Source organism: Marinobacter changyiensis, from assembly GCF_009193265.1.
Lineage (GTDB): Bacteria > Pseudomonadota > Gammaproteobacteria > Pseudomonadales > Oleiphilaceae > Marinobacter > Marinobacter changyiensis.
In genome coordinates, this window is sequence record NZ_VZZZ01000001.1 from 339,909 (window position 1) to 397,579 (window position 57,671).

The window sequence follows — 57,671 nt, forward strand, 5'->3', positions numbered from 1 at the left end:
CTGAACGATGGCGCCGCTGCGGTGATTGTCTGCAGTGCTGACAAAGCCAAAGAACTGGGCCTGACACCGCTGGCCACTATTCGCGGTTATGCCAATGCGGGTGTTGATCCGGCCATCATGGGCACCGGGCCTATTCCCGCTACCCAGCGCTGCCTCGAACGCGCGGGCTGGTCAGTGGACGATCTTGATCTCATCGAAGCCAACGAAGCGTTCGCGGCCCAGGCCATTTCCGTGAATCGTGATCTCGGCTGGGACACAGCCAAAGTCAATGTGAACGGCGGTGCCATAGCGCTGGGGCATCCCATCGGCGCTTCCGGCTGTCGCATCCTGGTCAGCCTGATTCACGAGATGACCCGTCGTGATGTCCACAAAGGACTGGCGACGCTGTGCATCGGGGGTGGCATGGGGGTCGCACTGGCGATCGAACGCTGATCGGTGTTTAACGTTGTACTTTTCGAGCCGGAGATACCGCCGAATACCGGCAATATCATCCGGCTCTGCGCCAACACCGGCTGTCGCCTGCACCTGATTGAGCCTCTGGGTTTTACCCTCGAGGACAAGCAGCTCAGGCGGGCCGGACTGGACTACAGTGAATACGCCACCGTCAAGGTTCACCCGGGCTATGAGGCGTTCATTGCGGAAGAACAGCCCCGCAGGCTTTTCGGGTTAACCACCAAAGGCAGTTGGCCTTACCATGAAGTGGTTTTCCAGGCCGGGGATTACCTGATGTTTGGCCCGGAAACCCGGGGTCTGCCGGAGGCGATCCGCAACCAGCTGCCGAACGGGCATCGTATTCGCGTGCCCATGCGCCCGGACAGCCGCAGCCTGAACCTTTCCAACACCGCAGCGCTGGTGGTCTACGAAGCCTGGCGGCAGCTGGGTTTTGAGGGCGGAAGTTAGTGGGTCTGCTCGTCCTTGCCAGCTTCACCCTGGGCTTCTTCCTGCTTGCGCTTGACGGCCTGAGCGTATATCGCATCGAAGTTAACCGGCGCCAGCATCAGGGCCGGGAAGCTGCCCTTGCTCACAACGCCGTCGATTGCTTCGCGGGCATAGGGAAACAGGATAGTCGGGCAGTAGGCGCCCAGCATCTGGCCAAGTTGCGCACCCTCGATACCTTTCAGCAGAAACACACCGGCTTGCTGAATCTCCACAATAAAGGCCACTTTCTCATCGATCTTTGATGTCACCGTCAACGAAAGCACGACTTCATACTGATTGTCGCCGACCTTGTTATGGCTGGTGTTCAGATCCAGGTTAACCTTGGGTTTCCACTGGTCCTGAAACACGAGCGGTGAATTCGGTGACTCAAAGGACAGATCTTTCACGTAGATGCGCTGCAGGGCAAACTGTGGTTGGTTTGCTTCTTCGCTGCCTGCTGCTGCCTGCGGGTTTTCAGCCATGTTCAATCCTTTCGTTTTCTTTCGCGGGCCTCAGAACGACCCTATTGTTATAACGACCGGGCTTGGTTTAATCGCCCGGCCCCCGTGATGTTGTGAAACAGTGCGTCAGTTTACGCTCTAATACAAGATCAGCTGCCAGGCCTATTTTTTGACCAGCGGCAGGTTATTGCTCTTCCAGTCAGCAATGCCGCCGTTCAGGCGAGTCACATTGGTATAACCCTCCGCATTCAGGACCTTGACGGCGGTGGCTGAGTGCTGGCCCATCTTGTCGACGACGATTATCTGTTTATCCTGGTGCTTTTTGAGCTCGCTGGCGCGTTCTTTCACCGCGCTCAAGGGAATGTGCAGAGAGCCGGTAATTCGACCTTCGTTGAACTCCTTTCGTTCTCGAACATCGACCACAATGGCTTTATCCCGGTTGATCAGGTTAACTGCAGCCTGGGCGCTGACTTTCTGCCCACCACGGCGGGTTTCAAGAACGAACAGTGCCGCCAGAAGCGCCACGAACACTGACACCAGAATGTAGTGATTAACGATAAACTCAAACAACCTGTCCATTAACACGCCCTGCTGATTTTAATTTGGCGAGATTATACACACCCGGGGGCGGTGACAGAAGGCGAGAGCATTAGCCGGAGACCACCAAAGCGGGTAGAATCGAACCTTTCATTCTTCAGGTAATCCCTGCATCCGCTGCAAGCGGTTACCAACAGCAACCGGATTGAGTGATGACTGACACCCGCACACCAACTGCACTTATTATTCTTGACGGCTGGGGCCATCGCGACCCGGCGGAAGACAACGCCATCAGCAACGCCAACACCCCGTTCTGGGACAAGCTCTGGCAGCAACAACCCAAAACCCTGATCAATACCTCCGGCATGTTTGTCGGGCTGCCCCAGGGCCAGATGGGCAATTCCGAAGTCGGTCATATGAATCTCGGCGCCGGTCGGGTGGTATATCAGAGCCTGACCCGAATCGACAAAGATATTGAAGACGGCACGTTCCCGGATAATAAGGTGTTGTGCGAGGCTATCGACAAGGCCGTGCGCAATGACGGTGCCGTGCATCTGATGGGACTGCTTTCCCCCGGCGGTGTCCATTGCCATGAAGATCATGTCCTTGCAGCGGCAGAGCTTGCAGCCGCCCGCGGTGCCAAACAGATTTATATTCACGCGTTTCTCGATGGTCGCGATATGCCGCCCCGCAGTGCCATGGCCTCGCTGAAAAAAGCCACCGCAAAGCTGAAATCCCTCGGAGTTGGTCGGGTGGCTTCCATTATCGGGCGCTACTTTGCCATGGACCGCGATAATCGCTGGGACCGTGTTGAGGCGGCCTACAATCTGCTAACCCAGGGTGAAGCAGAGTTCACTGCCGCCAGCGCAACCGAAGGCCTCGAGCAGGCTTACGAGCGTGGCGAAAATGATGAATTTGTGAAAGCGACCCGGATCCAGGCGGGCAATGAGCCGGACGCTACCGTGGATGACGGTGACACCCTCATTTTCATGAACTTCCGTGCTGATCGCGCTCGCGAAATTACCCGAGCATTCGTGGAGCCCGATTTTGACGGTTTCCAGCGCCGCAAACGGCCGAAGCTGGCGGACTTCGTCATGCTGACCGAGTATGCTGCCGACATCAAAGCCTCATGCGCCTACCCGCCAGAGACCCTCACCAACGGTCTTGGCGAATACATCGCAAACAACGGCAAAACCCAGCTTCGCATTGCCGAGACCGAAAAATACGCTCACGTCACCTTCTTCTTCAATGGCGGACTGGAAACGCCGTTTGAAGGCGAGGACCGCATTCTGGTGCCATCGCCCAACGTTGCCACTTACGACCTGCAACCGGAAATGAGCGCCCCGGAAGTGACTGACAAGCTGGTAGAGGCCATCAAGAGCGGCAAGTACGATCTGGTAATCTGCAACTACGCCAATGGCGACATGGTGGGCCATACCGGCAAGCTGGATGCGGCCATCAAGGCGGCCGAATGTATCGACCAGTGCGTTGAACGCGTCATCAAAGCACTCGAGGAAGTTGGTGGTCAGGCCCTGATCACCGCAGACCATGGCAACTGTGAGCAGATGACCGACCCGATCTCCGGCCAGGTGCACACTGCCCATACCCTTGGACCTGTGCCGCTGGTGTATGTCGGCCCTCGCCATATCGGGCTGTCTGACGATGGCAGTCTGAGCGATATAGCCCCCACCCTGCTTCACCTTATGGGGCTTGAACAGCCCAAAGAAATGACCGGGCATAGCCTGGCCAACCTTGACTGAGGTTCTTGAGGTTCTTGCCGTGAGGCTCAGCTTCATCACGGGACGCAGATTTAATGCCCGTTGAAGTCCAAAAGGGTGCCGGATACCACCGGCGCCTTCTCGTTACCAGGTCCCCGGGGCATGCGCTGGCCCTGATTCTGGCCTGCTGGCTGCTGGTTGCTGGCCAACCGGTAACCGCAGAGCAGACCGTAACGCCAGCACAAGTTGCAGCCCTCAAGGACCAGATCAGCGACATTGATGAATGGCTCGAGGACGCAGAGGAAGACCGCAGTGACCTGGAGCAAGAACTGGTCGCAACAGAGCGCTCTATCAACGAGCTGACCCGGGAGCGCCGGTCTCTTGAAACCAGAGCCCGACAGCAGAAAGCGAAACTGGACGAACTCCGGGTTCAGGAAGCTGAGCTGGTATCAAGCCTTGACCGCCAGCGAGAAAGCCTGAAAAAACAGATTCGCGCGGCATGGATGGAGGGCGACGCGCCTGCGGTCAAAGTATTGCTGAATGAAATAGACCCGCAAACCATCTCGCGCACCATGACCTATTACGAATACCTCAGCCGGGACGCCATCCAGCGCCTGAAAGACTTTAATGGCACCCTCGAAAAACTCACTCTCACCCAGAACAATGCCCAAGCGACTCAAGTCGAACTGACGCAACTTCAGGCCCGGGCAACAGAGCGCCAAAACCAGCTCAGAGACCGCAAACAACAGCGCGAAAAAACGTTGGTGGCACTCAGGTCAGACATCAGTAGCCGGGAATCAGAGCGGGCATCGCTGGAGGCCGATCGCAGCCGCCTTGAAAAACTGTTGCAGGAAGTGGAAGAAGCCATTGCCCGGATCCCGTCTCCCAATGAGTCCAAACCGTTCCAGGCCCTCAAGGCTAAACTGCCCTGGCCCGCCCGTGGCAAGGTCGAGCATAAGTTTGGCGACAGCCTGGCGCAGGGTAAACTCAAGTACAACGGCATTCTGATTACCACCGGCAACGACGCCGACGTCACAGCCATCCATTACGGCCGGGTGGTGTTTGCCAATTGGCTCAGGGGCTTTGGCCTGATGACCATCGTCGATCACGGTGATGGCTTCATGAGCCTGTATGGTTACAGCAGCAGCTTGCTCAAAAGCCCCGGCGACTGGGTGGATGCAGGTGAAACAATTGCAGTCGCTGGCCGTTCCGGCGGTACCGACGCCGCGAGTGTTTATTTCGAAATTCGCTACAAGGGTGAGCCGCAGAACCCACAAACATGGCTGAAGCGCTGATTCAAAGCCCTTTTTTGAGAGCTGACAAATGCCTGACGGACCGCCATACTGTCGGGGCGATGCACCGATGCAGGTGCTCAAAAGAACAACCAGTAGACAGGATGCGTAGATGACACGGGTCAGATTCAAGCACCACACTGTTTTATTCGCTGCGATGCTGAGCGCAGGCAGCCTGCTGGCCCTGTCGGGCGCCACCTATGCTCAGGAACTGGACCCGGAAAGCCAGCGAATGCTGGAGGCCATATCCGAGGGTAAGGAGCTTGAAATACAGCTGCCCGATCCGGAAGAACAGCTCCCCCTGGATGATCTTCGAAAATTCACTGAAGTATTCAGCCGCATCAAAGACGCCTACGTCGAAGAAGTCGACGACCGCACCCTGCTTGAAAACGCGATCAAAGGCATGCTGGGCGGGCTCGATCCGCACTCGACCTACCTCGAACCAAAAGCATTTGAACAACTGGAAGAAAGTACCAGTGGCGAATTCGGCGGCCTGGGCATCGAAGTCGGCATGGAAGACGGTTTCATCAAAGTCATATCACCCATCGATGACACCCCGGCCCAGAAAGCGGGCGTACAGGCCGGCGATCTGATCATCAAACTCGGTGACCAGCCGGTCAAGGGCATGTCCCTTGAAGAGGCCGTGACCCTGATGCGCGGCAAACCGGGCTCAACCCTGACCCTCACCATCATGCGTGATAACCAGAGCGGACCAATCGAGATTGACGTGGTTCGGGATGTTATCAAGGTGGCCAGCGTGAAATCGCGACTGATTGAAAGCGGTTACGGTTACATTCGCCTGACCCAGTTCCAGGCCGAAACCGGTATGGAATTCCGGGCCGCCATCGACAAACTCAAGGCCGAAAATGACGGCACTCTGGACGGCCTCGTCATTGATTTGCGCAACAATCCGGGAGGTATTTTACAGGCGGCGGTCGAAGCTGCCGACGCCTTGATTGATGAAGGCCTGATCGTTTATACCGAAGGCCGGATCCAGAGCTCTCGGCTGCGGTTCAGCGCCAAGGCCGGCGACATGGCGGAAGGCACACCGATTGTCGTACTGATTAATGGCGGTTCCGCATCCGCCTCGGAAATTCTGGCCGGCGCACTGCAGGATCATCAACGGGCAGTGGTTATGGGCACGCAATCCTTTGGCAAGGGCTCGGTTCAGACTGTCATACCGCTGGATGAAACTCACGCCATCAAAATGACGACCGCCCGCTATTACACCCCTGACGGCCGCTCCATCCAGGCCAAGGGCATCAAACCGGATATTGAAATCAAACCGGCGCAGCTGACAGAGGTGGACAGTCAACCCTTCTTTACCGAGGCAGACCTGAGCGGCCACCTGTTGAACGGTGACGCCGAAGAGCTGGAAAACCCGGATGACCCCGAGCAGGCGGCCAACCCGATAGCCAGGGACTACCAGCTCAGATCGGCACTTAACCTGCTTAAAGGCTTGCAGATACTCGATAAAAAGGAAGGCGGGACCAACTGACCCCATGCACATCGTCCTGAGAGCTACCCTGTTGATGCTGCTGGCACCCTTGGTGTCAGCGCAACCTCCGGCCAGTCCCTCCCTGGCCCTGGCTACACCCGACTTCACGGACAGCGAGACGCCACCGACCATCGCAATCATCATTGATGATATGGGGCACAGCCTGAGCCAGGGCCGGCGACTGGTGGAGATGGATTATCCCGTCACCCTGGCATTTCTGCCCTTCCGCAGGCACACCACCGAACTTGCTAACGCAGCGCATGCCCACCAGAAAGAAATCATGCTGCACGCCCCCATGGCCAACACCCGCAATATTGGCCTTGGCGCCGGCGGACTGGACGGCAGCATGAATGAACCGGTGACTGCCACCACACTGAGGCGTGCCATTCAGTCCATTCCCCATGTTCGCGGTGTCAATAATCATATGGGCAGCCTGCTGACCCAACTGCAGCCCAACATGAACTGGGTGATGTCTGAACTTTTCCGCTATCCGCTGTATTTTGTCGATAGCCGCACGATTGCCAGCACCATTGCGGGTGAGACTGCAGCAGCCCACCGTGTGCCAACCCTGACCAGGGATGTATTTCTGGACCACGAGCAAACCGAAGAGTATGTCGACGCACAGTTTCAGCTATTGATCGAAACCGCCAAACGTAATGGCAGCGCTATCGGCATCGGACATCCCCACAAAGTCACCGTGGACTACTTGATAAAAAAACTGCCGGAGCTTGATGAACAGGGTATTGCGGTGGCCACGGTGAGCGGAATCTGGGCGATCAGAAACAGCAATCGGGAGATGTTTAACGCGGGCGAAAAGCAGGACATCAGACCTGCTCTGGCGAGAAAAGACTGAGCTGCTCAAGAAAGACTGACCTAGCTAGTCCCTCACTTCAATGCCTTGCGCTTTCATAAAGGCTTTGGCCTCGGGAATCGAAAACTGACCGAAATGAAATATGGACGCTGCCAACACGGCGTCAGCACCGCCCAGGATTATGCCATCCGCCAGGTGCTGAAGCTCTCCAACCCCACCTGAAGCGATAACCGGGACTGCAACCGCATCACTGATGGCCCTGGTCAGGGCCAGGTCAAACCCCGACTTGGTGCCATCCCGGTCCATGCTGGTCAGCAACAGCTCACCGGCTCCCATATCCGTCATCTTAAGAGCCCACTCAATGGCGTCCAGGCCGGTCGGCTTGCGACCACCGTGGGTAAAAATCTCCCAGCGCGGCGGCTCGCCTTCGCCACTGACCCGCTTGGCGTCGATGGAAACCACAATGCACTGGCTGCCAAAACGGTCGGCAGCCTCACGGACAAAATCCGGGTTGAACACTGCGGCCGTGTTGATAGCGACTTTGTCAGCGCCGGCATTGAGCAGTTTGCGGATATCGTCTACCGTGCGAATGCCACCGCCAACCGTGAGCGGAATAAAGACCTCACTGGCCATACGTTCAACGGTTTCATAGGTGGTATCACGGCTTTCGTGACTGGCGGTAATATCCAGAAAGGTGATTTCGTCGGCACCCTGCTCGTTGTATTTCCGCGCGACTTCTACCGGATCGCCGGCGTCACGGATATCAACAAAGTTGACGCCCTTTACTACCCGCCCCTTTTCCACATCCAGGCAAGGAATAATACGCTTGGCCAGTGCCATGTCAGTTCCCCATACCGTTCTGGATACCACTACCAAGGCTGTCGCACCAGGCCTGGGCTTCAGCGACGTCAAGGGTGCCCTCGTAGATTGCCCGGCCGGTTATCGCACCCAGAATGCCACGGTCGGCCACATCGGCCAGTTGCATGAGATCGTCTATATTTGTAACACCGCCGGAGGCGATGACCGGAATACCACAGGCTTCCGCCAGCGCAGCGGTAGCCTCGACATTAACCCCCTGCATCATGCCGTCACGGCTGATATCGGTGTATACAATGGCCTCCACACCGTCATTCGCAAATCGCTTCGCCAGGTCGGTCGCTTTGACCTCAGACACCTCGGCCCAGCCGTCGGTAGCAACCAGCCCGTCCTTGGCGTCGAGCCCGACAATGATGTGGCCCGGAAACCGCCGGCACATGTCAGTCACGAACTCAGGTTCCTTGACTGCCTTGGTGCCAATGATCACCCACTGAACGCCCGCCTGAAGGTAGGCTTCGATGGTTTCGGCAGAACGAATGCCACCGCCAATCTGGATCGGCAGCTCCGGATATTTGCGGGCAATGGCCCGGACGATCTCGCCGTTAACCGGCTCACCTGCGAACGCGCCGTTCAAATCAACCAGGTGCAGGCGGCGCGCACCGGCATCAACCCAGCGGGTAGCCACATCAACGGGGTCATCAGAGAAAACAGTCGAGTCTTCCATTCGGCCCTGGCGCAAGCGGACACATTTACCGTCTTTCAGATCAATGGCGGGAATAATAAGCATGGGATATATCCGTTATCAGTGGTCAGTTTGTCATCAACGGGGTGGACAGACCCGAATGGCTAGGCGCCTGTCCACTGGACAAAATTCTTCAGCAACTGCAACCCGGCCCGGTGACTTTTCTCAGGATGGAACTGCACTGCAAATATGTTGTCGCGAGCAACGGCAGCGGCAATATCAATACCATAGTGGGTGCGGCCGGCAATATCGGGATTGCCTTCGGCTTCGGCGTAATAGCTGTGCACGAAATAGAACCGGTCGCCATCGGGAATGTTGTGCCAGACCGGATGGTCAGTGGTCTGGTAGACCTCATTCCAGCCCATGTGAGGCACTTTCAGGCGGACATCACCTTCTTTCAGGTGATTGCCGAAAAACCGCACTTCCGAGGGGAACAGGTTGATGCAATCTACCCAGCCGTTTTCTTCACTGCGGGACATCAGCGCCTGCATGCCAACGCAGATGCCCAATAGAGGACGGTCAGCCGACACTTCACGCACCAGATCGTCCACGCCGAGCCGGAGAATTTCCGCCATGCAATCGCGGATAGCGCCAACGCCCGGCAGGATAACCCTATCCGCCTCACGTATCTGGGCGGGGTCAGAGGTCACCAGAACGCGAGTGTCCGGCGCCACCAGCTCCACGGCCTTGCTGACGGAATGGAGGTTGCCCATCCCGTAATCAATAATGGCGAGGGTTTTCATATCACAAAAGCTCCGAAACGATTACAGCGAGCCTTTGGTAGAGGCAATAACACCGGCCATGCGCTCATCCGGCTCAATCGCCATCCGAAGGGCTCGTCCGAAGGCCTTGAACACCGTCTCGATCTGATGGTGAGTATTCTTGCCCTTCAGGTTGTCGATGTGCAGCGTCACCATGGAGTGATTGACAAAACCGTGGAAGAACTCACTGAACAGGTCAACGTCAAAACCACCCACGGAGCCGCGGGTATAAGGCACATCCATGGTCAACCCGGGGCGGCCCGACAGGTCGATAACGACCCGGGACAACGCTTCATCCAACGGCACATAGGCGTGGCCGTAACGGCGAATGCCCTTCTTGTCACCCACGGCCTGCCTGAAGGCCTGGCCCAGGGTGATGCCGATGTCTTCCACGGTGTGATGATCATCAATATGCAGGTCACCCTTGGCAACGATATCCAGATCAACCAGGCCATGGCGGGCGATCTGGTCCATCATGTGGTCAAGGAAATGCACACCGGTATCGAAACGGGACTGGCCAGTGCCATCCAGATTGATTTCTACCGTGATCTGAGTCTCGAGGGTATTACGTTCTACCCGAGCCTTACGTTCGGCCATGGGGTCTCCAGGTCATTGAGCGGCTAAAGCCGGTAACTGATAGGCCAAGATTATACCTGTTCTGTTCGCAGGCGTCCTGCCCCAATCCCGGCGTAACTGAGCTCGTCAGACCGGGCCATCAAAACGCTTTTTTGAGATTCGCCATGTAGGTATCCACAAGGCTGTTGAACTCGTGCTTGATCACCGGGCTGATCGCCAGCTTGAGCAGGCCTGGCAGCGGCAACGTCAGCACGGCAGAGGTCTGGAACCTGGCCCGAGTGGTACCCGCATCTTCACTGGTGAGGGTCCAGGAGCCTTTTACCACCCCGTTGCCCTCACCTTTAACCGGTGTCCAGGTGATTTTCCCGGCCTCTTTGTCTGCCACATACTTGCAGGCGTAAACCGATTGAATGGAATACTTGTCGACGCCCACTTTCGCCATCTCCCATCGGTAGATCTCATCACCCAGCTCAATCAACTGGTTGACCTTCGGGAAGTGGCTGGCCGATTCCGGCACATTTGCCAGCAGTGCAAATACGTCATCAAAAGACCCGGGGATCCTGATATCGCGATTCAGCTCAATGGATACGGTAATTGCCACGAAAGACTCCTATCTTATTATTGGTCTGCCCTGACGGACATGCTGATTACCCGACTGATTCCTCCAGCCGAACGGGCTTGCACCCTTTGGCATTGAATAGCGTATTCTGTCTTAACACTACCGTTTTGTCATATGGCATGACCTTTAAATTTGCCTTGTCTACGTTATCCTCTATAGCATCCGGCATTTAAGCCCTGCCTCTACCTGAAAGGATTCTGAAATAATGAAAGTAATCCGTAACATCATTCTCGCGCTGCTCGCAGTGGTTGTCTTGGTGGTGATTGCCATCGGGGTAGTCATATTTGTTATTGACCCCAACACCTACAAGCCACAGATCGAACAGGCCGTTGAAGACAACACCAACCTTGATCTGGTCCTCGCCGGCGACATTGGCTGGTCACTGATCCCCCTGGGTCTTGAGCTGAATGATGTAGAGGCAACCCTTGACGGTGAGCGCCTGATACGACTGGATCAATTGATTGCCCAGGTCGACTTCTGGTCCCTGATCGCCATGTCGCCCAAGGTAAACACTTTTGTCCTGGACGGACTGGATGCAAGATTGAGTGTCGCCGAAGATGGTACCGGCAACTGGACACGGGTCATGCCGGAACCGGATGCCAGCACCGATACCACCGACACGGCAGCACCCGCCGAACCAGCTCCGGACGAAGCCGAAACCGGCCGCGAGCCGCTGAATTTCAATGTTGAAGATATTCGCATAACCAATACCCAGGTCCACTATGACGACCTCAGCACCGGCCAATCGATCATTCTGGAAAATTTCAGCCTCAGCGCCAGCCAGATCGCGCTGGGCCAGAAATTTCCGCTGGAACTTGCGTTCCATTTTGCCACAGGCGAGCCCGAGTTCGATGTCGACGGCCGCATCAATGCCCAGCTATCGGCCAACCCGGCCCTCAATGAATTCGAAATCAGCGGACTGGACAGCCAGTTCAGCCTCAGCGGCGCTCCGTTCGGAGAGGAGACTGTACAGGCAAGACTGACCGGGGCACTGACAGCCAATACCGAAAACGAAACTGCGACACTGACGGAATTCCGGGCAGCCCTTGCCAATATGGAACTGACCACCAACCTGAACGTAAGCGGATTCGGCGATCAACCTACGATAAGTGGCGATATCAACATCCCGGAATTCTCGCTCAAGGAGCTGCTGACCACCCTCGGCCAGAGCGCTCCGGAAACCGACGATCCTGACGTCCTCAACGACATCGGATTCTCTACCGATATAGGCGGGCCGGCCGGCAAGGTCGAGCTCAGCAATCTTACTATCCTAGTCGATGACACCACCTTTGCAGGCAGCGCAAGCTACGCCCTGAGCAACAGTGCCATCGGGCTTAAGCTGAGCGGGGACAAATTCGATGCCGATCGATATCTGCCACCTGCCAGCGAAGAAGCAGAAGCTGATGCTGCGAACGACTCCGGTGAGAGTGCTCCTGCGGCTGAAACTGCAGCAACTCCGGAAACTGACCTGCTTCCGCTCGAAACCCTTCGTGGGCTGGCCCTGGACATCAATCTCGGCCTCGGCGAGCTGATTATCAGCAACTTGACCATTGCCGACATCAAAACCGTAGTAACGGCCAACAAAGGCTTACTCAAGATGAGCGAATTTAGCGGCCAACTCTACTACGGTGATTTCAACGCCAACGTTACGCTCGATGCCCGCACAGATGACCCGAAATGGGTAATCGCCAATCAGGTCAACAACGTACAAACCTTGCCGTTGCTAACGGATCTGGCGGAAGTTGACCTGCTTGCCGGCGCCGCCAACATCAACATGGACATCAACACCCGGGGCAATCGCATGTCCGTCATCCGGGAGCAAGCCAAGGGTGAAATCAACTTCAACCTTGCAGAGGGAAAATTCACCCGCATGAACATGACTCGCATGGCCTGCCAGGGCATCGCGCTGGCCAATGGTGAGACCCTGACTGCTACTGACTGGAGCGAGGGCACACCGTTCAACGACATGAAAGGCACCCTCAAGATCGACGGCAACACGCTCAACAACACCGATCTGGTGGCGGCTCTGGCGGGTATGGAGTTGCGCGGGGACGGCACCGTTGACCTGAAGGCGTCCGAGCTGGATTATGAAATCGGTCTTCGTGTTGTGGGTGAGATTCACCGTGACGAAGCCTGCCGTGTGACCGAGTATGTGGAAGGCGCGGTTATTCCCCTTGAGTGCCGCGGCAACTTCGAGGAAGACCCGGCGGGCCTGTGTTCCTTCGACGGTTCACGCTTCCGCGACACTCTCAAGGATATGGCGGCCAATGCCGCGCGCCAAAAGGCCACCAAGGAAGCGGAACGAGCCATCGATGACAAGGTCGGCAAAGAGCTCGAGAAGCGCCTTGACGGTGAGACCTCGGAAAAAGTGAAAGACGCCATTAAAGGCCTGTTCAACTGATGCCGGAAAGTTTTGCCGAACGGCTTTTGCATTGGTACGACTGTCACGGCAGGAAAAACCTGCCCTGGCACCATAACCGCTCTCCCTACCGGGTCTGGCTGTCAGAGATCATGCTGCAGCAGACCCAGGTGGCGACGGTCATCCCCTACTACCAGGCCTTTATGGCCCGGTTTCCGGAAGTCCGTGCCCTGGCCGAAGCACCAATCGACGACGTCCTGGGACACTGGTCTGGCCTCGGCTATTACGCCCGGGCCCGCAACCTTCAAAAAGCAGCTCAGACGATAGTCCAGGATCACCAAGGAGAATTCCCCGCCGACCAGGAGCAACTTGAGGCCCTGCCCGGCATCGGGCGCTCTACCGCAGCCGCCATCCTGGCCCAGGCCTTTGGCCAGCGCGCTACCATTCTCGATGGCAACGTCAAGCGTGTGCTGGCGCGTCACCATGCCGTGCCCGGCTGGACAGGCCAAACCAGGGTTCAGAGCCAACTCTGGATGCACGCCGAAACCCACACACCCGATCACCGAATCCGTGACTATACCCAGGCCATCATGGACCTGGGTGCTATCGTATGCACCCGCAGCCGGCCCGATTGCGAACACTGCCCGCTGGCAACTACCTGTCTGGCCTACCAGCGCGGCGAGACCAAGCTCTACCCTGCCCCCAAACCCAAAAAGGTGAAACCTGAGAAAACCACCTGGGTGGTCATACTGGAAGATTCCGAGGGCCGGGTTTTGCTGGAACGCCGACCACCCAGCGGCATCTGGGGCGGCCTCTGGAGCCTGCCGGAACTGGATGCCGCCTACAACGCAGAGGAGCTGAGCGACGCCTGTGAAAGAAGCTTCGGCTTCGATTGCGGCGATGCCCAGCCTGATGCAGGATTCCGCCACACCTTCAGCCATTACCACCTGCATATCCAGCCCGCCAGACTGGCCGTCGCCAGTGGGGCGACGAGGTCTACCATCGCCGACCGCGACGACCACCGCTGGGTCTATCGGGATGACGCTCTTGCCCTGGGCCTGCCAGCCCCCATTCGCATCCTGCTCAGCTCACCGGCGCAACCTGTCCTGCTCTGATCTGTTACCATTCGCCTGATCATCGACAACCGGCAATTGCCCAAAGGAGTACCCATGAGCCGCACGGTCTTATGCCGCAAATATAACGAAGAACTTGAAGGCCTGGACATGCCGCCCATGCCCGGCAAGAAAGGCGAGGAAATCTACAAAACCGTATCAAAAAAAGCCTGGCAGGAATGGCAAAGCCAGCAGACCATGCTGATCAATGAAAAACACCTCAACATGATGGACCCCAACTCACGCAAGTACCTGCAGGCGCAGATGGAACGTTTTCTCAGTAACGAGCCGTTTGATAAAGCTGAAGGCTACGTGCCGCCTGAGAAATGAGAATGACCCGGGCATCGGACCTATTGAGCCTGGCATCACAAAAGCACCTGCTTGCCAGACATGCCGTGAATACATCCCTGTAGGCTCGCAATTGCCATCCATGGCAATTGGCGGTCTGGTAAGCAGGTTCTTTTGCGATGCTCCCAACCCTTGGAAGTGCCTGTGAAAATTTTCCCGGACCAGCCTTGACTCAGGCATCCTAAACCGGTTTAATAGCGCCCCGTTGCTGCTGCACCTTACGAGGTAAGTGACAACGCCCGGATAGCTCAGTTGGTAGAGCAGAGGATTGAAAATCCTCGTGTCGGTGGTTCGATTCCGCCTCCGGGCACCATTATTTCAATGACTTAGCCCGCCTCGTGCGGGCTTTGTTGTTTTAGAAGAAGGACAAAGCAGTAACCTCAAAGCAATGCCTCCACGCTGGCCGGCCCAATGGCGCCCCACCACCTCTTCCACTAAGCTCCCCAATTAACTGTTTTCGTACTTTGCCCGCCAAAGCAATAGCCTCTATTGCACCAATGCGCATCCTGACTGGCCAATGAGCCGAATATAAACCATAATCGGCTCACATTCTGATCCGAAAAGGAACGCTATTCAGCTCATGCATATCTGGGAACAAAGCGACTGGCCGCAGTTTAAATGGGATGAAGCAGCACTCCGCCCAAAACTTGATGCCGTGCGTCTTTTGCAGGGCCGATTGCTGGGTCGTACCGAAGCAGCCCCCAAGCGGGTAGACTTGGAAGTGGAGATGGATGCACTGATCCAGAACGCGATCCGCACCAGTGAAATCGAGGGCGAACACTTGGATGTCGGCTCCGTGCGCTCTTCCGTTGCCCGGCAGCTTAGCCTCGAACGAGCCGGAGTATCGGGCAGAACCACTCCGGAATCCGAATCGCTGGTTAAGCTGTTGCTGGAAGCCACCCACCAACCGGACGAGCCCCTGTCCCGCGACCAGCTTTGCCACTGGCAATCCATGCTCTTTCCTGAGGGGCCTGGCCTGCTGTCCAAAATTCGCGTTGGTGAGCTCCGTGGTGAACAGCCGATGCAAGTGGTGTCGGGGCGAACCGATCGGCCAAAGGTACACTTTGAAGCCCCACCTCGCGATCGTCTGGACACGGAGCTTGAAGTGTTTATCAAGTGGTTCAACGACCCACCAACCGGTATTGATCTCCTACTCCGTGCCGGTATCGCCCACCTTTGGCTGATCACACTCCACCCCTTTGATGATGGTAACGGGCGTGTGACCCGAGCCGTGACGGACCGGGCATTGGCACAGGCGGAACGGCAGTCGGTTCGGTTCTATTCCCTGAGTGCGGCCATCATGGCTCGGCGCAATACCTATTATGACCACCTCGAACAAACCCAAAGCGGCGGTCTCGTCATTACAGCGTGGCTTGCCTGGTTTCTGGACACATTGGGGGAAGCCCTGCAGCAAGCACTGTCCAGAGTGGACCGTGTATTGGTAAAGGCAAGATTCTGGCAAGAGTACACCACCACGGTACTCAACGAACGACAGATCAAGGTTCTGAACCGCTTGCTGGACACAACTGGTGAAAAATTTGAGCAAGGCATCAATGCCCGCAAGTACCAGTCACTGGCCAAGGTCAGTAAAGCCACGGCGACCCGGGATCTGGCAGAATTATTGGGAAAGGGCTGTCTGGAAAGACTGCCTGGTGGGGGTCGCAGCACCCGCTATATTGTGTCATTTGGCCGAAACGACAAGGAATAAGTCATGACAGAACAACAGGTACGGATTTTCACCTCAAGCGATGATCAGGCCCAGCTATTCAATACCACACCCGTAAACCAATTCCGTACCTTCAGGAATCCAGAGTATCTCGCCTGGCAGTACATGGTGGGTTTCGTCTGCGGCTGTGACCACAAGCTCGCCTTCGATGACAAATATGACCTCATCGTAGAGCAGTGTCCAGGCCACTTCGGCGCCTTCCCAGCGGGCAAAACCGGTCCCTATCGTGGCGCTCAGCACACTATCAACCGTGCGTCCGATGGCGGCGTGGCCGGGTGGCCCGCCGCGGTGATTAAAATCCGTTTCGTGATGGTCGAATTTAACCGCTCGAACCGGAGATTGGCTCATACACACGTCCTTTTAAAAATCATAACTCGCTCCGGCTCGCCCAGGCGGCGTGAACCATACGTGTCTTTACACCGACACTGAGAAAAGGTTGCGGCGGATTCATGGCGGGCTTGCCGGATACTGCAAGCATATCTGCCAGTTGACTGGAATCCTGACCTGTAGCCAGTTCTGCAATCAACTTGCCGGAGATGGTTCCCCGTGCGGCACCGACACTCTGATGAACCCCTGACATCCAGGCATGATCGCCCACTTCACCAAAGAAGGGCGTGTAGTTGCGGGATAGCCCACAGGCACCGCCCCAGGTGGAATCGAAAGGCACATGTTCCAATGAGGGATAGCGCGCCAGAAACGAGTCCCGATGGCCCTGGCGAATAGCGGTGCGGCCGGCGAGGTTGTCATGGTACTTGGGAACAAACCGGTATTGGTTGCGGATGATTAATCGTCGATCCGGCGTAAGTCGCACGGTTGTACCGGCATGATCCGCAGGTGTCAGGCCAAAGTGGTGTGGCGCCTCACTAAATAATTCCATTTCCTGATCGGTCAGCTCCCGGGTCATGCTGGCGAAAGTCATTACCGGCAACATTCGACCCTTGAGGAAACCGAATTCCTGGGAATAGATATTGGAGCCCAACACCAGATTTTTAGCCCGCACCTCGCCCTCCGGTGTCACGGCGTGCCAATGGCCGTTACTGCGGGACAGGCCGACCACCGGAGAGTCCTCGTGGAGCTCTACATTGTCCGGCAGCGTATCAGCCAGGCCGCGCACCAGAGCGGCCGGTTGCATGAGCGCTGTATCCGCAGTGTAGATAGCAGCCGCATAATGCGAAGTGCCGAGAATTGGGTGTAGGTCTTCCCGTTCGAGCCTTTTGTAGGGGTAACCAAATTCCTTGAGAAGCTTCTCGTAGCCACTCAAATACTTGAGTCCGCGTTCGCCGACCGCGCCCTGGTATTTACCGGCGATGGACCAACCGCATTCAATGTTATGACTTTCGACCAGTGTACCCAGATCCTTGATGGCATTCCGGTTGAGGCCCAGAAGCTTTTGTTTACGGGCAAGATCATCGCCTTCCAGGTCCCGTTTGTGGGGTAGATCGATAACGAATCCGGTATTGCGGCCGGAAGCGCCTTGCCCCACTCGTAAGGCATCCAGCAAGACAACTTTCTGGCCGGGTCGTAATTCCGCCAGGCGTCGCGCGGCTGCCAGACCCGTAAAACCGGCACCGATGACCAGCCATTCGACGTCTTTACGAAGGGCCAATCGACGCGCCTTGGCAGGCTCCGCAAGCAGGTGATACCAGCCGTTGCATTTATCATCGCGGGGAATAATTGACTCTGTCACACCCGTTCCTTATTCGCCAGCAATGCGGATGGCGATATTTTTTGTCTGCACATAACCATAAAGCCCTTGCTGGCCTTTTTCGCGACCATAGCCTGAAAGCCCTACGCCACCGAAGGGTGTTTCCACCCCACCAGCGAACCATTCGTTGATGAACACCTGTCCGCCACGAAGGCGTCGAGCCGTTCGCAGGGCGCGATCCAGATGCTGGTCGAAAACACCGGCCACCAAACCAAAAGCGGTGCCATTGGCCAGGGCCACAGCTTCGTCCTCCGAATCAAAGGCATGAATCACTAACACGGGTCCGAAAACCTCCTGCTGGAAAATCTCACTATCCACCGCTACATCGGTAAATACGGTGGGCTGCATGAAGTAACCAGAGGTGCCGGAAACCCGTTCTCCACCTGTGATGCAGGTCGCGCCTTCGACAATAGCTCGGCGACACATACCCTCCACCTGGGTCAATTGCGCCTCCGAAATCAGCGGCGTCAGGCCCGGATTGGTGACACCCGCACCAATGGACAGACTTTTCGTGAGTTCAGTGACCCGCTGGCAAACTTCTTCCATCCGTGACCGATGCACAAGCAGACGGGACATGGCCGAGCACACTTGGCCCGCGTTGAAAAAGATGCCCGTTTCGACGCTTGCAATCACCTGATCCAGATTGGCATCAGCGTGGACGATGGCCGCCGACTTGCCGCCCAATTCCATGACACAAGGTGTTGCGCGTTCGGCAGCAGCTCGCAAAATCCGTTGCCCGGTAGCAACCGAACCGGTGAACACGATCTGGTTGGTTTCGGTATGCTCGACCAGATGGGCACCGACAACCGCGCCCACCCCACAGAGCAAATTGACTGCGCCACGAGGAAGCCCTGCACGCTCGCATGCCGTCATCAAATAGGTCATTGCCAGGGGCGATATTTCCGGCGACTTGACCACCACCGCGTTGCCGGCGGCAAGTGCTGGCGCCAGGGAACGTGCACAGATCGAAGGCGGAAAATTCCATGGCACAATCTGTACCGAAACACCCATTGGCTCATAACTGGTGAAATCGACATAGCCGTTACCCAGCGGGATAGACGTACCTTCAATTTTGTCAGCCATGCCAGCGTAATACTCGAAATAGCGGGCGGACTCCTCGAACTCGCCGCGGGCAATATCAAGTGATTTGCCGTTTTCCCGGCTCAGTACCATGGCGGCTTCTTCGGTCAGTGCCTTTATTTCACGGGCAATGGCCAATAACCAGGAGACCCTCTGGGCCGGGCGCACAGATGTCAGGGCGCCGGAGTCGACACAACGGCGCGCCGCTGCCATGGCGGCGTCTGCGTCGCTAATACTGGCATCCGCGATTTCCGCATAGGGTTGGCCCGTAGCCGGATCATCGACCATGCGGTAGGTTTCGCTGCCGGTCCACGAACCATCAATGTAATTGTAAAAACGTTCTAAGCTGCCCATGGCGTGCTCCCCGGTAATGGTCTGAATATCATGCAGTCGATGCGTCGCCGCGAACACGACGGGCTACCCACTGGTGGAAAAAGTGAGTCGGGTGGTCAAGAACCGGGGAGAACACGCCCCCCTGGAAGCCGGGTGACCGGCGACCCCGCTGCATACCCTCAACCACGCCGATATCTTCACCAAACACGACCCGCCAGGATTCCAGAGTGGAGGTGCGGCAGGCGCCGTAAGCATCCTCGGCCGCCTCGTCACCCACATAATAGACGCGCAAATGTTCGGTGATTTTTCCGGCAGACACCGGCTCCAGCATCATCGCGAAGGCGTGGTCAGCCTGGATACCGAGCAGCACATTGGGAAAAAAGGAGATGTACTCCGCATGCTCCAGCTTGTCCTGGGGCCAGGACGGGAACTTCGGTAAATGGGTGCCAGCCACATTGGACAGACGATACGCCAGGCTACCCTGGCCGGAGCAATGGTCGCCCGCCTGAATGTTGTAATGGTCTTCCAGGCGCGAATAACTGTTCAAACTGGGATGAACCCATGGCAGGTGATAGCTCTCGCAATAATTTTCTACCGCAAGTTTCCAGTTGCAGTCGACGCTGATTTCCAGACTGCCGCCCATATTCACCCGCCGCAAAAGATCAAAGCCATCGGCACCGATAAAGTCACGCCAGCGGTTTTCCAGCGGCGCCACGTGATCGGTAAACGGCTCGGCCTGACCGTCTGCATTGATGAAGATCATGTCCATCCACACCGCACTGCGAAGTGGCTTGAGACCGTGCTTCTCACATTTGAAGCCTTCGACTTTGTGCTGGCCGACGCCACCGATGTGCGGCGTGCCTTTCAGATTGCCATCAAGATCGTACGTCCATGAGTGGTAAGGACAGCGAATAACCCCCTGCACTTCGCCCTCCTCCGCCATCAATTGCATACCGCGGTGACTGCACACATTGTGAAAAACCTGGGTCTCGCCGCTTTTGTTTCGCATAAGCAGCAACGGCAGCCCCATGAAGTTCACTGGCTTAACGTAGCCATCTTTGACCAGATCACTGGCGAACCCGACACACACCCAGGTACCTGCCATGAGCGTGTCACGCTCCAGGTGGAAAAATTCTTCGCTGACATACGCTGCGTTCGGCATGCCGCTGGCATCCGCGATCGGCGCGAGCACACGATCGATTTGTTGGGTGGGGATCAGGTTCGGATTTGTCATGATGGCCTCTCTGTGCCTCTCTGTGAAATTGGCTGGTTGATGCTTTTTGTTTTCCTCGGCCTTGAACGAAAAGTGGCCCGGATTGCAAGAAGTCTGTGTGCGGAGAGGGCTTTCAGACAATCGATGTTTTGACATCAAACTATGAGTATTTTTCATGCATGAATATTTGTAAGGGCCTCGACCCCACCGTAACCATTGCCTCTAAGATCCTGGTTATTGGATTCGTCATTTTCTGCGCAGTAATGGCAGAACAGGCCGGAGTGATCTTTCAGGAGATTTCCACCAGCGTCCTTAATAATTTCAAGTGGTTTTATCTGGCACTGGTCACCGGTGTGCTCGGTTTCCTTTTCTATCTGATGGTGAGCCGGTTTGGTCATATCCGACTCGGCAAGGACGATGAAAAACCCGAATTCAGCTACCTTGCCTGGGTGAGTATGCTGTTTTCAGGAGGTATGGGCATTGGGCTGATCTTCTGGTCAGTCGCCGAACCCATGTACCATTATGCGGCGAACCCCTTTTCGGCCGACCTAACCGCTGAATCCGCGACAACGGCCATGCGACTGACGTTCTTCCACTGGGGACTGCATCCCTGGGCGACCTTTATTATCGTTGCTTTATCATTAGCCTACTTCGCTTATCGGAAAGGCCTGCCGCTCACCCTCCGCTCCATACTCTACCCCTTCATCGGCAATCGGATTTATGGTCCGATCGGCGACACCGTGGATATCCTGACTGTTGGAATTACGGCATTCGGAGTGTCCCAGTCACCGGGATTGGGCGTCATACAAATGAACAGCGGCGGCCAGAACTACTGGACTGCATTTTACTGGCCGTGGTGGATGACCTGGGCACCGTTCGTCGGAATGTTCATCGCACGTATCTCGCGCGGCCGTACGATTCGGGAAATGATTGGCGGAGCACTGATTGTTCCAACTCTGGTGACATGCGTCTGGATGTCCGTGTTCGGCGGTAGCGCCCTGTACCAGGAAATGCAGGCTCGAACCGCGTACGACAATGCCGTCGCGGCAGATATCAGCGTTGCTGACACACCCTTTACCGGTGGCCCCATCCTGCAGGCTACTCAGGCGGATACCACCTCAGCTTTATTCGCTATGTTTGAAGGCCTGGACCCAGGCGGGCTGAAGACCATTCAGACGGCCTCCATCATTGCGGGCCTGCCGATTGCCTTCTTTATCCTGCTGATGACAGTCAGCCTTTACCGCACCTTGCGACGGGAGCCCATGGCAGCTGCCATGCTCCCAATGCAGGCACGACCCAGCGATGTGAATCTGGATTTCGAAATCAGAGAGATTACCAGAGGGCTCCAGAGTGCAATGTCAGGTCAGTCCAAGACCCCCTACCTCACGGGGTACTGTGTTAAGAAGCCACTCCCGGAAAGCACGCACACTGGCGTGTCGCGAGGGAGCTTCGCCCTTCTCCAACAGACAGAACCGAGCCTCGGTGCGCAGTACTGTGGAGGTAGGACGAACAAGTTGACCGCTTGCCAGGTAGTCATCAACCAACTGTCCCCAACCGAGCGCCATGCCCTGCCCCATAATTGCAGCCTGAATCAGCATTGAGTAGCTGTTAATGTTCAGCCGCCGCTTAGGCGGCGCTACTTCCCAGCCCACCTGCCGAAACCAGTTCTTCCAACTGACCCAATCCACATCCGCCTCCTCCAGCGACAGTAGAGTACAACCAAAAAAATCGTCGGGGCTTTCGAAAGGGCCGTATTGCTCAAGATAGTCGGGGCTACAGACCGGAAACACCTCTTCAGCAAACAGGGTTGTGGCATGCATGGCGGCGGGCGGTGTGCGGCAATAGAACAGTGCGATATCTGCTTCCACGCGACCAAGATCGCGAATTTGTTCAAGAGCGACAATGCGCAAATCAATATTTTCGTGCTCCTGCTGAAATCTGGCAATCTTCGGCAGCAACCATAACGACGCCATGGCACTCGATGTTGCCACCGTAACCTGCTGCATGCTCCGCCACGAACCTATATCGCTCGTCACCGATGCGATCTCTGTCAGAGAACTCCGGATTGCCTGTGCGTACTGTAATCCCGCCATGGTTAAGTTGACCTTGCGGGTGGCCCGGGTAAACAGAGGCTTACCCAGGTAGTCCTCAAGGCAGCGTATCTGACGACTAATGGCGCCTTGGGTCACATTCAATTCCTCGGCTGCCAGGGTAAAACTTAAATGACGCGCAGCTGCCTCAAAAGCGACCAGACTGTTGAGCGGAGGTAATGGAGTGATTTTCACCGGCTGGTTCCACCTGCTTTACGTTGCGTATCGCTTATTTTATCAGGGCAACGTTACCTGCACTCACCCCCAGATCAAACTGTAGACTTGATGGTTTGCAACTCTCCGGCGGCACGCGGTTCTGTCCAGATCGGTTCAAGCGCCTGAACACTATTCGCTGTTCCGAGATACGCCAGCGCAAGCTCCGCCCGCCATTTTTCACGTCAGTCTGATGAATCTCTTTCACGGTCAGATTAAACGCATTCTCGCTCATCATTTCTTTGCCACGGTACCCGGGAAATACGTACACGCCGCAATCTCGTGGCAGTGATTTGAGAATCTCAATGGCCCGTTTCGCTACTCTATTTGCCCTAGAATGCTCTCAAACACGGGACCCGACCCGGTTCCAAGACCGCCGATTACCGAGAAATGATCTGTCCCAGGCACAGCAAGATGGCACACCGATCCCCGTGGCTTCGCCTGCTCAAGCCATGTGACATAGTCCCTGGACTGGCGATGAAACTCCTCGGACTCCAGCTCTCCTACCGCCACCACCACCGGACAGTCCACAACCGATGACTGGAACAGGGGGCTTAGGGTTGTCACTTCCCTCCCACCCAACTGCAGCTTGGGCTGGAGCCAGGAATAAGGGAACGGTGTCAAATCAAACAGCCCACTGATGGCCACTGCGCCCTTGATGATATTATTGGACAGACCGTACTCCCCAGCCCAATCCGTGGCCAGCAACATGCCCACAATCTGACCACCGGCGGAATGTCCCGAGATGGTGATTCGCTCCGGGTCGTAGTCATAATCAGCGGCATTCCCATACAGCCAGGCAAGCGCTGCCCGACACTGGCGCACAATCTCACTTATCGACACCTGGGGGCATAATGCATAGTTGACCACGGCGACAGTCACTCCCGCTGGCACCAGCCCATGGGCCACAAAGGCAAACTCTTTACTGCTCAGCGCCCGCCAGTAGCCTCCATGAAAAAATACATGCAAGGGCGCGTTGGGGGACTTCGCCGAAAACAAGTCCAGATACTCTGGCAAGGTCGGACCAAAAGCCAGGCTCTGCAAACTGTTGAGCTGGGCGCGTGCCGCCCTGCTCGCATCCTGGTAGCGTGCAAGAGCTGAGCCTGCGTCAACAGAGCGAGCCGGGTCATATTGCTGGTCAATCTCTTCCTGGGTGGAGAAACGGCGGTACAGCATTGAGTATCCTTATTAGCGTTCTTGGACGTTTGCTAATCACTGGAATTCGAATCTGACTGGTACCTGTGGGCCATATACGTTAAGAGATTCAAAGCTTTCCATTCATTGCTGGCAACCTTAAGATTAGCTCTCACGGCTTATCCATTCAAGCATGAACATTTATACTTGAAATATATTTTTTTCCGCCCTACATTGATGCTAACACTACAGATTCTTAACCGGCTTGAGGGTGGACAGACAGGCTGGTACCAGGCATACACCTCCCCGACCTGAGTAGAGACCGACAGCATCCAGCATTAGGTAGACAACAATGACAATAGCCGGTCTAAACGGTCATGCCTTGATGACTGATGCCCTCCATATTCGGGGCTCGGCCTGGATCAATTTCCCCCGCGTACTGTGCGAGCGCTGGAGTCACAACAACATCGTGCTGATGGGCGACGCTGCCGCCACAGCCCAACTCTCCATCGGTTCCGGGACCAAGTTGGCCTTTGCCCGTGCGGGAGGCCGGGTCACCAACGTCAACGCCGGAGGAGCCCGGAGCAAGCCGTTCAAGAAAACCACTCTGGAGCAACGGCAACCGCTGCTGGCAGTCAACCTCACAGGGCTATTCCTGACCGTAAAGGCCCGGACCCGATTGACGGGCCAGGCAATCTCTATTTCGGGCGGCGAAGTATGAGCTCCGGCAACCCCCAGGACTCCAGCAGAGAGCGCTTGCGTCTCTGGCTGCGCCTGCTGAGCACGACCCGCGGGGTAGAGGCGCAGTTGCGCGAGCGGCTGCGGACGGAGTTTGGCAGCACGCTCCCCCGGTTCCACGTCCTGGCCGCCCTCTCTCGTCATCCGGACGGACTGAAGATGAACGAAGTATCGCAGCAGCTGAAAGTGTCCAACGGCAACGTGACCGGCGTCGTCAGCCGTCTGGTCAGGGACGGATTGGTCGAACGCTTTGCCATAGAAGGCGATCGCCGGGCCATACGCATCGCGCTGAGCGATGCCGGCCAGGATCAGTTCACCAGCATGGCGACCGCCCACAAGGAGTGGGTTAACAATTTGCTTTCTCATATTTCAGCCGACACGGCACACCATATGAGCGAATTGCTTGCCCACTTACCGAACGATCCGGGAGAGCATGGATGAAAATGGCCCAACGCCAGCCCAAACATATAAAGAAGCGATATTCGGGCACAGCCAGATGGCTTACACAGCAACAACAACTACAAGCACCGCTGGAGAGAAACATGAAAAAATTAATGAGTGCAGGCCTGGGCCTGCTGATGGCCTCCACTGCCGCCGTCAGTCACGCCGAAGACGTAAAGATCGGCATGATCACGACCCTATCGGGGGGCGGCTCCCATCTCGGCGTTGATGTACGTGACGGCTTCATGCTGGCAATGGAGCAAGCCGACCGGGACAACGTTCAAGTGCTGATCCAGGATGACGCCCGCAGGCCGGATGTCGCGAAGAACCTCGCCAACGAATTCATCCAGCGTGAAAATGTCGATATCCTCACGGGTATTGTCTGGTCCAACCTGGCCATGGCAGTGGTGCCCTCAGCCGTGCGCAAGGGCACGTTCTACCTGTCGCCCAATGCCGGCCCTTCCGAGCTCGCTGGGCGACTCTGTCATGAGAACTATTTCAACGTCGCCTGGCAGAACGACAACCTCCACGAGGCCATGGGCGTCCATATGGAAAAGGACAACGTGAAAAAGCCGTTCATCCTGGCGCCAAACTACCCGGCCGGCACCGATGGCCTGGCGGGCTTCAAGAGGTACTACAAGGGTGAACTGGCAGGCGAGCTGTATACCAAGCTGGGACAGACGGATTATGCTGCCGAACTAGCCCAGATTCGTGCCAGCGACGCCGAGAGCATCTACTTCTTCCTTCCTGGCGGCATGGGTATTTCGTTCATGAAGCAATACCAGAGTGCCGGCCTGGACCTGCCGGTCTACGGGCCGGCGTTTTCCTTTGATGAAATAATACTGGGCGCTGTCGGCGACGCATCCGTCGGCGTGAAGAACACGTCGCAATGGACGCACGACCTGGAGAATCCCACTAACAGGGCCTTTGTCGATAGCTTCTCCAAGAAGCACGGCCGGGTACCCACCTTGTACGCATCCCAGGGGTTCGACACGGCCAACTTGATTCTTTCGGCCCTGGACGAAGCCCATCCGGACGACCAGGCTGCTTTTCGCAAGGCCCTGAAAGCCGCTAAATTCGACTCGGTCCGAGGTGATTTTCGCTTCGGTCGCAACAACCACCCGATCCAGGACATCTACGTGCGTGAAGTCGTAGCTGGCGACGGCAAGCCAACCAACAGGCTGGTTGGGGTCGCGGTAGAGGATATTCAGGATGCCTATGTGGAACAGTGCAAGCTCTGAGCTGTAAACCGGGTGTCCTCTCCCAGGCACTCCTTCCCGTAGCAAACTAAGCGTGTCCGAAAACACTGCTCTCGATCTGGCGACACGAGCTGAATCGAGAGCAATGTTTTCAGGCGCACCCGATAGGAAACTGCTGTGACCCTGTCATTGATACTGGAACAACTGCTGAACGGCATCCAACTGGGCACCATGCTGTTTCTGATGGCGAGTGGCCTGACTCTGGTCTTTGGCGTCATGGGCCTGATCAATCTGGCCCATGGTTCCTTCTACATGACCGGTGCTTTCGTCACCGCCTGGGTCGCGGGCGCCACCGGATCGTTCTGGCTGGGCCTCGCCAGCGGAGCCTTGGCGGCCGCAGCCACGGGCGCCATTGTGGAAGTTCTGGTAGTCCGGCGACTGTACCGGCGGGATCACCTCGATCAGGTGTTGGCGACCTTTGCCCTGATCTTGATTTTCTCCGAAGGCACTCGTTGGCTCTATGGGTCTTCACCGCTGTGGCTTAACGTCCCTGAGAGCCTGACCGGTTCAGTGACGCTGCCGGGGGGTGTCAGCTACTCGATCTACCGGCTGGCCATTATCCTGATGGGTGTCGTCGTTGCCGTGGGCCTCTACCTGATGATCAGCAAGACCCGCCTGGGCATGCGCATCCGTGCCGGCGAAAACGACCGGGAAATGATCGGCGCGCTCGGCGTCGACATCAGCACCCTCTATACCCTGATATTTGCCCTGGGGGCGGGCCTGGCCGGGCTGGCCGGAGCCACCATCGGCGCCTTGCAGACCGTGCAGGTCGGCATGGGAGAACCGGTACTGATACTGGCCTTCGTAGTGATCGTTATCGGCGGCATCGGCTCCATCAAGGGCGCTTTGATCGGCTCCCTTCTGGTGGGCGTGGTCGACACCCTGGGCCGGATTCTGCTGCCGGATTTCTTCAAACTCTTCATGGATGCCTCGGATGCCGCCGGAGTGGGGGCAGCACTGGCCTCCATGCTCATTTACCTGCTTATGGCCATCATCCTCGCGTTCAAACCACATGGGTTGTTTGCTGCCAATGACTAGCCTGGATTCCACACAACAAAGCCGGGCCAAGTCCAGGCCCTTACCGGCCTTCACCCGCGAGCAATGGGTCAGCCTGATACTGCTGGCGGGACTGGCTCTTGCAGCATCGGTCGCCCATTTCGCCGGCGAGCCCTATTTCGTCGACCTGGCCTCGCGCATTGCCATCATTGCACTGGCGGGCGTCGGCCTTAATCTTGCGCTCGGGTTTGGCGGCCTGGTGAGCTTTGGGCACGCCGCCTTTTTTGGACTGGGGGGTTACACCGTCAGCGTTGGCGCTTTCCATGCCTTCAACATGACCCCGATTCTCGGGATAGATTTTCTGCCTGCAGGCAGCGATCAGATGGTGCCGCTGTGGATCACCGCCATGTCGGTATGCGGAGTGGTCGCCTGGCTGATCGGCAGAATCTCGCTCGGTACCTCTGGTGTCTATTTCATTATGATTACCCTGGCTTTCGCCCAGATGATCTACTACTTCGCCGTCTCCTGGCCGGCCTATGGCGGTGAGGATGGGCTGCCGATATACATCCGCAATCAGTTCTACGGCTTGGATACCACGAACAGCCTGGTATTTTTTGGCCTCAGTTTCGCCCTGCTGCTGCTGGCGCTCGGCTTTTGCCAGCGCATCATGGCCGCCCGATTCGGGGCTGCCCTTACCATGGCCCGACTGAATCCCGTCAGGCTCGCAACCGCCGGTGTCGAACCGCGACCGATCAAACAGGTGGCGTTCGTTATCAGCGGCATGATCACCGGCTTGGCGGGCGCGCTCTATGCCGACCTGAATGGCTTTGTAGGCCCGTCCATGCTGAGTTGGCACCAATCCGGTGAAATCATGGTCATCGTCATTCTCGGCGGCGTCGGCCGTCTCTGCGGTCCGCTCGCAGGCGCGATCCTCATCGTTCTGATGGAAACCTTTCTGGGCGGACTGACCGAGCACTGGCAATTTTTCCTGGGCCTGATAATACTCATGGTAGTGCTGTTCGCGCCCGGCGGTGTTATGGGCCTTCTGGCGGGGAGAGCTCGACATGCCTGAAGCCATTCTCAGCATCCAAAACCTGGAGAAATCCTTCGGTGCCTTGCGTGCAACCCAGAGCGTCTCGGTTGATCTTGTTCCGGGGGAAATCCACGTCCTGATCGGTCCTAACGGCGCGGGCAAGTCGACACTGATCGCACAGATTGCCGGCACACTGTTACCGGACAGCGGCGAGATCTGGCTGGACGGCAAAAACATCACCCGCTTATCGGTGGCCGAGCGCGCGCGACGTGGTCTGGGGCGCAGCTTTCAGGTGTCGTCCCTGGCCGAGGACCTCAGTGTCAAACGCAACGTGATGATCGCGGTCCAGGCCCTGCAGGGCAGTTCCTTCCGGTTCTGGACGCCGGTCCATTCCGACCCGAGCCTGGTGGGCCCGGCGCTTGAGGCACTGACCCGCATGGGTCTGGATGCCCGCGCCGATACACCCGTGGCGGAGCTTTCCCACGGTGAACGCCGGCAGGTGGAAGTGGCCTGTGCCCTGGCCCTGAAACCCATAGCCCTGCTCCTGGATGAGCCCATGGCGGGACTGGGACCGGAAGGGACTGCCAAGCTCACCCTGCTGTTGGAAAAGCTCAAGCATGACGTTCCAATTCTGCTCATCGAACACGACATGGATGCGGTCTTTCGACTCGCTGACCGGATCTCCGTGCTGGTTGCAGGAGAAGTAGTCGCTCATGGAGACAGTGACGCCATCCGCAATAATCCGCAGGTGCGGGAAGCCTACTTGGGAGACGACAGATGCTCAGCGTGAACGCCATCCAAACCTGCTATGGACCATCCCAGGCGCTGTTCGGCGTCGATCTGACTGTGGAGGCGGGTGAACTGGTCGCTCTGATGGGCCGTAATGGCATGGGCAAGACCACAACCATTCGCACTATTTTCGGGTTAACGCCAGCCAGTGCAGGCGAGGTCCAATTTGCTGGCCAGAACATTACGCGCCTGGCGCCGCACCGCATCGCCAGACTGGGCCTTGGCCTGGTGCCTGAAGGTCGGCGTTGCTTTACCAACCTGACCGTGCGTGAAAACCTGCTGGCTACGGCCAATCCGGGCGACTGGACACAGAATCGGGTCGAAGCCCTCTTTCCGCGCCTGGCCGAGCGCCGCCACCAGCTTGCACTGACCCTATCCGGCGGCGAGCAACAAATGCTCGCCATCGGGCGGGCGCTGATGACCAACCCCAGGTTGCTGGTGCTCGATGAAGCCACTGAAGGTCTGGCGCCGGTGATTCGCCAGGAAATCTGGAAGGCCATTGCGATCCTGAAGGAGGCCGGTATGTCCATTCTGCTGGTCGACAAGACACTGAATGAACTACTACCCAGAGCCGACCGCTGCCTCATTCTTGAGAAGGGTCAGTCCGTCTGGAATGGCCATCCCGGAGAGCTGGGCGACGCTGTTAAAGACCGCTATCTGGGTGTTTGACAGCCTGTCGTAATTAATCATCTTGTATGCGGTTTTTCCATTTCGCTGGCAACCACGCACCAACCTTCCCGTTCTATCTTTCATTATAAATAGGCAATCTTCCGCCAAACTAAACCTATGTTATTCAACGAGGCAATGTCGGCAGATAAACTGTGACGCTGATTGCTCAAGGCTTGACGCCCCTGGAACTTCAGTTCGGACCTTCCGCGACAGGAATCGAGGACCGTAACACACGCCAACAGCTAAGGGCCCTCAGGGGGATCCCGATACAATGAGATCCTGAAGAGGAGAACACAATTTTGGCGCGTTTGTTGGTAGCACTTACCCAGCCGGGCAATAGACAGATTATTCATCAGGCATTGCCTCAGCACGAGATTATCGAAACCTCGGGCACCGGTTTGCCTGATGAGCCGTTCGATATGGTGGTGATGGACCCCAGCACTTTTTTGCTGTTGCGGGTGGACCTTCAGACCCGAAGGAGTGAATCGGCCCCTGCACTGCTGCCGGTATTACTGCTCCTGCAGCGGGATCAGGCTAACTGGGTGCGCAACCTGCTGGGAACCGAAGTGCATGAAATTCTACTGCGCCCCTCCTCCTGCCTGGAACTTGAGGCCCGTGTCAGCAACCTGATCAAGCTTCAAACGCTTTCAATGCAGCAGCGAGCCGTCCTCAATCAGTCCGAAATAGCCCGCAAACGCACTCATCGTGCTTACCAGGTACTGGCAGCCGGAAACGAACTGGTCCTGCGGGGAGAGAGCGAGCAACAGCTATTCCAGTCAGTCATCGAAAGCCTGATCAGCCTGAGTGACTACGCCCTGGCCTGGATTGGCGTCGCCCGCCATGACGAAGAGCACAGCCTGGAAATTCTGGCCCGGGCCGGAGGCATTGGCAATTACGCAGATCAGCTGCAATTGAGCTGGCAGGGTGGCCGCTCCAGCATAGGTCCGGGTGGCGAGGCGGTGAGAACCCGGAAGCCGGTAGTCTGCCAGGATGTTGCCACCGACCCCGCCTTCCGGCCCTGGCGGCGTATTGCAGAGACCTACGGCATCCGCTCGGCTGTCGCGATTCCCCTGATATTCGGAGAGGATGACGTTGGCCTGCTCACCATTTACAGCGCGCAACCACGGGCATTCACAGACGACGAGGTCTACCTGTTGGAGCGCCTGGCTGCCAACATTTCCTTTGGCGTGTGCACTCTGCGAGTCCGCAGTCACCTCAGGGAACAACGGGCCCTGGCCTGGAGCAGCGCTTATAAAGATTCCCTGACCGGGCTGCCCAACCGGCAATGGGTAATGGAGGAGCTGAACAAGCTGGATGCAGAATACGCCAGGCACCACCGGGTAGCCGCCGTCCTGTTTATCGACCTGGACGGCTTCAAGCGCATCAATGACAGCCTGGGCCACGAGGTGGGCGACCACCTTCTTCATGCGGTTGCCCAACGCCTTGAGGAAGTGGCGCGAATTGAGGATTTCGTCGCCCGCCTGGGGGGCGATGAATTCCTGGTGCTGATGCGTTTCGACGAATCAGATGACCTGATCACCGGCACCGATGATCCGATGTCCGCTGTGGCCAAAGCTGCTGCAAACCTGGCTGAACGTCTGACAAAAGCCCTCAATCTGCCTTTCTACGACGGAGCCCTCGAACATCATCTCGGGGCCAGCATTGGCATCAGCCTTTACCCGGCCGACACTGCAAAGGCAAGTAGCCTGGTAAACTGTGCCGATATCGCCATGTATGAGGCCAAATCGACTGGCCGGGGGCGTTATCGCTTCTATTACACCGAGCTCTCGCTCCGGCATCGCCAGAAACTGGCGTTAAAAAATGACCTTCACCGTGCAGTGGACACCAACACCTTCCGGGCCTATTTTCAGCCCATCATCAACATTTGTTCCGGCCAGGTAGAGTATATTGAGGCCTTGATGCGGCTGGATCTCCCGGACGGTACGGTCGCTACGCCCGACTACTTCCTGCAAACGCTGGAGGAAACCGGGCTGATTTCCCGCGCCGGTCAGACGATGCTGAAGGAGGCCTGCAGTAGCCTTGCCCAATGCCGTCAGATACTGCCAGACCTGAGACTGTCTGTGAATCTATCCGCCAACCAGGTATGGCAGGCTGACCTCATTGATCAGCTGGAAGATATGCTACGACGCTATGATTTACCGGCCAGTGCATTGATGCTGGAAGTCACTGAAGGTTACATGATGACGGATATCCGAAAGGCCGAAGGCTTTCTGGAAGTCCTGCATGAGCGCGGATTCGAGATTGCCATCGATGACTTCGGCACCGGGTACTCTTCACTGAGCCGCCTCAGATCGATGCCCGTCAGTAAGCTCAAAGTCGACAAATCCTTTATGGATAACGTACCCGAAGACCGGGAGAGCCTGGAAGTGGTCAAAGCCATTCTCCAGATGGCCCACAGTCTGGGGCTTGATGTGGTGGCCGAAGGGATTGAGACCTCCTCCCAGCTGCAAGCGCTCATCGAGGCCGGGTGCACTCTCATCCAGGGTTTTCTGTTCGCCCGCCCCATGCCCGCTGAGGAGCTGCTGGCGTATCTGAATCCGCCGACGGCAAGTGTCGGCCAGATAGCGAAACAATCTATGTAGATCGGCAAGCCTCGCTCATTGCGCCCACAATTTCGCCTGAAACGAACTCTGCCGCCAAAGCAGCGCCACCCAGAGCGCATGCAGATTTATCAGTAGTGCCAATATCCATTCAAAAGCGTCGTCGACCTGGCTGTACAAACCAGGTACGACCGCCGTCAGAATGACTGAAAGCACCCCCACGGCCAGCGTTACTTCACACAGCCACAGCAGGCGTTTTCCGCTCTCTTGCCAGCGGTCGTGACCTGTCAGGGCCGCACTGATCAGCAACTGCGCAATGTAAGTGAGCGAAAAATACAGCACAACTCCGATCCGGCGAGTGATGTTAAAGCCATCACCTTCATGGCCAAGCGCCAATGTGTAGGCAGCCAGAGCAACACATGCCACACACCCCAGCCACGGGATCCAGTGCCGGCCACGGCCGGGCGCCTCCAGCTGATGTAGCCAGCGGCCATTGAGCCACCAGAACAGGATGCCGAGCAAAGCCGCCGGTAACATGGTGCCCTTGAAGATGAAATAGGCCGTGCCGTAGCGCCCTGTGCGGCTGATGCTGGTGCAACTGTCCCAGTAGGGTATACACCAGGAGTTGTAACCTTCGAAGACGGAAATGGCAAAAGTGACATGGATGGTAACCAGCGGCACCAGCGCGGCTGCGAGTGCTAACCACCACAACGGAATGCTGCAGCTCCGGATCGTCATAGGTTCCTGCCTCTCGATAACGCAGATCTTCTCAAACAGTAGATGCAACCGCCACTGGCGGCCATGAATTATCGAAAATCCAGGCGCTTCTGAAAGGCGGCGTTTAACCTCGTTGCAATACACGGCGACTCATCTATAATGCGAACGATAATGATTTTTATTTGCTGAAAATCAAAGGACCCGAACATGAACTCGATGACTCGCCCGCTACCTCTGACTCTTGCAATCTCCATGCTTGTAATGGCCGGATGCGGCGACAATCAGGGCACCGCTAACGCCCAGCCCGCCACAAATCAGGCATCCGCTTCCACACCGACCAAAACTGGCGTTGTAGCCCATTATGCAGATCTGGCCCACGCCAAGTTTCAGGATGCGGTGGTAACAGCCGAAGCCCTTGACCAGGCGATAGACACCCTGATTGCAGAGCCCACTGAGTCCCACCTGGAAGCCGCCAAAAAGGCTTGGCTGGCAGCTCGTGTACCTTACCAACAGACCGAAGTCTTCCGTTTCGGCAATGCCATCGTCGACGATTGGGAGGGCCAACTTAATGCCTGGCCACTGGATGAAGGCCTGATTGATTATGTCCGATCCGACGACTACCAGCACCAGCTGGGAAACGAAGGCGCGACCGCCAACATCGTCGCCAACACCGAGATCAACATTGGCGGCACCACCGTGAATGTCTCCACCCTGACACCGGAGCTGCTGGCGGACCTGAACGAGACCGGCGGCTCTGAAGCAAACGTGGCCACCGGTTACCACGCCGTCGAATTCCTGCTGTGGGGTCAGGATTTACACGGCTTCGATGCCGGCAATGGCGAGCGCCCGGTGACGGATTACGCCCGGGGCGCTGATTGCACCAACGGTAACTGCGACCGCAGGGCGGACTATCTGGATGGCGTCACTGACCTTCTGATAAGCGACCTTGAGTGGATGGCCGCTCAGTGGGCACCAGGCCAGAGCGACAACTACCGGGCCCAGTTATTGGCGGAGTCGCCAGAGGCTGCAATTCAGAAAATGTTATTTGGTATGGGCTCCCTGTCCCTGGGGGAACTCGCGGGCGAACGCATGAAGGTAGCGCTGGAAGCCAACTCCTATGAGGACGAGCACGACTGCTTCAGCGACAACACTCATAACTCCCACTACTACAACGGACAGGGCATTGCCAATGTCTACACCGGCAGCTACACCCGCGTTGATGGCACAGAACTCGCCGGGCCTTCCCTTTCCGCGCTGGTTGCAGAGCTGAATCCGGAGCTGGACAACACACTGCGCAATCAGCTGGAAGGCTCCATGGAAGCCCTTGGAACCATGAAGTCCGCCGCCGAGGCCGACGTCGACCCGATGAAGTTCGATATGATGATCGCGCCCGCGAACGAAAAAGGCTCAGAAATTGTTAACGGCGCCATCCTGGCCCTGGTCGAGCAGACGGGCTCAATCGAACAGGCTGCCCGGGAGCTGGGCATCGACTCCCTTGAACCGGATGATGCTGGCCACGCTTTCTGAGAAACCTTTGATTGTTTCGGAATTAATTCTGCGCGCCAATCAGGGCGCGCAGAAGTTACGGGGCTTGGCATTCCGTCAAAATCTCATTCAGTTGCAGTGGGCTTTTGACGTATCGATTACTGACGGTTGTAACCCATTATGTTGAAACGCCCTGTATTGCAGTCTGCTGCCATCGGCCTCGTTGCCCTCGCGGCTTTCGCTATGGCGTCCAATGAACCGGCCTTCCCGCTCCAGAATACCCCCTTGACCGGCGGCGAAGGAACCGTAGAGCAGTTTGACCACAACGCTTATTCCTTGCCCCAGGGCAACCTGTCGATGACCAGGCGACTGGATTTCAGTGTCGGCAACAGCTTCTTCCGCAATCCCTGGGTGGAAGCCCCGGCCAGCACCGATGCCCGGGACGGACTGGGCCCGCTGTTCAACACCAACTCCTGCCAGGGCTGTCACATCAAGGACGGTCGGGGCCACCCACCCGGTATCGATGCCCCCTCGGTCTCCTTGTTTCTGCGCCTGGCCGTACCTGCCGACCCCGAGACAGACGCGGAACTGCTGCGCCGACACGGCTTCAAACCCGCTCCGGTTTACGGTAGCCAGCTTCAGACCGCCGCCATTTCCGGCATGAAACCGGAAGCCGAGATGTTGTTAACCTGGGCGCCATTCATCGCAACCCTCGGGGATGGCATCAGGGTGGAGCTGCACAAACCGGTGTATGACATCGCCAAACCGAATTACGGCCCGCTGCCGGAAGATCTTCAGATCTCGCCCCGGGTAGCGCCGCCAATGATTGGACTCGGGCTGCTGCAAGCCGTCCCGGAAACCGATTTGCTTGCCCAGGCGGACCCGAATGACCGTAATGGCGACGGTATCTCCGGCAGCATCAACCGGGTGTGGGACAGAGCCCGGGAACAGACGGTAGTGGGTCGGTTTGGCTGGAAAGCGGCCGAACCCAACATCCATCAGCAGAGCCTGGGTGCCTTTGCCGGTGACATGGGCCTTACATCAAGCCTTCATAGCCACACCGATTGCACACCAGAACAGAAGTGCGGGCGGTTTGCTAATGGCGGAGAGCCGGAGGTTTCCGACAAGGTAGCAGGCTTTATCACCTTTTATGCCAGCAGCCTGGCAGTACCTGCGCGTCGCAACATGGCAGACCCGGACGTGCAGCAAGGCGCCAAACTCTTCAGCCAGACCGGCTGTGCCGCCTGCCACACTCCACGGCACACCACCGGCCAGGTCGCCGGCCGGCCGGATCTGAGCGACCAGACCATCTGGCCCTATAGCGATCTGCTCCTGCATGACATGGGCGACGCCCTGGCTGATGGCCGCGACGAGTTTCTTGCCGATGGCAACGAATGGCGCACTCCGCCCCTGTGGGGCATCGGCTTGGCGCAAACCGTCAACCCCCGCGCCGGCTTCCTGCACGATGGCAGAGCCCGGTCACTGGAAGAGGCCATTTTGTGGCACGGGGGCGAGGCCGAAAAATCCCGGGAACAGTTCAAGGCGCAGCCCGCGACTGAACGCGCCGCGCTGATGGCGTTCCTGAAATCACTGTAGCGAGCACATTCTTCACCATGACATCACTCCAAACCGGATTCGTCCGCGCGCTGATTACATCGATGATTATGGCTACTCTCTCGCCATGGGCATTTGCCAGCGCCGGGGAATCACGTGAACGCTGGCATACGGCAATAGGAGATGGCTATGGTGCCCCGGCATCCCAATCCGGAGCTTTGGAGAGCAAGGCCAGCAGCTTCTGCGCTCAACCCACGGCGGAATCAAGAGCCACCCTGGAGCAACATTGGCGCTCCGCTTTCGGGGCCTGGCAAGCAGTCCGGTTCGTGGATTTTGGTCCGGTTGAGCAAAACACTCTGACCTAGCAATTCCAGTTCTGGCCAGACCCGAAGAACCTGGTTGCCCGCAAGGCAGACCAGTTGCTGAAATCGGAAGCAAACCCGGACGCCGTCAACCAATCACCTTTTCGCTGGGACAATCATCTCATCTAGTTCGTGCCTGACTCCTTGATCTGTTGGGTCTATTGGGTCCAGCGACACAGGATATTAGCGGTTTGCGGGCAACCACCTTCAACAATCCACGCTTCGCTATTATATTTTGCGCTACCGCCATTAGTGCAACCTTGGGGTTCACTGCTATTGTGGAGAAGTCGTTCAGTTGTTTGGGTGTTCACGACTGGCGGCGGAATGTGCCCTAACACCGGGCGGAGATGTGAAATTGCCCGGGGCTATCCCAGATTTTACATTGATCTACATTTGAACCGCTCACTCCACACTGAGCAATGGCACGGGTCTTTACAGAAGGGATTGATTTCCACTGCAACAATCCGTAAAAAGTGAGCCCTTAGATGATCGCCCGAACAGCCCCTGCGCCCTGCTTGGCGTTTTGGCAGGCAAAATTATTCGCACGCGAACCAGAACACCGCTATCGTTTCATCAAAGAGCAGTTATGAGATCATCCAATAAAGGTTACCCGACGAACCGGTTTCAGGAGTAACTCATGGCGGAGAACGCGCCTTTAATCTGCAAGGATATTTACAAGAGGTTTGACCAGCTTGAAGTGCTCAAGGGCGTTTCGCTGGAAACCTGCAAGGGAGATGTGGTCTCCATGATCGGCAGCTCCGGCTCCGGGAAGAGTACTTTTTTGCGCTGCATCAACCTGCTCGAAACACCTACATCTGGCGAGGTTATTGTGCACGGTGACCCAATCCGGTTCAAAACCAACCGTAAAGGCGAGCGTGTTCCGGCCGACAACAAGCAGGTAGAACTGATCCGCGCCAAGCTTTCCATGGTGTTCCAGAGCTTTAATATGTGGTCACACATGACGGTACTGGAAAATATCATTGAGGCGCCCATTCATGTCCTCAAAGTCCCCCGCAAGGAAGCCATCGAGCGGGCGGAGGCCTATCTTCACAAAGTCGGAATATACGAGCGCAAGGACTACTACCCCGCCCAGATGTCCGGCGGTCAGCAACAGCGTGCCGCCATCGCCCGGGCCCTGGCGATGGAACCAGAGGTGATGCTGTTTGATGAGCCAACGTCAGCGCTTGATCCGGAGCTGGTCGGTGAGGTTCTCAGGGTAATGCAGAGTCTGGCCGAAGAAGGCCGCACGATGATCGTGGTCACCCACGAAATGGCGTTTGCACGGGATGTTTCCACAAAGGTCCTGTTCTTGCATCAGGGCGTGATTGAGGAACAGGGACCGCCTGACAAGGTTTTTGATCACCCTGACTCCGAGCGTATGAAACAGTTTCTCGCACCCAACTTCTGAAAACGAAGCCGTGAACACCCGGGCTGTGTTTTCACGGGGGCGACGCATGGTGCGCCGGATGCTATCTTGATCACAGGCTTGGCAGGCTGACCTACCCGCAAATTCGGGTTCCTTGCAAGGTAAGAAAATGGCGCTGGAAACACGCCGATAATAAAGCCAAATGGCAAACAACTGGAGAAGTGACACATGAAAAAACTGATTGTTGCAGCAAGCTGCGCACTCGCCCTGGTCACCGGGAGCCTTCAGGCAAAAGAGTGGACGGAAATCCGTATCGCATTTGACGTGCCTTACGAGCCGTTCGAATACCGCACCCCGGAAGGCGAACTCACCGGCTTTGAGGTTGAGCTTGCCACCGCCATGTGTGAAGAGATGGGAGCCAAGTGTGAGTTTGTCGAACAGGCATGGGATGGCATGATTCCGGGACTGCTGGCCCGCAAATTCGATGCCATTATGTCTTCAATGTCGATCACGCCTGAGCGGGCGGAACGGGTTCTGTTCTCCGAAGCTTACTACAACACCCCGGGCGCCTGGTTTGGCCGGGAAAGCGTAGACGTTGACGTTACGGATATGGACGCCATGAAAGGCCTGGAAGTCGGCGTTCAGCGCGGTACCACCATGGATACCTACGTCACTGAAAACATGAGCGGCATCGTCAACATCAAGCGTTACACTACCGCCGATGACATGGTGCTTGACCTTGAAGGCGAGCGCCTGAACCTGGTGTTTGTGGACTACCCGGTTGGCGAGCAAACCATTCTGACCCGGGATGGGTTCAAACAGGTCGGTGAGCCGGTCAAATTGGGCGAGGGTGTGGGTGTAGCCATGCGTCAGCGTGATACCGACCTGGCTGAGCAGATCAACGCGGCCCTGGACACACTGAAAAACGATGGCACTTACGACACCATCATGAAGAAGTACTTCGAGTACGACATCAAGATGTAAATCCTCAGCGGCTGTCGACGGCGACTCTGGTTGACGTCGACAGCCCTGATACGGGACTTCCCAATGCTCGACTTGAAGGGCTACGGCCCGGCTTTAATAGAAGGCGCCTTCGTAACGATCGAGCTGGCGTTTCTCTCACTCGCCCTTGCCCTCTTTCTGGGACTCATCGGCGCTGCCTCCAAACTGTCCCAGAACCGCGTATTGCGCGGCGGTGCAACCGTTTATACAACCCTCATCCGCGGTGTGCCTGACCTGGTTATGATGCTGCTGTTCTATTACGGCGGGCAAGTTGCCGTGAACAATCTTTCAGATTTTATTTACGACACTTACGGTGTCGACTTCTTCTTTCAGTTTGATCCCTTTATTGCCGGCGTACTGACGATCGGACTGATTTTCGGCGCTTATATGACCGAAACCTTTCGCGGTGCTTTCCTGGCGGTTGATGAAGGCCAGATTGAAGCTGCCAAAGCTTACGGCTTTACCCGCTGGCATACCTTCCGCAGGATAATGATCCCCCAGATGATGCGCCACGCACTGCCCGGGCTTGGCAATAACTGGCAGGTGCTGCTCAAGACGACCGCCCTGGTATCCATCATCGGGCTGACTGACATGGTCCGCGTCGCGGAGCAGGCCGCAAAAGCCGAACGCTCTCCGTTCCTGTTCTTTATTCCGGTAGCGCTTGTATACCTGTTGATTACAGCGGGCTCGGAGCTTTTCATCAAATGGCTCAACAAGCGGGCCAATGCCGGCGTAATCCAGGGAGACTGACACCATGCCCGAAATGATCGCCGAATGGCTGAATCAGAATGAAATTTTTACCGCGACGACCCTGCTGCATTACTGGGGGGGTCTGGTAACCACCGTTCAGCTGGTGTTTCTTTCGTTACTGCTCGGACTGATTCTTGCAGTCCCGCTGGCGATTCTGCGTACCGTAAAAAACCCCTTCGTATCCGGTCCGATCTGGTTCTATACCTACCTGTTCCGGGGCACCCCGTTGCTGATCCAGCTCTACGTCATCTACTACGGCATTGCACAGATTGAGGGCATTCAGGATACCTTCTGGTGGGAAATTTTCCGGGCGGCATTCTATCCCGCGTTACTCGCCTTCACGCTGAACACGGCAGCCTACACAACTGAAATCCTGCGCGGAGCCATCGTCGCGACGCCCCAGGGCGAGATCGAAGCTGCCAAGGCCTATGGTATGTCCTGGCTGATGCGGATACGGCGGATCGTGCTGCCAAGTGCAGCCCGCCGGGCGGTGCAGGCCTATGCCAACGAAGTGATTTTCATGCTGCACGCCAGCGCCATCGCCAGCGTGGTCACCATTGTTGATCTGACCGGTGCGGCCCGGGACATCTACTCACGATTCTACGCGCCTTTCGATGCCTTTATTGCCGTTGCCCTGATCTACATGGTGCTGACGTTTGCACTTGTTTACGGCTTCAAGCGCCTGGAGCACCGGTTGCTCAGACACCTGCGGCCCGTGGGAGGCTGAACCCGGTGTCCTGGTATGACGATCTCTTCGAAGGCGAAACCGACTGGCTCGCGCATACACTGGCATTTGCCGGGCAGGTGACGCAACCTGCCTCTGTTGTCATGGCAGATGGCACCCGTATTGAACGTTCAGGTATCGGCGTGCTGCGTCTGACACCGGCACAGCCGGAGATTGATGAGCGCTTGATTGTCTCCGCCGGGGTACACGGGAACGAGACTGCCCCTATCGAGGTTCTTAACCGTCTGGTTAACGGCTTACTCTCCGGTGAGTGGGCACTGAGACAGGAAGCTCTGCTGATTCTGGGCAACCCTTGTGCAATGGTGGCCGGCAGCCGGTTTGTTGAGCATAATCTGAACCGCCTGTTCAGCGGTGCTCACCAGAAAGCCCCATACGCTGGTAGCGAAGAAGCCCGTCGAGCCGCATGGCTGGAGTCCCTCTGCCGGGAGTTCTCGGAGCCGGCGGTGGCCGTTGTCCATTACGACTTGCACACCGCCATCAGGCCCTCGAAGCGGGAGAAATTTGCGCTTTACCCCTTCGTTCCCGGCCGCAAGGTCCCCAACCGGCAACTGGCGTTCCTGGCGGAGTCAGATGTTGCCACTTTGCTGCTGCAGCATCAGGCGGGCACCACCTTCGCCTCGTTTTCTTCCACCGAACTTGGCGCCGAAAGCTTCACCATCGAACTTGGACAGGTTCGACCCTTCGGGCAGAACGACCTGACCCGTTTTGCGGGTATCGAGGCCAGCCTGAAAGCCTTGCTGAGTCAGCAGCCCATAGTGACCGAATCCGATGGCGGTATGGCCGATATGGCAGTGTTTGAAGTGGTGGAGGAAATTATTAATACCGGTGACAGTTTTCGCTTCCACGTGCCGGATGACGTCGCCAACTTCACCGAGTACCCCCCCGGTAAAGTGATCTGGGAAGACGACACCCGCTGCTACCGGGTAGGTGATCAGGCCGAAGCGATTGTGTTCCCTAACCCCAATGTTCCGGTGGGGCAGCGGGTGGGGTTGATGGTGCGGCGGACGCCACTGCTTCGCGACTGAAGTCGCTCCTACCAATGCCCGACGCCCGTAGGAGCGGTTTCAACCGCGATCCCAACTCTCGACAATCACCTCATTTCGCGACTGAAGTCGCTTCTACAGTTTGTTGGTGCGGGTTGCTTCTGGGTTCCGGGGCGCGGATCACCATTCGGCATAGTGCGGGTACCACCAGCAGCGTTAACACCGTTGAGGCCAGGAGCCCCGAGATGATGGCCCAGGCCATCGGCGGCCACAGGGTTGAACTGGAGAACGCCAGCGGCAACAGCCCGGCAACGGTGGTGGCGGTGGTCAGCAATATCGGTCGGGTTCGCTGCTCGACGGCGATCCTGACGGCATCCGCTATGTTGGCACCGGCCTCAAGCTGTCGGTCCATCACATCCAGCAACACTATAGCGTTGTTGACCACAATACCGACCAGAGCGATGACGCCCAGCAGGGACTGGAAACCGAACGGTGAGCCGGACAATACCAGCCCCGGGAAAATGCCCACCGTTGCCAGCGGTACCGTGAGCAGGATTATCCCCACCCGACGGAATGAGTTGAACTGCAGCAGCAGGAAAAATAACAGCAGCAGAATGCCAACCGGTGCAGTGGTGAGGATAGCGCTGTTGGCGTCCCCGGAACCCTCGGCATCACCGCCGTATTCAATGCGTGAGCCCGCTGGCAGTGGCTTGTTTGCCAGAGTTTCTTCCAGGCTGGCCAGCACGTCACTGAAACTGTGGCCCTCTCCGAGATTGGATGTCACGGTGTTCACCGGAACACCGTTCCGGAGGTAGCGGGCAGCAGGCTCCCAGGTGGTCTCCGTGGTTGCCAGTGCTGACAGCGGCACGGCTTCGCCCCGGTCGTTATAGATATTGATCGACAGTAGCCGAGACAGCGATAAATCGGTCCCCTCCCGTGACCGCAGTACCATCGGAATCGGGTCTTCTTCCTGGCGATACTGTTCCGCCACCACACCAAAACTCTGGCCATAGAGACTCTGGGCCACATCCGACCGATTCACTCCATAGCGGGCGGCAATACCGTCATTCACGTTGATCGCAATGCTCGGCACCCCGAGATCCCGGTCATGCCGGACATCGACGGCGCCCGGGCTATGGCGCAGGGCCTGGTAGACCTGCTCCGTGGCTTCCGCCCGCTGCTCGTCGTTGACATGATAAACACGAACCTCCACCGGCGCAGCCCGTGGCGGCCCCTGCCCCAGAACACCGACCGTCAGGTCCAGCTCGGGCATTTCTGTGGCGGCGTAATTGCGAATCCACCGCACCAGCCCGCCGGTAGCCTCAAGATCTGGAGTCTCCACCACCAGTCGCCCCCGGTTTGGTGCTTGCGGATAACGCAGCAGATTGTAGTAAAAACTCGGGCCGGTAAACCCCACGAACCGATGGACTTTCACGGTCTCGGATTGCGTCCGGATCGCCCGCTCCAGACGTTCGGAGACTTCGGAGGTACGGGATTGATGCGTACCCTCGGGCATGTACATCTCAACGATAACCTGGGGCCGGTCGGCATTGGGGAAAAACTGCAGCTTCAGAAAGGGGGTTAACAACAGACTGGCGGCTACCATCACAGCACTGGCAATCACCAGCGTTTTCGGCATGGTCGAGACCAGTCGCCCCAGCGTTTCGGCCAGGCCCGCCATCCGGTCCCGGGTACCAAGCTGCCGCGGTCTCAGAAACCGGGCCGCCAGCAAGGGCACAACGGAAATTGCCAGCAAATAGCTGACCGATAGCGTCAACATGATCATTACCGGGATGCCCCGGGTGAAATCGGCGGTGCCGCCCTTGGACAACAGCAACGGCGCAAATGCAGCAAGGGTTGTACCCGTCGAGGCCCCCAGCGGCCCAGCGAGTTCCCGAATGGCGCCGGCAAGAGAGTCCAGGCGCTCAAATCCCTGGTCAAGCCGGGTCTGGATATTTTCCACCACCACAATCGCGTTATCGATCAGAATACCAAGGGAGATTACCATGCCGATCACCGCGATCTGATGCAGCACTCCGCCACCGAAATCATAAAGACCAATACTGATCAGCGTGACCATGGGCAGAATGGAAGCGACCAGTAGGCCCATTCGAAGCCCCATACCGAGGAAAACCACCGCAATGATAATGGCGACACTCGCCAACAGGCTCCAGGCCAGGTTGTCGAGCCGGTCGGATACCTGATCGGGCTGGAAGAACATTTCCTCTACCGCGAACGGCGCAATCTCCGGTCGAATCCTGTCGAGATGCGCGCGGATGTTCCGGCCGAAACTGATGGCATCGGTTGAGCCCTCGCGCATGATCACCGAGACCAGCACAACGCGCTCGCCATCGGCCCAGGTTTCCGGTTCACGGGGTTCGGCAGGGCCTCGCCAGATGTCGGCAGCGGCCGCCAGTGGCACCTGACTGCCGTCGGGCAACGCAATCGGCGTGGCGCGGATAGCATCAAGGTCAGCAAATTCGCTGTTGGGTAGAATCGACAGCCGGCGCCCGTCCGACACCACAAAACCACCCGGTGTTATCTGGTTGCGGTTGGCCAGGGTGTTCAACACGGCCGCCGGGGAAATACCCAGACGATAGAGCGCGGCATCATCCAAAGCCAGGGTAATCTGTTCGCTTACATCCCCTTCCAGTTCCACACGGGAAACCCCCGGCACGCTAGACAGGGCATGTTTCACTTTTTCTGCGGCGGCACTCAAGGCTGTGACCGAAGGCGACCCCCCCACTGCCAGCACCACGGCCGGAATATCAATCAGGCGGTCATCGAGGGCCATTTGACCCACGCCTTCGGGGAATTCCGACCGGGCCCGATCCATCGCCTGACGCACCCGGTCCCACGCGGCATCGGTATCGTAAATGCTGTCCTCAAGACGAATCCGGACCAGCGCCACACCGGTGCGGGCCGTTCCGGACGCTACATTCACCTCTTCAACCTGCAGCAGTTCATCCGCCAACGGCCTTAAGACCAGCCGCTCCACTGCGTCGGCGCTGGCGCCCGGGTAATTCACTGAAATCAGGCCGGCCCGCTGGGGAAATGAGGGGTCTTCCTGTCGGGGCATGGTGTTATAGGCCGCGTAACCCAGCAGGCACAGCATGACCACAACCATCCCGAGCAACCGGCGGCAGCCCAGAAGTGCACGGATCATTGCAGAATCTCCACCGCATCACCATCAGCAAGCCGGGTCAGACCCGCGTATACCACCTGGTCTCCTTGCTCGAGGCTTTCCGAAGATACCACCACCTGCTCACCGATGATTCGGTGCACGGTCACCGGCACCCGTTGTGCGTACCCATCCGTAATGCGAAAAATACTGTTGCCTCCGGTTGCCTGCATCACCGCCAGCACCGGCACACTGATCTCACCCTGAACGTTCGGCACGATACCTACTTCTACCGGCTCCCCGGGTTGGAGCGTGTTCTCCGGCAGGCTAACCAGCACTGGATGCAACTCGCCCCGCACCGACCCTGCCTGGGCAATTTCTGTCACACTGCCGGTGACCGGCACTGCACCCCGGGTTTGCACTGACCACACCGGCATCAGCTGACCCAGGGAGACCTGATTCAGAAGAAACGCCGGAATACGAACCTCCACTTCCCGGCCATCCGGCGATGACAGCCGCACCACAGGCTGGCCCGCAGCCACAAACTCGTCCTTTTCCACCAGCAGGGCCTCAACCCGGCCTCCAAACGGCGCTCTCAGAATGCTTTCATCAAGCATATGGTTGGCTTCTGCCAGCGCGGCTTCAGCTGTGGCAACACTTGCAAGCAAGCCATCCCGACGGGCTGCCAGCTGTTCCAGGGCCTGCACTGACACCACGCCTTTCTCCTGCAGCTGACTGGAGCGGTCCCATTCCCGCTGGGACTGATCAAGCTGCGTGGAGAGTTCTTTCAATCGCGCCCGGGCCGAGGCTCTGGCAGGCTCCAGGCCGGGGTTATATAAACGGGCCAGAACATCCCCAGCCTCGACCCTTTCACCCAGTTCAATGGACCGCTCGACCAGATTCCCGCTGATCTGGAACGTCAGTGTCGCCCGTTGGCGAGCCTGTACAATGCCGGAAAACCGCAGTGGCTCCGCGACCTGGGTACCCATTGAAACCGGTGCGGTCCGGACGGTTACCGGCCTTTGTTCCGGTACCTGGGCTGACTCTGTGGGGCCGCAGGCTGCCAGCAAAAGAAGGGACAAGGCGCCCAATGCCAATGCGAATGGGTGTTGGATCTGTTTCATGACCTGAATCTCTCTGTGACTCTCCGTGGCTATTTCCTTACCTCCCTCCCTGGCCTTGCGCTTCATCCCTGCTTGCCCTTTTTCGCCCAATGGTTAATGATTCACTCATTGACAGACATAATGTCATTCTTTGACACTTTGTCAATTACTATGTTTTAACGGCCACAGCGCTGTGCCCGGACCCATTACAGGAACCCTGAAAAAGCCATGGCAAATGAACTGAAGTCCCGTAGGGAGCAGGAAAAGCAGGCACGCTATGACGCCATTCTGGATGCCGCTGAATTGGTCTTCTCGGAAAAGGGATACGAGCGCACCTCCATGGATGACATTGCACGTACCGCCAACCTCAGCCGGGCGCTACTGTATGTGTACTTCAAGGATAAGTCAGCCATTCAGCGCGGCATCATGTTGCGGGCCGGGGAAAGTCTGCGCCAGCGCTTCGCCCGGGCCTGCCTGGACGCGGAGAATGGGCTGCAGCAGATCGGCGCTATTGGCCGTGCTTACTACCGCTTCTATCTGGAACAACCCGACTATTTCGCCGCCCTGACCAAAGCCGCTACTGCCATACAGGACGCGGATGAAGCTCAGGCGGAACAGATGTCAGGCTGTGACAACGAAACCATGCAACTGATGGTTCAGTCGATACAGGTGGGACTGGAAGACGGCACGCTATGCCGGGAAAGGATCCAGGATCCCCTGCAAACCGCCCTCTATTTGCGAGGAGCACTCCATGGCGTGATCATGCTGTGCCAGCAGGAAATGTCAGAACCGGGGCCGCTGGCCGACTACCCCAGCGAACAGCTTATCCAGCACACCCTGACGATGCTGATGTCATCGATCGCAGCCTGATCTGAAATCCGGCATCGGCGATCGCCTCATTTCGCGACTGAAGTCGCTCCTACAAAACCCGACCTCGCAGGGGCTGTTTCAGCGCTGGAAATCGTAAATCGAGCCCAGGCCCAGGATGCCCGTTAGCTCATCGAGGGCGTGACGGCTTTCCTCCAGCAGCATGGGGTCCGCCAGATCGGCCTGGCTTAACTCGTCCCGGTAGTGCCCCTGAACCCAGATACTTAACCGTTCGAACAAGGCGTCGTCCATCAGCACGCCTTGATGCATGGCGTTGAGCTCGTCATCCATGAGCGCGACCCTCAGCCGCAGGCAAGCAGGTCCGCCGCCATTGCGCATGGATTGCTTGACGTCGAACACCTCAACCGACGTGATGGGGCCGCCAGCAGCCACAAGGCCATCCAGGAAGTTACTGACCGAGGCAATCTCCCGACACTCTCCGGGCACCGCCAGCATCATGCCGCCCTCGGGCGTGGATAGCAGCTGACTGTTAAACAGGTAGGATGCCACCGCATCCGACAGCGGCACATCAGATTCCATCACCTTGATGGCCTGCAGCTCAGCGCCGTGCAGCCGGGCCCGGACATCGGCCAGCAGGCGTTTTTCATCCAGGAACGCTTGTTCATGGTAGAACAGCACATTGCCGTTACCGACCGCGATTACGTCATTGTGGAACACGCCCGAATCAATGGCCGCCGGATTCTGCTGGGCGAAGACCACGTGGTTATCCGTCAAGCCATGCAGCCGGGCAATGGCCTGGGACGCTTCCAGGGTCTGACGGGCGGGGAAACGCACAGGCGCGGGCCGGGACTCGTCGAATGCGGCCTGGCCGTAGACAAACAGCTCTACTCCCGGCGCACCGTGGGAAGCGCACAGCCGGGTGTGGTTGGCCGCACCCTCATCCCCGAACTGGCTCACCGACGGCAAGGCTTTGTGGTGCGCAAAGTAGGCTTCGTCACTGAAAATTGAGCCCAGTGCCCGCCCGGTCACCACGTGCTCGATGGAGCGGTGGAACTTGGCACTGAGGTTGGCGGGGGTAAAGTGAACCCGATGATCTGCGGTGTCGGCACTGGCGGACACTGTCGCTGCATTGGCGGTCCACATGCTGGAAGCAGAGGCAACCGCCGCCAGCACGACCGGATTCTGCTCCGCCACAGCCTTGAGTATGTCGGCGTCTGAACCGGTAAATCCGAGCGCTTTCAGGGTCGGGATGTGAGGCCGTTCATGGGGCGGCAGAATGCCCTGGACATAGCCCCGGCCCGCCAGCCTTTTCATCTTCTGCAGCCCCTGCAGAGCCGCCTCTCGAGGATTGGCCACCGCATGCACATTGGACCTGGAAGCCACATTGCCCCAGGACAGGCCCGCGTAATTGTGGGTCGGGCCGACCAGGCCGTCGAAATTGGCTTCAATTGCGTGTCTAGGCATGGTGCAGATCCCGATCAGTCAATGTGTTCTCGACGCCCGTGTCAGTCAAAGTGGAGACCCGGGGCCAGGTTGGCTGGCAACTCGCTCTTTTTGGCTTCCAGCGAGGCCATCGGCCAGGCGCAATAGTCCGCCGCATAGTAAGCACTGGCGCGATGGTTACCGCTGGCACCTACGCCACCAAAAGGCGCCGCACTGCTGGCGCCGGTCAGGGGGCGGTTCCAGTTCACGATGCCAGCCCGCACCTCTTCCACCACGCGCTCATACAAAGCCCGGTCATCAGTCAGGATGCCGGCAGAGAGGCCGTAGCGGGTGTCATTGGCCAACGCCAGAGCGTCATCAAAACTGTGGTAGCGGTATACCTTCAGCAAGGGGCCGAAGAACTCCTCATCTGCTGTTTCGATGCCGGTGACATCGACTATGCCCGGTGACAGCAACGCCGTCCCGGCTTTCACTCTCTTCATCTCAAGCAGGCTGGTGCCTCCGGCCTCAATCAGTGCGGCCTGGGCCTCCAGCAGCTTGTCGGCTGCCTCCACCGACACCACCGAACCCATAAACGGCTGAGGTTCCGCATCGAAGGCCCCGACCTTGATCCGGCCGGCAACCTCCACCAGCCGTGCCAGCACTTTGTCGCCTTTCTGCCCACGAGGAATGAGCAGCCGACGGGCGCAGGTACAGCGCTGGCCAGCGGACAGGAAGGCGGACTGCAGGGCATGATGGACCGCTCCGTCAATATCTGAAACATGTTGGATAATCAGCGGGTTATTACCCCCCATTTCCAGCGCCAGAATCTTCTCTGGCTGGCCGCCGAACTGCTGATGCAGCCGGTGTCCCACATTGGAGCTGCCAGTAAAGAACAAGCCGTCAATACCCGGGTGGCCTGCCAGCGCGACCCCGGTGTCCCGGCCGCCCTGCGCGAGGTTGATAACCCCGTTGGGCAGGCCAGCCTTGAGCCACAGGCGCACCGTCATCTCCGCCACTCCGGGTGTAAGCTCGCTTGGCTTGAAGACCACCGTATTGCCCGCCAGCAAGGCCGGCACAATATGGCCATTGGGCAGATGACCGGGAAAATTATAGGGGCCGAACACCCCGACCACGCCATGGGGCCGGTGGCGCACCACCGCATGGCCGGCGGCCACATCGGACTCAGTATGGCCGGTGCGGTCATTGTAAGCCTGAATGGAAATGGCAATCTTGCCGATCATCGCCGCGACTTCCGTGCGGGACTCCCACAATGGCTTACCGGTTTCGAGACCAATCTGGTGGGCCAGGGTTTCTTTTTCAGCTTCAAGTTGCGCACCAAACTTTTCGATAATAGCCCGACGCTCGTCAAACGACTGGCGACGCCAGTCGGGAAAAGCCTTACGGGCGGCCCTGACAGCAGCATCTACATCCTCAAGGCTGGCACTTTCGCCCTCCCAGGTCGTTTCACCGGTCACCGGCTGGACCGACTCAAACAAAGGCCCGTGGCCTTCCAGCCAAAGCCCGTTGATAAGAAGTTCACCGATCAGTTTAATGGTCATTTCTGCACCTCCCGGGCATTTGAATCAGCATGGTTGCGACGCACGTTCAGTTCAGTGGGCTACCATCTGTATTGGTGATCGGCCAGCGTCTTTCAAGGGTGCAAGACGAACCAGGTCACCGGAGGACACATCCAGCGCCTCGGCCACTTCGGCTGGAATACTGACGGTATCGGGCTTGATACACTGCATCGGAATCGTGGTCACTCTGAAATCCCGGAACGAACGATTGGAGATCATCACCCGTTCTTCGGCTGGCACCTCCAGATTGATCGGCTTGCGGCTTATCAGCACATGGCGATTCAGGCTCTCCCGAACGGTGCGAATGTTGTGAATAAAGGCTTCGACTAACGGCCCGCCATCAAAGATATCCACCAGCCCGTTGAAGTTGAAACCCTCGGACTGAAGCATTTTCAGGGCCGGCGCCGTGTTGTCGTGAACCCGTCCAATCACCGCCCGGGCGGCACCGGGCAGCAACGGCAGATAAATGGGGAATTTGGGCATCAGCTCGGCAATAAACGATTTGTTGCCTACCCCCGAAAGATAGTCCGCCTGACTGAACTCCATGTCGAAGAAGCGGGCGCCCAGCGCATCCCATAGCGGGCTACGGCCGCTCTCATCGGATACCCCGCGCATTTCTGCAAACACCTTCTCCGAAAAGTGGCGTCTGAAATCATCAAGATACATGAAGCGGCAGCGCGACAGCAGCAGGCCACTGCCGCCCTTGCGATGGGTGTCGGACAACAGCAGCGAGCAGATCTCTGTGGTATCCGTCATATCATTGGAAAGGTGCAGCGTTGGCGTACGCACATGCACTCCCAGCTCCCGGGATGCGTTTACCGTGGTACTGAGTCGGTAGTTGTAAAACACCTCCTCCAGGCCCACCCGGGCTTCAATACCACTGATACCAACGCACTGCTTCAGCTCGGTGTCTTCCAGGGCAAACAGGTACATACCCGCTTCCGGGGCGCAGCGCTGATTAAAGGTCTCCTGGGCCCGGTTGATTTTCCCGGCCAGGCGGTCCTTGTTGGCAGGCAAAGAGGTGAGGCCTTTGCCTGCGGACTTTGCCATCCGGTAAAGATCATCAAGATCGGTTTCCTGCAGGGGACGAATAATCAACATGTCTGGTCCTCAAAATTCAGGCTCATAATGGCACCACCAGCAGCTCATCGCCATGACTGCAGTTGAGCTGGGTTTGAAGTGTGACCGGCATTTTAACGGTTTCAACCAGGCCCTCACTGAGCACTGACAGCACGCAGCGAAAGGCTTCACCCTCGCCGATACTCACCAGGTAGACATCACCACGAATTTCCTCACCGGTACGCAGGGTCTTGCGATGGCTGCCAATCACGCTGCGCAGCATATCTGTGCGTGCTTCCAGCACCGGGCCACCATCAAAAATATCCACATAGTTACCGATCTGAAAACCCTCTCTATCCAGCAGATCGCAGGTCTGGGCAGCCATTGCGTGTGGCTGACCGAGGGCGGCCTGAGCGGCATCGGTCAGCAACGTGACGTATATCGGATTGGGCGGCATCAGCTCCGCTATAAAGGTCTTGCTCAGGGCGCCGGAATGGGCGTCGGCGGTTTCAAAATCCATGTTGAAGAAGTGGCGACCCAGGCTGTCCCAGAACGGCACAGCTCCGGATTCCAGCTGCACGCCCTGGATTTCCACCGCCATCAGCTTGGCAAACAATGCCCGGTGGCGGGCAACAAACAGCAGTCTGGCCCGTGACAGCAGCTCAAAAGCTTCGGTGCCCCGCAACTCGGGCGCAATCATGAAGGAACACAACAGGGTACGATCGGTGAGCGCATGAGAGGGGTAAAGTACATCCACCCGGCTGGAAACCCCCAACTCGTGGGAGGCATGAATCAGAGCATCCCGCCGGTAATTATAAAACGGGTGACCACTGCCGGCACGGGCATCAATTCCGGCGGTACCGTGTACCTTGCCGGTTTTGGTATTTTCCAGCACGAACATCAGACGTTCATTGCCAGCCGTATCCGGTTCTCCCGCCAGCGAGCGGCGGGAGTACTCTATTTTTTCAGCGAGTTTGGCTTCATCCGCAGGAACGGTCGAGGACACTCGGGCCTTCAACGCCGACGCCAACGCCTTGATGTCGGGTAAATCTTTCAGCTGAGCCGGGCGAACAACCCACATGCCGATCACTCCTTTGTTTGCCGGATTATAACTGCCTTATGCGCATACCTTTTTGACCGCTCGCTCAAACCGCTCCAGTCCTTCGTCGATATCCGGTTCCGGGATGATCAGGGAGGGCGCCAGACGAATGACATTCACCCCCGCGATCAGCACCATGACACCTTCGTCAATCCCCGCGTTGAGGAAGTCCTTTGCCCTGCCCTGCCATGCTTCGGTCAGCACACACCCCAGCAGCAAGCCTTCCCCGCGCACCTCGCTGAAGATCTGGTAACGCTCGCCAATGGCCATCATGCCCTTGCGGAGACGCTCGGAGCGAGCCTTGATGCCTTTGAGAATTTCCGCCTGAGACACCGTATCAATGACTTTCTGAGCCACCGCACAACCGAGCGGGTTGCCACCGTAGGTACTGCCATGGGTGCCAACGCCCAGGCTGGCCGCGATTTTAGCGGTGGTCAGCATCGCCCCGATCGGAAACCCCCCGCCGAGTGATTTTGCCGACGACAGAATATCCGGCGTGACGCCGTACATCTGATATGCGAACAAATGCCCGGTCCGACCGACCCCGCACTGCACCTCGTCAAATACCAGCAGAGCATTGTGCCTGTCACAGAGCGCCCGGAGCCCCTCAAGAAAGGCTTTGTCGCCAGGCATTACGCCGCCTTCGCCCTGGATGGGCTCGACCACGATGGCACAGGTTTTACCGGAGATCAGCGCTTCAACAGAGGCCAGATCGTTGAAATCGGCGTGGTGAATGCCCCCGGGCGCAGGCTCAAAACCTTCCAGATACTTGGCCTGCCCGCCGACGCTGACGGTGAACAGGGTGCGGCCGTGAAAGCTGTTGCGGAACGAGATGATTTCGTTCTTCTCCGGACCGAAATGCTCCCAGGCGTAACGGCGAGCCAGTTTGAAAGCCGCCTCGTTGGCTTCGCCCCCGGAGTTGGCGAAAAACACCCGTTCGGCGAACGTCAGATCGCACAGTGTTTTTGCAAGTTTGAGGGCCGGTTCATTGGTGAGAACATTCGACAGGTGCCAGAGTTTTCCTGCCTGCTCAACCAGCGCCCCTACCAGACCCGGGTGGGCATGGCCGAGAGAAGTCACAGCAATACCGCCCGCCAGATCAACGAATTCGCGCCCGTCCTGGTCCCAGACCCGGGAGCCCTTGCCTTTAACCGGAATAATTTTGCCCGGCGCGTAATTGGGCACCATAACTTCGTCAAACAGCTCGCGGGTGATGCTTTGCTTGTTCATTCGGGTCTCACCATTAACAGACGGTTGTTATATTCAGTTTAGTCGCCCAAGACCCTATTGGGTATCGGGATTATACGGATTCAATGGGGACAGAACGGAGGCACCCGTGTCAGGGCATCAATACGTCAGGCTCACCGGTTCCGGGCAGCTCAATGACTGTCAGTTGACGGCCATCCTGACCCATCAGCGCCTTGACTACCAGCTTATAGGAATCCAGATCGAAAGTGACTCGCGCACCATGAACCGAGATCTCATGCAGTTCATCTTCGTGGTGAACGGTCGTGATGTGCAGCCAGTTATAGATGACCAGGATGTCCGTTCGGCCAGTGGCCTGATCCCGCTCCACAACGCCCACCGGCCCCTGCCAGGGCCAGGTTTTCAGGCGCAACCCGTGGAAGCCAATCTGTGCTCGAAGGTTATAGCGCACCACGTCCTCGCCGCCATCGCAGGCGCCGTTGCAGCGGCCCAGTGTGCGTTGGAAGCACGGGCCCTCGCGCTCCGGCTCAAGCCCCAGCAGTTTGTTGCAGAGGTCGTTTTTCTGGGCAATACCGCGCAGTGCCCGCTCGGCGTCTTTTTTACTGCGGAACAGCCCGTAATAATCACCCAGCCGATGGGGCTCAATCTCCCGGACCAACCGGGCTTGCAGATAACCGGACCGGTTTGCCGCCAGCTCAATACTGACCAGGGTTTTTGCCGCCCGTGAGCGCCGGTTGAACAGCGGGCTCAGGCCTTTTATCTGCTTCAGCTCCAGTAACAGGGCGCCCAGCTCTCCGGCGGTCTCCGTCCATTCGACGCGGCGCAGGCTTTCAGAAATGCGCACATCCTTGTTGGTGTTGTGATCACCGGAGAAATGCGACGCCACCCGTTGTTGGATACTGGTGCTTTTACCGACGTACAGCAGTACATCCTTCTCACCATAAAACCGGTACACGCCGGGGCAACGGGGCAGGTCCGACAGAATATCGGCTGGCAAGTGAGAGGGCACGCTGGGCCGTTTGAGTAAAAACCGCAGTGCCTCCTCAAACCGCTCCTGACCTTTGTCGGCCATCGCGTACCGAAAAAACTCGAACATCGCCGATACATCGCCCATCGCCCGGTGGCGCCGCACCTGTGCCAGCCCATAACGGGCAATCAGGGCGTCCATGTTATGGCGAGGGAATTCCGGGTACAGATACCGGGACAGTTTCACCGTACACAATACCGGTGCCGAGAACGCCTGGCCCAGCCGGCGAAACTCGGACTTGATGAAACTGTAATCGAAGCGGGCGTTGTGGGCGACGAAGATGACACCGTCGAGCTTTTCCCGGAGAACGTCGGCAATCCCGGCGAACACGGGGGCATCAGCGACCATGGCATTGGTAATGCCCGTTAACCGCTCGATGAAGCTCGAGATGCGAGTTTCAGGGTTTACCAGGGTTTGATATTCACCAATGATTTCAACGTCTTGCCAAAAGCGGATACCTACCTCGGTGATGCGATCATAGCTGGCATTTCCACCGGTCGTTTCGAGGTCGAGGAACGCGAATATTTCCGAGCTTGTAAGGTGATTTTTCGGGACCATCAAATACCTACGCACAAAAAACAACTATAGACTACAGTAGAATCAAGACAGTCTAACGACACACCTTAGACCTTCGTCTAATTATTAATCGAAAATGTTTGATTTGTCACAGATTCGTAACTAGTTTGTACGGGACCGTACAACAATAACCTGTGGAGACAACAACGATGCAAAGCAACAAACTCAGGATGGCAATCCGTGCGACGGCCGCCGCGGCAGTGCTTGGGGTAAGTGCTCAGGCCGGAGCCGTAAGTTTCGAGACTGGCGGTTACGAGACCAGCGTCTATGGTTACGGCCGGTTTAACGCGAGTTATGACATAGACAATGACAATTCTCTGAGCACCCGCTCAGGATCTTACGCAAACCTTGCCACGGACTCCGGTGTTGATGGCCACTTTGGTGCGGACGCATTCCAGAGCCGGATCGGTGTAACAACTATAAGCCCCGAGGGCGTCAAGGTTAACATCGAAGGTGACTTCCGTGGCAGTGGCGGCGGAACCGTGCGTCTGCGTCACGCCTACGGTGAATACAATGGCGTGCTGCTGGGCCAGACCTGGTCGAACTTCACCAGCTTCGTCGGCAACACCTCCACACTGGACTTCGACTCTCTGCCCGGCGCCGCTGGCCTACAGTCCCGCGCACCTCAGGCCCGCTATACCTCCGGCCCGCTGTCGTTCTCGCTGGAGCAACCGAGTGGTGACATCGGCAGAAACAACACGGACAACAGTAATATTCTGGATATTAACAGCGGCAAGGATTCCCTCCCAACGTTCACTGCAAGATTGCAGGATTCTGCGGGCGGTCTCTCCTACGCTGCAGCAATTCTGGCGCACCAGGTTGAGTATGACACAGGCACTGAAGACGACAGCGCGGTAGGTTTCGCCACTTTTGGCTCGCTGAAAATGGCGCTTACCGATATGATCACCATTCAGGGCTCAGTGTCTTACACTGACGGGGCTAACAGCTACCTGTATCGCTCCGGTGACAACTTTGGCGCAGCCAGCGCCTATATTGATGCCAGCGGCAACCTTGAAACTGTATCCGGCTACGGCGGCCAAGTCGGCACAGGCATTAACCTGGGCGGCGGCAGAAGCGTCAACATCGGTTATGGTATCGTTCAGGTTGACTGGGACGACGCCGAAGACGATGGTATGGCTGTCGGCGGACAGAGCGAAACCAACTCAGCAGTGATGGCCAACTACCAGTGGACTCCGGTTGAAAACGTCATGATGGGCGTTGAGTACCAGTTCCTGCAGCGTGAAAACGTAGACGGTTCTGACGGTGACGGAAGCCGTATCCTGTTCGCAGGTCAATACAACTTCTAAGTCACACCTGGAAGTTTGAATACAAGAAACCCCGGCTCCGGCCGGGGTTTTTTTTGACCTGCACAAAATAATACAAACAAAGCGGATACCTACGGACATCAAACGACAAAGACCGGGGCCTCGTTTCAGGACACGCTATGAGCACCGTCCTGAAACGAGGCCCCGGCCTTTGTCGGACCTCCCAACCTACAGGCCAGGAGGATACCTAACACGGAGCAAAAAACTTAAAGCAACAAGTGCCGAATATCTCCCAGCAACTCGCTGAGCAAGGCCGTAAACCTGGCGGCATCGGCACCGTTCACCGCCCGGTGATCATAGGACAGGGACAACGGGAGGATCAGCCGGGGCTGGAACTCCTTGCCATCCCAGACCGGCTTCATGGCCGCTTTTGACACCCCGAGAATGGCTATTTCCGGCGCATTCACGATCGGCGTGAACGCCGTGCCACCGATTCCACCCAGGCTGGTTATGGAGAAGCAGGCGCCCTGCATCTCGTTGGGCTTGAGCTTCTTGTCCCGCGCTTTACCGGCCAGCTCCATCGCCTCATCCGCCAGCTCCCACAGACCTTTCTGATCGACGTTACGGATAACCGGAACCATCAGGCCGGCGGGGGTATCGACGGCAACGCCGATGTGGATGTAGTTCTTATGGACAATTTCCTTCTTTTCCATATCCAGCGCCACGTTGAACTGGGGCAACTCCGCCAGCGCACGGGCACAGGCCTTGAGCAGGAATGGCAGCGGCGTGAGCTTTGAGCCACGCTTTTCGCCAGCCGCTTTCTGGGCCTTGCGGAAATTTTCCATCTCGGTGATGTCAGCATCATCGAACTGGGTCACATGGGGCACATTCAGCCAGCTACGGGCCATGTTGTTGGCGGTAGCGACCTGCATCCGTGACATGGACTCGCGCTGGATATCACCAAACTGGCTGAAATCCGGCAGCTTGATGCCCGGAATACCGGAACCGCCTGTGACGGCGCCCCCGCCGGCCCCGGCTTCCTGGGTGCGGTGGAGCTGCTGCTTCACGTAGGCGTGAATATCGTCCTTCACAATCCGGCTCTTGGGCCCACTGCCTTTAATCCGGGTCAGGTCCGCGCCAAGTTCACGGGCGAGCTTGCGCACCGCGGGGCCTGCGTGGACCTTTGTGCCCGCAGGTGGCAGTTCTGGCTCGGGCGCCGCCTGGCGCTCTTCTTTGGCGGGTTGTTTTTCCTGTTTCGGAGCAGAGGTGGATGACTCTTGCGATGCCGGCGCTTCGGGCTTCTCGTCTGTGTCGCTGACATCCTCACCCGACTCACCACCGGTTACCTGCATTTCCAGCAGATCATCGCCCTGGGAAATCTTGTCGCCTTCGGACACCAGGATCTTGCCGATCTTGCCGGCAAAGGGTGAAGGAATCTCCATGGTCGCCTTGTCAGACTCCACAGTGACCAGCGGATCATCCTCGGCGACTTCGTCACCTTCCTTGACGTTGATCTCTATGATGGGCACGTCCTCGGAGCCGCCCATATCCGGTACCTGAACCTTCTCTTTACGAGCGCCACCACCGGAAGATGCCTTCTTGGGTTTGCTCTCGGCATCGTCGGATTTACTCTCCGATGCCTCGGCTTTTTCAGGTTCCGGTTTTTCGGGCTTCTCATCAGCGTCGTTCTGCGACTCATCAGAGCCGCCGGATTCGTCCCCGGTCTGTGCGCCTGACTCGACTTCCATCATGCCGACGACATCGCCCTCCTTGACCTTGTCACCCACCTTGACGGTGATTTTGGTGATCTTGCCGGCGGAGGGTGAAGGCAGCTCTACGGATGCCTTATCGGACTCTACAGTAAGGATCGGAT

51 protein-coding genes, 1 tRNA gene and 1 pseudogene (2 of these 53 cut by a window edge) are annotated in these 57,671 nt (G+C 57.5%); 30 read left to right on the plus strand and 23 right to left on the minus strand.

Features of this window, described 5'->3' with window-relative positions; translation table 11 throughout:
- Both F6Y09_RS01745 and trmL read left to right on the plus strand, forming a co-directional pair.
- Positions 1-432: the final stretch of an acetyl-CoA C-acetyltransferase gene (locus tag F6Y09_RS01745; protein ID WP_152205204.1), read on the plus strand. The gene continues 747 nt to the left of window position 1, outside the view; the window shows 432 of its 1,179 coding nt (coding positions 748-1,179); its start codon lies beyond the left edge, outside the window; the stop codon is at positions 430-432.
- A 3-nt stretch (positions 433-435) separates the two neighbouring features.
- A complete protein-coding gene (gene trmL, locus F6Y09_RS01750; protein WP_152205205.1) occupies positions 436-900 on the plus strand; it encodes a tRNA (uridine(34)/cytosine(34)/5-carboxymethylaminomethyluridine(34)-2'-O)-methyltransferase TrmL in 465 nt (154 codons plus the stop codon).
- Here the strand turns inward: trmL and secB are convergent.
- Complete coding sequence (gene secB / locus F6Y09_RS01755; protein WP_152205206.1) at positions 897-1,400, minus strand: protein-export chaperone SecB; 504 nt, start codon at positions 1,398-1,400, stop codon at positions 897-899. The two genes, trmL and secB, sit on opposite strands and share 4 nt — an antisense overlap.
- Before the next feature lie 141 nt (positions 1,401-1,541).
- A complete protein-coding gene (locus tag F6Y09_RS01760) occupies positions 1,542-1,958 on the minus strand; it encodes a rhodanese-like domain-containing protein (protein WP_152205207.1) in 417 nt (138 codons plus the stop codon).
- A 170-nt stretch (positions 1,959-2,128) separates the two neighbouring features.
- Between F6Y09_RS01760 and gpmM the strand changes: the two genes are divergently transcribed.
- The 4 genes from gpmM to F6Y09_RS01780 all read left to right on the plus strand — a co-directional run bounded on the left by gpmM (position 2,129) and on the right by F6Y09_RS01780 (position 7,277).
- Positions 2,129-3,676: a 2,3-bisphosphoglycerate-independent phosphoglycerate mutase gene (gpmM, locus tag F6Y09_RS01765; RefSeq protein WP_152205208.1), complete on the plus strand. Its 1,548-nt coding sequence runs from the start codon at positions 2,129-2,131 to the stop codon at positions 3,674-3,676.
- Between the two features lie 53 nt (positions 3,677-3,729).
- A complete protein-coding gene (locus tag F6Y09_RS01770; RefSeq protein WP_152205209.1) occupies positions 3,730-4,929 on the plus strand; it encodes a murein hydrolase activator EnvC family protein in 1,200 nt (399 codons plus the stop codon).
- A gap of 109 nt (positions 4,930-5,038) precedes the next feature.
- On the plus strand, positions 5,039-6,424 hold the full coding sequence (locus F6Y09_RS01775) for a S41 family peptidase (RefSeq protein ID WP_152205210.1): 1,386 nt from the start codon (positions 5,039-5,041) through the stop codon (positions 6,422-6,424).
- Between the two features lie 4 nt (positions 6,425-6,428).
- Positions 6,429-7,277, plus strand: coding sequence for a divergent polysaccharide deacetylase family protein (locus F6Y09_RS01780; protein ID WP_425481796.1), 849 nt, complete (start codon positions 6,429-6,431; stop codon positions 7,275-7,277).
- 24 nt (positions 7,278-7,301) lie between these two features.
- Here F6Y09_RS01780 and hisF read toward each other — a convergent pair whose 3' ends face one another.
- The 5 genes from hisF to F6Y09_RS01805 all read right to left on the minus strand — a co-directional run bounded on the left by hisF (position 7,302) and on the right by F6Y09_RS01805 (position 10,731).
- Complete coding sequence (gene hisF, locus F6Y09_RS01785) at positions 7,302-8,075, minus strand: imidazole glycerol phosphate synthase subunit HisF (protein ID WP_152205211.1); 774 nt, start codon at positions 8,073-8,075, stop codon at positions 7,302-7,304.
- Between the two features lies 1 nt (position 8,076).
- Positions 8,077-8,838, minus strand: a complete 762-nt coding sequence (gene hisA / locus F6Y09_RS01790; protein WP_152205212.1) for a 1-(5-phosphoribosyl)-5-[(5-phosphoribosylamino)methylideneamino]imidazole-4-carboxamide isomerase — start codon at positions 8,836-8,838, stop codon at positions 8,077-8,079.
- Between the two features lie 59 nt (positions 8,839-8,897).
- Entirely contained in the window at positions 8,898-9,536 is a 639-nt protein-coding gene (hisH, locus tag F6Y09_RS01795; protein WP_152205213.1) for an imidazole glycerol phosphate synthase subunit HisH, read from the minus strand.
- Between the two features lie 21 nt (positions 9,537-9,557).
- Positions 9,558-10,151 (minus strand): imidazoleglycerol-phosphate dehydratase HisB, encoded by a 594-nt coding sequence (hisB, locus tag F6Y09_RS01800; RefSeq protein ID WP_152205214.1) that lies wholly within the window; start codon positions 10,149-10,151, stop codon positions 9,558-9,560.
- A gap of 118 nt (positions 10,152-10,269) precedes the next feature.
- Positions 10,270-10,731, minus strand: a complete 462-nt coding sequence (locus F6Y09_RS01805; protein WP_152205215.1) for an SRPBCC family protein — start codon at positions 10,729-10,731, stop codon at positions 10,270-10,272.
- A 223-nt stretch (positions 10,732-10,954) separates the two neighbouring features.
- Between F6Y09_RS01805 and F6Y09_RS01810 the strand changes: the two genes are divergently transcribed.
- From F6Y09_RS01810 to F6Y09_RS01830, 5 genes are all read left to right on the plus strand, one after another.
- On the plus strand, positions 10,955-13,150 hold the full coding sequence (locus tag F6Y09_RS01810; protein ID WP_152205216.1) for an AsmA family protein: 2,196 nt from the start codon (positions 10,955-10,957) through the stop codon (positions 13,148-13,150).
- Positions 13,150-14,223, plus strand: a complete 1,074-nt coding sequence (mutY, locus tag F6Y09_RS01815) for an A/G-specific adenine glycosylase (RefSeq protein ID WP_152205217.1) — start codon at positions 13,150-13,152, stop codon at positions 14,221-14,223. Before F6Y09_RS01810 ends, mutY begins: the two co-directional genes overlap by 1 nt.
- 54 nt (positions 14,224-14,277) lie before the next feature.
- Positions 14,278-14,550 (plus strand): oxidative damage protection protein, encoded by a 273-nt coding sequence (locus F6Y09_RS01820; protein WP_152205218.1) that lies wholly within the window; start codon positions 14,278-14,280, stop codon positions 14,548-14,550.
- Between the two features lie 255 nt (positions 14,551-14,805).
- A tRNA-Phe gene (locus tag F6Y09_RS01825) sits at positions 14,806-14,881 on the plus strand.
- A 267-nt stretch (positions 14,882-15,148) separates the two neighbouring features.
- On the plus strand, positions 15,149-16,276 hold the full coding sequence (locus F6Y09_RS01830) for a Fic family protein (RefSeq protein ID WP_152205219.1): 1,128 nt from the start codon (positions 15,149-15,151) through the stop codon (positions 16,274-16,276).
- 54 nt (positions 16,277-16,330) lie between these two features.
- On the opposite strand, the gene F6Y09_RS01835 is transcribed toward F6Y09_RS01830, so the two are convergent.
- Genes F6Y09_RS01835 through F6Y09_RS01850 form a run of 4 tightly spaced genes read right to left on the minus strand, consistent with a single transcriptional unit; the run spans position 16,331 to position 20,646 of the window.
- Positions 16,331-16,642 carry a cupin domain-containing protein gene (locus tag F6Y09_RS01835; RefSeq protein ID WP_152205220.1) on the minus strand — a complete coding sequence of 104 codons (312 nt, stop codon included), beginning with the start codon at positions 16,640-16,642 and terminating at the stop codon, positions 16,331-16,333.
- Positions 16,643-16,661: 19 nt separating this feature from the next.
- On the minus strand, positions 16,662-17,981 hold the full coding sequence (locus tag F6Y09_RS01840; protein ID WP_152205221.1) for an NAD(P)/FAD-dependent oxidoreductase: 1,320 nt from the start codon (positions 17,979-17,981) through the stop codon (positions 16,662-16,664).
- A 9-nt stretch (positions 17,982-17,990) separates the two neighbouring features.
- Complete coding sequence (locus F6Y09_RS01845) at positions 17,991-19,433, minus strand: aldehyde dehydrogenase family protein (protein ID WP_152205222.1); 1,443 nt, start codon at positions 19,431-19,433, stop codon at positions 17,991-17,993.
- Positions 19,434-19,461: 28 nt separating this feature from the next.
- On the minus strand, positions 19,462-20,646 hold the full coding sequence (locus F6Y09_RS01850; protein ID WP_152205223.1) for an aromatic ring-hydroxylating oxygenase subunit alpha: 1,185 nt from the start codon (positions 20,644-20,646) through the stop codon (positions 19,462-19,464).
- A 158-nt stretch (positions 20,647-20,804) separates the two neighbouring features.
- Between F6Y09_RS01850 and F6Y09_RS01855 the strand changes: the two are divergent.
- Positions 20,805-21,677, plus strand: a pseudogene (locus tag F6Y09_RS01855) (BCCT family transporter); the annotation flags it as partial.
- Between the two features lie 306 nt (positions 21,678-21,983).
- Here F6Y09_RS01855 and F6Y09_RS01860 read toward each other — a convergent pair.
- The gene (locus tag F6Y09_RS01860; protein WP_152205224.1) at positions 21,984-22,910 is read right to left on the minus strand and encodes a LysR substrate-binding domain-containing protein; all 927 of its coding nucleotides are present in this window, start codon (positions 22,908-22,910) and stop codon (positions 21,984-21,986) included.
- Positions 22,911-23,246: 336 nt separating this feature from the next.
- Positions 23,247-24,104 carry an alpha/beta hydrolase gene (locus tag F6Y09_RS01865; protein WP_152205225.1) on the minus strand — a complete coding sequence of 286 codons (858 nt, stop codon included), beginning with the start codon at positions 24,102-24,104 and terminating at the stop codon, positions 23,247-23,249.
- A gap of 343 nt (positions 24,105-24,447) precedes the next feature.
- Here F6Y09_RS01865 and F6Y09_RS01870 point away from each other — a divergent pair, with 343 nt between their 5' ends.
- The 8 genes from F6Y09_RS01870 (at position 24,448) to F6Y09_RS01905 (ending at position 32,590) form a co-directional block, all read left to right on the plus strand.
- On the plus strand, positions 24,448-24,783 hold the full coding sequence (locus F6Y09_RS01870) for a hypothetical protein (RefSeq protein WP_179959300.1): 336 nt from the start codon (positions 24,448-24,450) through the stop codon (positions 24,781-24,783).
- A complete protein-coding gene (locus F6Y09_RS01875; RefSeq protein ID WP_152205227.1) occupies positions 24,780-25,241 on the plus strand; it encodes a MarR family winged helix-turn-helix transcriptional regulator in 462 nt (153 codons plus the stop codon). The genes F6Y09_RS01870 and F6Y09_RS01875 overlap by 4 nt, the downstream gene beginning before the upstream one ends.
- Before the next feature lie 101 nt (positions 25,242-25,342).
- Positions 25,343-26,482 (plus strand): ABC transporter substrate-binding protein, encoded by a 1,140-nt coding sequence (locus F6Y09_RS01880; protein WP_152205228.1) that lies wholly within the window; start codon positions 25,343-25,345, stop codon positions 26,480-26,482.
- A gap of 135 nt (positions 26,483-26,617) precedes the next feature.
- The gene (locus F6Y09_RS01885) at positions 26,618-27,538 is read left to right on the plus strand and encodes a branched-chain amino acid ABC transporter permease (protein WP_152205229.1); all 921 of its coding nucleotides are present in this window, start codon (positions 26,618-26,620) and stop codon (positions 27,536-27,538) included.
- The gene (locus F6Y09_RS01890; RefSeq protein ID WP_152205230.1) at positions 27,531-28,568 is read left to right on the plus strand and encodes a branched-chain amino acid ABC transporter permease; all 1,038 of its coding nucleotides are present in this window, start codon (positions 27,531-27,533) and stop codon (positions 28,566-28,568) included. The genes F6Y09_RS01885 and F6Y09_RS01890 overlap by 8 nt, the downstream gene beginning before the upstream one ends.
- A complete protein-coding gene (locus F6Y09_RS01895; protein ID WP_152205231.1) occupies positions 28,561-29,319 on the plus strand; it encodes an ABC transporter ATP-binding protein in 759 nt (252 codons plus the stop codon). Before F6Y09_RS01890 ends, F6Y09_RS01895 begins: the two co-directional genes overlap by 8 nt.
- A complete protein-coding gene (locus F6Y09_RS01900; RefSeq protein WP_152205232.1) occupies positions 29,307-29,987 on the plus strand; it encodes an ABC transporter ATP-binding protein in 681 nt (226 codons plus the stop codon). The genes F6Y09_RS01895 and F6Y09_RS01900 overlap by 13 nt, the downstream gene beginning before the upstream one ends.
- A gap of 299 nt (positions 29,988-30,286) precedes the next feature.
- Complete coding sequence (locus F6Y09_RS01905) at positions 30,287-32,590, plus strand: putative bifunctional diguanylate cyclase/phosphodiesterase (protein ID WP_152205233.1); 2,304 nt, start codon at positions 30,287-30,289, stop codon at positions 32,588-32,590.
- A 15-nt stretch (positions 32,591-32,605) separates the two neighbouring features.
- Here the strand turns inward: F6Y09_RS01905 and F6Y09_RS01910 are convergent, their stop codons facing one another.
- On the minus strand, positions 32,606-33,286 hold the full coding sequence (locus F6Y09_RS01910) for a hypothetical protein (protein WP_152205234.1): 681 nt from the start codon (positions 33,284-33,286) through the stop codon (positions 32,606-32,608).
- 186 nt (positions 33,287-33,472) lie between these two features.
- Between F6Y09_RS01910 and F6Y09_RS01915 the strand changes: the two genes are divergently transcribed.
- The 8 genes from F6Y09_RS01915 to astE all read left to right on the plus strand — a co-directional run bounded on the left by F6Y09_RS01915 (position 33,473) and on the right by astE (position 41,554).
- On the plus strand, positions 33,473-34,792 hold the full coding sequence (locus F6Y09_RS01915) for an imelysin family protein (RefSeq protein ID WP_179959317.1): 1,320 nt from the start codon (positions 33,473-33,475) through the stop codon (positions 34,790-34,792).
- Between the two features lie 138 nt (positions 34,793-34,930).
- The gene (locus F6Y09_RS01920) at positions 34,931-36,346 is read left to right on the plus strand and encodes a di-heme oxidoreductase family protein (RefSeq protein WP_152205235.1); all 1,416 of its coding nucleotides are present in this window, start codon (positions 34,931-34,933) and stop codon (positions 36,344-36,346) included.
- 17 nt (positions 36,347-36,363) lie between these two features.
- Complete coding sequence (locus F6Y09_RS01925; protein ID WP_152205236.1) at positions 36,364-36,669, plus strand: imelysin family protein; 306 nt, start codon at positions 36,364-36,366, stop codon at positions 36,667-36,669.
- 634 nt (positions 36,670-37,303) lie between these two features.
- Positions 37,304-38,074 carry an ABC transporter ATP-binding protein gene (locus tag F6Y09_RS01930; protein ID WP_152205237.1) on the plus strand — a complete coding sequence of 257 codons (771 nt, stop codon included), beginning with the start codon at positions 37,304-37,306 and terminating at the stop codon, positions 38,072-38,074.
- Between the two features lie 186 nt (positions 38,075-38,260).
- Entirely contained in the window at positions 38,261-39,016 is a 756-nt protein-coding gene (locus F6Y09_RS01935) for a transporter substrate-binding domain-containing protein (protein ID WP_152205238.1), read from the plus strand.
- Positions 39,017-39,079: 63 nt separating this feature from the next.
- Positions 39,080-39,784 (plus strand): ABC transporter permease, encoded by a 705-nt coding sequence (locus F6Y09_RS01940; RefSeq protein ID WP_152205239.1) that lies wholly within the window; start codon positions 39,080-39,082, stop codon positions 39,782-39,784.
- A gap of 4 nt (positions 39,785-39,788) precedes the next feature.
- Positions 39,789-40,511, plus strand: coding sequence for an ABC transporter permease (locus tag F6Y09_RS01945; RefSeq protein WP_152205240.1), 723 nt, complete (start codon positions 39,789-39,791; stop codon positions 40,509-40,511).
- A 5-nt stretch (positions 40,512-40,516) separates the two neighbouring features.
- Positions 40,517-41,554, plus strand: a complete 1,038-nt coding sequence (gene astE, locus F6Y09_RS01950; protein ID WP_152205241.1) for a succinylglutamate desuccinylase — start codon at positions 40,517-40,519, stop codon at positions 41,552-41,554.
- Positions 41,555-41,624: 70 nt separating this feature from the next.
- On the opposite strand, the gene F6Y09_RS01955 is transcribed toward astE, so the two are convergent.
- Positions 41,625-44,678: an efflux RND transporter permease subunit gene (locus F6Y09_RS01955; RefSeq protein WP_152205242.1), complete on the minus strand. Its 3,054-nt coding sequence runs from the start codon at positions 44,676-44,678 to the stop codon at positions 41,625-41,627.
- Positions 44,675-45,757 carry an efflux RND transporter periplasmic adaptor subunit gene (locus tag F6Y09_RS01960; protein WP_152205243.1) on the minus strand — a complete coding sequence of 361 codons (1,083 nt, stop codon included), beginning with the start codon at positions 45,755-45,757 and terminating at the stop codon, positions 44,675-44,677. Before F6Y09_RS01960 ends, F6Y09_RS01955 begins: the two co-directional genes overlap by 4 nt.
- A 207-nt stretch (positions 45,758-45,964) precedes the next feature.
- Between F6Y09_RS01960 and F6Y09_RS01965 the strand changes: the two genes are divergently transcribed.
- Complete coding sequence (locus F6Y09_RS01965; RefSeq protein WP_152205244.1) at positions 45,965-46,606, plus strand: TetR/AcrR family transcriptional regulator; 642 nt, start codon at positions 45,965-45,967, stop codon at positions 46,604-46,606.
- Positions 46,607-46,684: 78 nt separating this feature from the next.
- On the opposite strand, the gene astB is transcribed toward F6Y09_RS01965, so the two are convergent.
- The 6 genes from astB to F6Y09_RS01995 all read right to left on the minus strand — a co-directional run bounded on the left by astB (position 46,685) and on the right by F6Y09_RS01995 (position 54,515).
- Positions 46,685-48,028 (minus strand): N-succinylarginine dihydrolase, encoded by a 1,344-nt coding sequence (gene astB / locus F6Y09_RS01970; RefSeq protein ID WP_152205245.1) that lies wholly within the window; start codon positions 48,026-48,028, stop codon positions 46,685-46,687.
- Positions 48,029-48,069: 41 nt separating this feature from the next.
- The gene (gene astD / locus F6Y09_RS01975; RefSeq protein WP_425481805.1) at positions 48,070-49,533 is read right to left on the minus strand and encodes a succinylglutamate-semialdehyde dehydrogenase; all 1,464 of its coding nucleotides are present in this window, start codon (positions 49,531-49,533) and stop codon (positions 48,070-48,072) included.
- Positions 49,534-49,599: 66 nt separating this feature from the next.
- Complete coding sequence (gene astA / locus F6Y09_RS01980; protein ID WP_152205247.1) at positions 49,600-50,667, minus strand: arginine N-succinyltransferase; 1,068 nt, start codon at positions 50,665-50,667, stop codon at positions 49,600-49,602.
- A 22-nt stretch (positions 50,668-50,689) separates the two neighbouring features.
- Entirely contained in the window at positions 50,690-51,706 is a 1,017-nt protein-coding gene (locus F6Y09_RS01985) for an arginine N-succinyltransferase (protein WP_152205248.1), read from the minus strand.
- A gap of 36 nt (positions 51,707-51,742) precedes the next feature.
- On the minus strand, positions 51,743-52,954 hold the full coding sequence (locus tag F6Y09_RS01990; RefSeq protein WP_152205249.1) for an aspartate aminotransferase family protein: 1,212 nt from the start codon (positions 52,952-52,954) through the stop codon (positions 51,743-51,745).
- 109 nt (positions 52,955-53,063) lie between these two features.
- A complete protein-coding gene (locus F6Y09_RS01995) occupies positions 53,064-54,515 on the minus strand; it encodes an exonuclease domain-containing protein (protein ID WP_152205250.1) in 1,452 nt (483 codons plus the stop codon).
- Between the two features lie 167 nt (positions 54,516-54,682).
- On the opposite strand from F6Y09_RS01995, the gene F6Y09_RS02000 reads away from it, so the two are divergent.
- On the plus strand, positions 54,683-55,840 hold the full coding sequence (locus F6Y09_RS02000; RefSeq protein ID WP_179959318.1) for a DcaP family trimeric outer membrane transporter: 1,158 nt from the start codon (positions 54,683-54,685) through the stop codon (positions 55,838-55,840).
- 224 nt (positions 55,841-56,064) lie between these two features.
- On the opposite strand, the gene aceF is transcribed toward F6Y09_RS02000, so the two are convergent.
- Positions 56,065-57,671 carry the 3' portion of a dihydrolipoyllysine-residue acetyltransferase gene (aceF, locus tag F6Y09_RS02005; RefSeq protein ID WP_152205251.1) on the minus strand. The gene runs 100 nt beyond the window's last position, so only the last 1,607 of its 1,707 coding nucleotides appear in the window; its start codon lies beyond the right edge, outside the window; its stop codon occupies positions 56,065-56,067.

Bases quoted from the DNA above. Each gene is read 5' to 3' on its own strand.
- secB (WP_152205206.1), bottom strand. From the start codon at position 1,400: ATGGCTGAAAACCCGCAGGCAGCAGCAGGCAGCGAAGAAGCAAACCAA.
- F6Y09_RS01760 (WP_152205207.1), bottom strand. From the start codon at position 1,958: ATGGACAGGTTGTTTGAGTTTATCGTTAATCACTACATTCTGGTGTCA.
- gpmM (WP_152205208.1), top strand. From the start codon at position 2,129: ATGACTGACACCCGCACACCAACTGCACTTATTATTCTTGACGGCTGG.
- F6Y09_RS01770 (WP_152205209.1), top strand. From the start codon at position 3,730: ATGCCCGTTGAAGTCCAAAAGGGTGCCGGATACCACCGGCGCCTTCTC.
- F6Y09_RS01775 (WP_152205210.1), top strand. From the start codon at position 5,039: ATGACACGGGTCAGATTCAAGCACCACACTGTTTTATTCGCTGCGATG.
- F6Y09_RS01780 (WP_425481796.1), top strand. From the start codon at position 6,429: ATGCACATCGTCCTGAGAGCTACCCTGTTGATGCTGCTGGCACCCTTG.
- hisF (WP_152205211.1), bottom strand. From the start codon at position 8,075: ATGGCACTGGCCAAGCGTATTATTCCTTGCCTGGATGTGGAAAAGGGG.
- hisA (WP_152205212.1), bottom strand. From the start codon at position 8,838: ATGCTTATTATTCCCGCCATTGATCTGAAAGACGGTAAATGTGTCCGC.
- hisH (WP_152205213.1), bottom strand. From the start codon at position 9,536: ATGAAAACCCTCGCCATTATTGATTACGGGATGGGCAACCTCCATTCC.
- hisB (WP_152205214.1), bottom strand. From the start codon at position 10,151: ATGGCCGAACGTAAGGCTCGGGTAGAACGTAATACCCTCGAGACTCAG.
- F6Y09_RS01810 (WP_152205216.1), top strand. From the start codon at position 10,955: ATGAAAGTAATCCGTAACATCATTCTCGCGCTGCTCGCAGTGGTTGTC.
- mutY (WP_152205217.1), top strand. From the start codon at position 13,150: ATGCCGGAAAGTTTTGCCGAACGGCTTTTGCATTGGTACGACTGTCAC.
- F6Y09_RS01820 (WP_152205218.1), top strand. From the start codon at position 14,278: ATGAGCCGCACGGTCTTATGCCGCAAATATAACGAAGAACTTGAAGGC.
- F6Y09_RS01830 (WP_152205219.1), top strand. From the start codon at position 15,149: ATGCATATCTGGGAACAAAGCGACTGGCCGCAGTTTAAATGGGATGAA.
- F6Y09_RS01835 (WP_152205220.1), bottom strand. From the start codon at position 16,642: ATGAGCCAATCTCCGGTTCGAGCGGTTAAATTCGACCATCACGAAACG.
- F6Y09_RS01845 (WP_152205222.1), bottom strand. From the start codon at position 19,433: ATGGGCAGCTTAGAACGTTTTTACAATTACATTGATGGTTCGTGGACC.
- F6Y09_RS01850 (WP_152205223.1), bottom strand. From the start codon at position 20,646: ATGACAAATCCGAACCTGATCCCCACCCAACAAATCGATCGTGTGCTC.
- F6Y09_RS01865 (WP_152205225.1), bottom strand. From the start codon at position 24,104: ATGCTGTACCGCCGTTTCTCCACCCAGGAAGAGATTGACCAGCAATAT.
- F6Y09_RS01870 (WP_179959300.1), top strand. From the start codon at position 24,448: ATGACTGATGCCCTCCATATTCGGGGCTCGGCCTGGATCAATTTCCCC.
- F6Y09_RS01875 (WP_152205227.1), top strand. From the start codon at position 24,780: ATGAGCTCCGGCAACCCCCAGGACTCCAGCAGAGAGCGCTTGCGTCTC.
- F6Y09_RS01880 (WP_152205228.1), top strand. From the start codon at position 25,343: ATGAAAAAATTAATGAGTGCAGGCCTGGGCCTGCTGATGGCCTCCACT.
- F6Y09_RS01890 (WP_152205230.1), top strand. From the start codon at position 27,531: ATGACTAGCCTGGATTCCACACAACAAAGCCGGGCCAAGTCCAGGCCC.
- F6Y09_RS01895 (WP_152205231.1), top strand. From the start codon at position 28,561: ATGCCTGAAGCCATTCTCAGCATCCAAAACCTGGAGAAATCCTTCGGT.
- F6Y09_RS01900 (WP_152205232.1), top strand. From the start codon at position 29,307: ATGCTCAGCGTGAACGCCATCCAAACCTGCTATGGACCATCCCAGGCG.
- F6Y09_RS01910 (WP_152205234.1), bottom strand. From the start codon at position 33,286: ATGACGATCCGGAGCTGCAGCATTCCGTTGTGGTGGTTAGCACTCGCA.
- F6Y09_RS01915 (WP_179959317.1), top strand. From the start codon at position 33,473: ATGAACTCGATGACTCGCCCGCTACCTCTGACTCTTGCAATCTCCATG.
- F6Y09_RS01920 (WP_152205235.1), top strand. From the start codon at position 34,931: ATGTTGAAACGCCCTGTATTGCAGTCTGCTGCCATCGGCCTCGTTGCC.
- F6Y09_RS01925 (WP_152205236.1), top strand. From the start codon at position 36,364: ATGACATCACTCCAAACCGGATTCGTCCGCGCGCTGATTACATCGATG.
- F6Y09_RS01930 (WP_152205237.1), top strand. From the start codon at position 37,304: ATGGCGGAGAACGCGCCTTTAATCTGCAAGGATATTTACAAGAGGTTT.
- F6Y09_RS01935 (WP_152205238.1), top strand. From the start codon at position 38,261: ATGAAAAAACTGATTGTTGCAGCAAGCTGCGCACTCGCCCTGGTCACC.
- F6Y09_RS01940 (WP_152205239.1), top strand. From the start codon at position 39,080: ATGCTCGACTTGAAGGGCTACGGCCCGGCTTTAATAGAAGGCGCCTTC.
- F6Y09_RS01945 (WP_152205240.1), top strand. From the start codon at position 39,789: ATGCCCGAAATGATCGCCGAATGGCTGAATCAGAATGAAATTTTTACC.
- F6Y09_RS01955 (WP_152205242.1), bottom strand. From the start codon at position 44,678: ATGATCCGTGCACTTCTGGGCTGCCGCCGGTTGCTCGGGATGGTTGTG.
- F6Y09_RS01960 (WP_152205243.1), bottom strand. From the start codon at position 45,757: ATGAAACAGATCCAACACCCATTCGCATTGGCATTGGGCGCCTTGTCC.
- F6Y09_RS01965 (WP_152205244.1), top strand. From the start codon at position 45,965: ATGGCAAATGAACTGAAGTCCCGTAGGGAGCAGGAAAAGCAGGCACGC.
- astB (WP_152205245.1), bottom strand. From the start codon at position 48,028: ATGCCTAGACACGCAATTGAAGCCAATTTCGACGGCCTGGTCGGCCCG.
- astA (WP_152205247.1), bottom strand. From the start codon at position 50,667: ATGTTGATTATTCGTCCCCTGCAGGAAACCGATCTTGATGATCTTTAC.
- F6Y09_RS01985 (WP_152205248.1), bottom strand. From the start codon at position 51,706: ATGTGGGTTGTTCGCCCGGCTCAGCTGAAAGATTTACCCGACATCAAG.
- F6Y09_RS01990 (WP_152205249.1), bottom strand. From the start codon at position 52,954: ATGAACAAGCAAAGCATCACCCGCGAGCTGTTTGACGAAGTTATGGTG.
- F6Y09_RS01995 (WP_152205250.1), bottom strand. From the start codon at position 54,515: ATGGTCCCGAAAAATCACCTTACAAGCTCGGAAATATTCGCGTTCCTC.
- F6Y09_RS02000 (WP_179959318.1), top strand. From the start codon at position 54,683: ATGCAAAGCAACAAACTCAGGATGGCAATCCGTGCGACGGCCGCCGCG.